53 protein-coding genes, 3 tRNA genes, 4 pseudogenes and 1 riboswitch are annotated in these 57,671 nt (G+C 35.9%); of the genes and pseudogenes, 41 read left to right on the top strand and 19 right to left on the bottom strand.

Translation table 11 applies throughout. The annotated features are described in order from the left end of the window. Nucleotides 1-363 precede the first annotated feature (363 nt). From ACQH2O_RS05055 to ACQH2O_RS05040, 4 genes are all read left to right on the top strand, one after another. Nucleotides 364-1,527: a multidrug effflux MFS transporter gene (locus ACQH2O_RS05055; protein ID WP_010082551.1), complete on the top strand. Its 1,164-nt coding sequence runs from the start codon at nucleotides 364-366 to the stop codon at nucleotides 1,525-1,527. Between the two features lie 133 nt (nucleotides 1,528-1,660). Then, on the top strand, nucleotides 1,661-1,825 hold the full coding sequence (locus tag ACQH2O_RS05050) for a hypothetical protein (protein WP_425385111.1): 165 nt from the start codon (nucleotides 1,661-1,663) through the stop codon (nucleotides 1,823-1,825). After that, a complete protein-coding gene (locus ACQH2O_RS05045; RefSeq protein ID WP_425385388.1) occupies nucleotides 1,795-2,856 on the top strand; it encodes an ankyrin repeat domain-containing protein in 1,062 nt (353 codons plus the stop codon). Before ACQH2O_RS05050 ends, ACQH2O_RS05045 begins: the two co-directional genes overlap by 31 nt. Further along, entirely contained in the window at nucleotides 2,844-4,028 is a 1,185-nt protein-coding gene (locus ACQH2O_RS05040) for an ankyrin repeat domain-containing protein (protein ID WP_425385387.1), read from the top strand. Before ACQH2O_RS05045 ends, ACQH2O_RS05040 begins: the two co-directional genes overlap by 13 nt. 249 nt (nucleotides 4,029-4,277) lie before the next feature. Here ACQH2O_RS05040 and tkt read toward each other — a convergent pair whose 3' ends face one another. Beyond that, a complete protein-coding gene (tkt, locus tag ACQH2O_RS05035; protein ID WP_425385110.1) occupies nucleotides 4,278-6,350 on the bottom strand; it encodes a transketolase in 2,073 nt (690 codons plus the stop codon). A gap of 113 nt (nucleotides 6,351-6,463) precedes the next feature. On the opposite strand from tkt, the gene rpsD reads away from it, so the two are divergent. From rpsD to ACQH2O_RS04995, 8 genes are all read left to right on the top strand, one after another. Beyond that, nucleotides 6,464-7,078 (top strand): 30S ribosomal protein S4, encoded by a 615-nt coding sequence (gene rpsD, locus ACQH2O_RS05030; protein WP_010962555.1) that lies wholly within the window; start codon nucleotides 6,464-6,466, stop codon nucleotides 7,076-7,078. 9 nt (nucleotides 7,079-7,087) lie between these two features. Next, a tRNA-Leu gene (locus tag ACQH2O_RS05025) sits at nucleotides 7,088-7,174 on the top strand. A 30-nt stretch (nucleotides 7,175-7,204) separates the two neighbouring features. After that, a complete protein-coding gene (gene iscX / locus ACQH2O_RS05020; RefSeq protein ID WP_010962556.1) occupies nucleotides 7,205-7,405 on the top strand; it encodes a Fe-S cluster assembly protein IscX in 201 nt (66 codons plus the stop codon). 446 nt (nucleotides 7,406-7,851) lie between these two features. Beyond that, nucleotides 7,852-8,193 carry a DciA family protein gene (locus ACQH2O_RS05015; protein WP_425385109.1) on the top strand — a complete coding sequence of 114 codons (342 nt, stop codon included), beginning with the start codon at nucleotides 7,852-7,854 and terminating at the stop codon, nucleotides 8,191-8,193. A 37-nt stretch (nucleotides 8,194-8,230) separates the two neighbouring features. Then, nucleotides 8,231-8,545, top strand: a complete 315-nt coding sequence (gene rpmB, locus ACQH2O_RS05010; RefSeq protein ID WP_006279619.1) for a 50S ribosomal protein L28 — start codon at nucleotides 8,231-8,233, stop codon at nucleotides 8,543-8,545. Further along, nucleotides 8,538-9,401, top strand: coding sequence for a lipoyl synthase (lipA, locus tag ACQH2O_RS05005; protein WP_010082514.1), 864 nt, complete (start codon nucleotides 8,538-8,540; stop codon nucleotides 9,399-9,401). The genes rpmB and lipA overlap by 8 nt, the downstream gene beginning before the upstream one ends. 53 nt (nucleotides 9,402-9,454) lie before the next feature. Further along, nucleotides 9,455-10,171, top strand: coding sequence for a bifunctional demethylmenaquinone methyltransferase/2-methoxy-6-polyprenyl-1,4-benzoquinol methylase UbiE (gene ubiE / locus ACQH2O_RS05000; protein ID WP_010962557.1), 717 nt, complete (start codon nucleotides 9,455-9,457; stop codon nucleotides 10,169-10,171). Beyond that, nucleotides 10,168-11,283, top strand: coding sequence for an FtsW/RodA/SpoVE family cell cycle protein (locus ACQH2O_RS04995; protein ID WP_010962558.1), 1,116 nt, complete (start codon nucleotides 10,168-10,170; stop codon nucleotides 11,281-11,283). The genes ubiE and ACQH2O_RS04995 overlap by 4 nt, the downstream gene beginning before the upstream one ends. Nucleotides 11,284-11,653: 370 nt before the next feature. Here the strand turns inward: ACQH2O_RS04995 and ACQH2O_RS04990 are convergent, their stop codons facing one another. From ACQH2O_RS04990 to ACQH2O_RS04960, 7 genes and pseudogenes are all read right to left on the bottom strand, one after another. Next, nucleotides 11,654-12,394 (bottom strand): Rpn family recombination-promoting nuclease/putative transposase, encoded by a 741-nt coding sequence (locus tag ACQH2O_RS04990; protein ID WP_010962559.1) that lies wholly within the window; start codon nucleotides 12,392-12,394, stop codon nucleotides 11,654-11,656. Continuing rightward, on the bottom strand, nucleotides 12,391-13,938 hold the full coding sequence (gene ltrA / locus ACQH2O_RS04985) for a group II intron reverse transcriptase/maturase (protein WP_425385108.1): 1,548 nt from the start codon (nucleotides 13,936-13,938) through the stop codon (nucleotides 12,391-12,393). Before ltrA ends, ACQH2O_RS04990 begins: the two co-directional genes overlap by 4 nt. A 37-nt stretch (nucleotides 13,939-13,975) precedes the next feature. After that, a complete protein-coding gene (locus ACQH2O_RS04980) occupies nucleotides 13,976-14,119 on the bottom strand; it encodes a hypothetical protein (RefSeq protein ID WP_173862902.1) in 144 nt (47 codons plus the stop codon). Nucleotides 14,120-14,572: 453 nt separating this feature from the next. Beyond that, nucleotides 14,573-14,818 (bottom strand): annotated as a pseudogene (locus tag ACQH2O_RS04975) (PD-(D/E)XK nuclease family transposase); the annotation flags it as partial. A gap of 307 nt (nucleotides 14,819-15,125) precedes the next feature. After that, on the bottom strand, nucleotides 15,126-16,946 hold the full coding sequence (gene glmS, locus ACQH2O_RS04970; protein ID WP_010962662.1) for a glutamine--fructose-6-phosphate transaminase (isomerizing): 1,821 nt from the start codon (nucleotides 16,944-16,946) through the stop codon (nucleotides 15,126-15,128). A gap of 80 nt (nucleotides 16,947-17,026) precedes the next feature. Continuing rightward, on the bottom strand, nucleotides 17,027-17,398 hold the full coding sequence (gene yajC / locus ACQH2O_RS04965) for a preprotein translocase subunit YajC (protein WP_010081840.1): 372 nt from the start codon (nucleotides 17,396-17,398) through the stop codon (nucleotides 17,027-17,029). 137 nt (nucleotides 17,399-17,535) lie between these two features. Next, nucleotides 17,536-17,612 (bottom strand) — tRNA-Asp (locus ACQH2O_RS04960). A gap of 191 nt (nucleotides 17,613-17,803) precedes the next feature. Here ACQH2O_RS04960 and rpsB point away from each other — a divergent pair. Genes rpsB through ACQH2O_RS04925 form a run of 7 tightly spaced genes read left to right on the top strand, consistent with a single transcriptional unit; the run spans nucleotide 17,804 to nucleotide 22,399 of the window. Next, a complete protein-coding gene (gene rpsB / locus ACQH2O_RS04955; RefSeq protein ID WP_010962661.1) occupies nucleotides 17,804-18,652 on the top strand; it encodes a 30S ribosomal protein S2 in 849 nt (282 codons plus the stop codon). Then, complete coding sequence (gene tsf, locus ACQH2O_RS04950) at nucleotides 18,633-19,493, top strand: translation elongation factor Ts (protein ID WP_070356839.1); 861 nt, start codon at nucleotides 18,633-18,635, stop codon at nucleotides 19,491-19,493. Before rpsB ends, tsf begins: the two co-directional genes overlap by 20 nt. Before the next feature lie 16 nt (nucleotides 19,494-19,509). Continuing rightward, on the top strand, nucleotides 19,510-20,247 hold the full coding sequence (pyrH, locus tag ACQH2O_RS04945) for a UMP kinase (protein ID WP_369800793.1): 738 nt from the start codon (nucleotides 19,510-19,512) through the stop codon (nucleotides 20,245-20,247). 7 nt (nucleotides 20,248-20,254) lie between these two features. Continuing rightward, the gene (frr, locus tag ACQH2O_RS04940; RefSeq protein ID WP_425385107.1) at nucleotides 20,255-20,812 is read left to right on the top strand and encodes a ribosome recycling factor; all 558 of its coding nucleotides are present in this window, start codon (nucleotides 20,255-20,257) and stop codon (nucleotides 20,810-20,812) included. A 5-nt stretch (nucleotides 20,813-20,817) separates the two neighbouring features. Further along, on the top strand, nucleotides 20,818-21,081 hold the full coding sequence (locus tag ACQH2O_RS04935; RefSeq protein ID WP_010962657.1) for a hypothetical protein: 264 nt from the start codon (nucleotides 20,818-20,820) through the stop codon (nucleotides 21,079-21,081). A gap of 6 nt (nucleotides 21,082-21,087) precedes the next feature. Next, on the top strand, nucleotides 21,088-21,783 hold the full coding sequence (gene uppS / locus ACQH2O_RS04930; RefSeq protein ID WP_006279327.1) for a polyprenyl diphosphate synthase: 696 nt from the start codon (nucleotides 21,088-21,090) through the stop codon (nucleotides 21,781-21,783). After that, nucleotides 21,773-22,399, top strand: a complete 627-nt coding sequence (locus ACQH2O_RS04925; RefSeq protein ID WP_010082212.1) for a phosphatidate cytidylyltransferase — start codon at nucleotides 21,773-21,775, stop codon at nucleotides 22,397-22,399. The genes uppS and ACQH2O_RS04925 overlap by 11 nt, the downstream gene beginning before the upstream one ends. A gap of 16 nt (nucleotides 22,400-22,415) precedes the next feature. Here the strand turns inward: ACQH2O_RS04925 and ACQH2O_RS04920 are convergent, their stop codons facing one another. Further along, the gene (locus ACQH2O_RS04920; RefSeq protein WP_006279326.1) at nucleotides 22,416-22,607 is read right to left on the bottom strand and encodes a zinc-finger domain-containing protein; all 192 of its coding nucleotides are present in this window, start codon (nucleotides 22,605-22,607) and stop codon (nucleotides 22,416-22,418) included. A 68-nt stretch (nucleotides 22,608-22,675) separates the two neighbouring features. After that, nucleotides 22,676-23,182: a pantetheine-phosphate adenylyltransferase gene (gene coaD, locus ACQH2O_RS04915; protein ID WP_425385106.1), complete on the bottom strand. Its 507-nt coding sequence runs from the start codon at nucleotides 23,180-23,182 to the stop codon at nucleotides 22,676-22,678. A 79-nt stretch (nucleotides 23,183-23,261) separates the two neighbouring features. On the opposite strand from coaD, the gene ACQH2O_RS04910 reads away from it, so the two are divergent. The 3 genes and pseudogenes from ACQH2O_RS04910 to ACQH2O_RS04900 all read left to right on the top strand — a co-directional run. Beyond that, nucleotides 23,262-23,334: transfer RNA gene (locus tag ACQH2O_RS04910), tRNA-Phe, on the top strand. A 218-nt stretch (nucleotides 23,335-23,552) separates the two neighbouring features. Next, a complete protein-coding gene (locus tag ACQH2O_RS04905; RefSeq protein WP_022626263.1) occupies nucleotides 23,553-24,416 on the top strand; it encodes a gamma-glutamyl-gamma-aminobutyrate hydrolase family protein in 864 nt (287 codons plus the stop codon). A 221-nt stretch (nucleotides 24,417-24,637) separates the two neighbouring features. Then, a pseudogene (locus ACQH2O_RS04900) lies at nucleotides 24,638-25,016 on the top strand (IS4-like element ISWosp8 family transposase); the annotation flags it as partial. Between the two features lie 46 nt (nucleotides 25,017-25,062). Here the strand turns inward: ACQH2O_RS04900 and ACQH2O_RS04895 are convergent. Beyond that, a pseudogene (locus ACQH2O_RS04895) lies at nucleotides 25,063-26,156 on the bottom strand (IS3 family transposase). Between the two features lie 85 nt (nucleotides 26,157-26,241). On the opposite strand from ACQH2O_RS04895, the gene ACQH2O_RS04890 reads away from it, so the two are divergent. Further along, a complete protein-coding gene (locus tag ACQH2O_RS04890; RefSeq protein ID WP_244226866.1) occupies nucleotides 26,242-26,835 on the top strand; it encodes a hypothetical protein in 594 nt (197 codons plus the stop codon). 180 nt (nucleotides 26,836-27,015) lie between these two features. On the opposite strand, the gene gatA is transcribed toward ACQH2O_RS04890, so the two are convergent. Next, nucleotides 27,016-28,485 carry an Asp-tRNA(Asn)/Glu-tRNA(Gln) amidotransferase subunit GatA gene (gatA, locus tag ACQH2O_RS04885; protein WP_010962643.1) on the bottom strand — a complete coding sequence of 490 codons (1,470 nt, stop codon included), beginning with the start codon at nucleotides 28,483-28,485 and terminating at the stop codon, nucleotides 27,016-27,018. Between the two features lie 389 nt (nucleotides 28,486-28,874). Between gatA and mtaB the strand changes: the two genes are divergently transcribed. Then, nucleotides 28,875-30,101 (top strand): tRNA (N(6)-L-threonylcarbamoyladenosine(37)-C(2))-methylthiotransferase MtaB, encoded by a 1,227-nt coding sequence (gene mtaB / locus ACQH2O_RS04880; protein WP_425385105.1) that lies wholly within the window; start codon nucleotides 28,875-28,877, stop codon nucleotides 30,099-30,101. A 66-nt stretch (nucleotides 30,102-30,167) separates the two neighbouring features. Next, a complete protein-coding gene (locus ACQH2O_RS04875) occupies nucleotides 30,168-31,079 on the top strand; it encodes an outer membrane protein (RefSeq protein ID WP_070357048.1) in 912 nt (303 codons plus the stop codon). A gap of 7 nt (nucleotides 31,080-31,086) precedes the next feature. Here ACQH2O_RS04875 and ACQH2O_RS04870 read toward each other — a convergent pair whose 3' ends face one another. The 3 genes from ACQH2O_RS04870 to ACQH2O_RS04860 all read right to left on the bottom strand — a co-directional run bounded on the left by ACQH2O_RS04870 (nucleotide 31,087) and on the right by ACQH2O_RS04860 (nucleotide 35,678). Beyond that, nucleotides 31,087-32,574 (bottom strand): type II secretion system protein GspD, encoded by a 1,488-nt coding sequence (locus ACQH2O_RS04870; protein WP_015588942.1) that lies wholly within the window; start codon nucleotides 32,572-32,574, stop codon nucleotides 31,087-31,089. A gap of 134 nt (nucleotides 32,575-32,708) precedes the next feature. After that, nucleotides 32,709-34,073 carry an ankyrin repeat domain-containing protein gene (locus ACQH2O_RS04865; RefSeq protein WP_012673105.1) on the bottom strand — a complete coding sequence of 455 codons (1,365 nt, stop codon included), beginning with the start codon at nucleotides 34,071-34,073 and terminating at the stop codon, nucleotides 32,709-32,711. 930 nt (nucleotides 34,074-35,003) lie between these two features. Further along, nucleotides 35,004-35,678, bottom strand: coding sequence for a septal ring lytic transglycosylase RlpA family protein (locus ACQH2O_RS04860; RefSeq protein ID WP_425385104.1), 675 nt, complete (start codon nucleotides 35,676-35,678; stop codon nucleotides 35,004-35,006). A gap of 26 nt (nucleotides 35,679-35,704) precedes the next feature. Here ACQH2O_RS04860 and murC point away from each other — a divergent pair, with 26 nt between their 5' ends. From murC to fumC, 4 genes are all read left to right on the top strand, one after another. After that, nucleotides 35,705-37,201: a UDP-N-acetylmuramate--L-alanine ligase gene (gene murC, locus ACQH2O_RS04855; protein ID WP_038250394.1), complete on the top strand. Its 1,497-nt coding sequence runs from the start codon at nucleotides 35,705-35,707 to the stop codon at nucleotides 37,199-37,201. Between the two features lie 4 nt (nucleotides 37,202-37,205). Beyond that, the gene (gene eno / locus ACQH2O_RS04850; RefSeq protein WP_010082238.1) at nucleotides 37,206-38,480 is read left to right on the top strand and encodes a phosphopyruvate hydratase; all 1,275 of its coding nucleotides are present in this window, start codon (nucleotides 37,206-37,208) and stop codon (nucleotides 38,478-38,480) included. Then, nucleotides 38,468-39,490 (top strand): Obg family GTPase CgtA, encoded by a 1,023-nt coding sequence (cgtA, locus tag ACQH2O_RS04845; protein ID WP_425385103.1) that lies wholly within the window; start codon nucleotides 38,468-38,470, stop codon nucleotides 39,488-39,490. Before eno ends, cgtA begins: the two co-directional genes overlap by 13 nt. A 383-nt stretch (nucleotides 39,491-39,873) precedes the next feature. Then, the gene (gene fumC / locus ACQH2O_RS04840) at nucleotides 39,874-41,268 is read left to right on the top strand and encodes a class II fumarate hydratase (RefSeq protein ID WP_425385102.1); all 1,395 of its coding nucleotides are present in this window, start codon (nucleotides 39,874-39,876) and stop codon (nucleotides 41,266-41,268) included. Nucleotides 41,269-41,462: 194 nt separating this feature from the next. Here the strand turns inward: fumC and grxD are convergent, their stop codons facing one another. Then, nucleotides 41,463-41,786: a Grx4 family monothiol glutaredoxin gene (gene grxD / locus ACQH2O_RS04835; protein WP_425385101.1), complete on the bottom strand. Its 324-nt coding sequence runs from the start codon at nucleotides 41,784-41,786 to the stop codon at nucleotides 41,463-41,465. A 15-nt stretch (nucleotides 41,787-41,801) separates the two neighbouring features. Continuing rightward, nucleotides 41,802-42,020 (bottom strand): BolA/IbaG family iron-sulfur metabolism protein, encoded by a 219-nt coding sequence (locus tag ACQH2O_RS04830; protein ID WP_006280012.1) that lies wholly within the window; start codon nucleotides 42,018-42,020, stop codon nucleotides 41,802-41,804. Between the two features lie 129 nt (nucleotides 42,021-42,149). Here ACQH2O_RS04830 and ACQH2O_RS04825 point away from each other — a divergent pair, with 129 nt between their 5' ends. Then, complete coding sequence (locus tag ACQH2O_RS04825) at nucleotides 42,150-43,058, top strand: P44/Msp2 family outer membrane protein (RefSeq protein WP_425385100.1); 909 nt, start codon at nucleotides 42,150-42,152, stop codon at nucleotides 43,056-43,058. 14 nt (nucleotides 43,059-43,072) lie between these two features. Here ACQH2O_RS04825 and ACQH2O_RS04820 read toward each other — a convergent pair whose 3' ends face one another. Next, nucleotides 43,073-44,395 (bottom strand): malic enzyme-like NAD(P)-binding protein, encoded by a 1,323-nt coding sequence (locus ACQH2O_RS04820; protein ID WP_077188090.1) that lies wholly within the window; start codon nucleotides 44,393-44,395, stop codon nucleotides 43,073-43,075. A 134-nt stretch (nucleotides 44,396-44,529) separates the two neighbouring features. Here ACQH2O_RS04820 and pgsA point away from each other — a divergent pair, with 134 nt between their 5' ends. The 11 genes and pseudogenes from pgsA (at nucleotide 44,530) to ACQH2O_RS04765 (ending at nucleotide 56,318) form a co-directional block, all read left to right on the top strand. Next, complete coding sequence (gene pgsA, locus ACQH2O_RS04815) at nucleotides 44,530-45,063, top strand: CDP-diacylglycerol--glycerol-3-phosphate 3-phosphatidyltransferase (RefSeq protein WP_010962629.1); 534 nt, start codon at nucleotides 44,530-44,532, stop codon at nucleotides 45,061-45,063. Between the two features lie 120 nt (nucleotides 45,064-45,183). Then, entirely contained in the window at nucleotides 45,184-46,125 is a 942-nt protein-coding gene (locus tag ACQH2O_RS04810) for a hypothetical protein (RefSeq protein WP_010962628.1), read from the top strand. A 60-nt stretch (nucleotides 46,126-46,185) separates the two neighbouring features. Continuing rightward, nucleotides 46,186-46,893, top strand: a complete 708-nt coding sequence (locus tag ACQH2O_RS04805) for an outer membrane protein assembly factor BamD (RefSeq protein WP_425385099.1) — start codon at nucleotides 46,186-46,188, stop codon at nucleotides 46,891-46,893. A 59-nt stretch (nucleotides 46,894-46,952) separates the two neighbouring features. Next, on the top strand, nucleotides 46,953-47,693 hold the full coding sequence (locus ACQH2O_RS04800) for a YebC/PmpR family DNA-binding transcriptional regulator (protein ID WP_010962626.1): 741 nt from the start codon (nucleotides 46,953-46,955) through the stop codon (nucleotides 47,691-47,693). Nucleotides 47,694-47,696: 3 nt separating this feature from the next. Further along, nucleotides 47,697-48,635: a M23 family metallopeptidase gene (locus tag ACQH2O_RS04795; protein ID WP_425385386.1), complete on the top strand. Its 939-nt coding sequence runs from the start codon at nucleotides 47,697-47,699 to the stop codon at nucleotides 48,633-48,635. A 7-nt stretch (nucleotides 48,636-48,642) separates the two neighbouring features. Then, nucleotides 48,643-49,487 (top strand): annotated as a pseudogene (locus ACQH2O_RS04790) (SPFH domain-containing protein). A 76-nt stretch (nucleotides 49,488-49,563) separates the two neighbouring features. Beyond that, nucleotides 49,564-49,666, top strand: a riboswitch (TPP riboswitch). After that, nucleotides 49,655-49,930 (top strand): SemiSWEET family sugar transporter, encoded by a 276-nt coding sequence (locus ACQH2O_RS04785; RefSeq protein WP_006280002.1) that lies wholly within the window; start codon nucleotides 49,655-49,657, stop codon nucleotides 49,928-49,930. (Overlaps the previous riboswitch by 12 nt.) Further along, nucleotides 49,911-50,603, top strand: a complete 693-nt coding sequence (locus ACQH2O_RS04780; RefSeq protein ID WP_425385098.1) for a thiamine diphosphokinase — start codon at nucleotides 49,911-49,913, stop codon at nucleotides 50,601-50,603. The genes ACQH2O_RS04785 and ACQH2O_RS04780 overlap by 20 nt, the downstream gene beginning before the upstream one ends. A 1,219-nt stretch (nucleotides 50,604-51,822) precedes the next feature. Next, on the top strand, nucleotides 51,823-53,217 hold the full coding sequence (locus ACQH2O_RS04775) for a malonyl-CoA decarboxylase (protein WP_038198837.1): 1,395 nt from the start codon (nucleotides 51,823-51,825) through the stop codon (nucleotides 53,215-53,217). A gap of 75 nt (nucleotides 53,218-53,292) precedes the next feature. Beyond that, the gene (lepA, locus tag ACQH2O_RS04770) at nucleotides 53,293-55,089 is read left to right on the top strand and encodes a translation elongation factor 4 (RefSeq protein ID WP_010082651.1); all 1,797 of its coding nucleotides are present in this window, start codon (nucleotides 53,293-53,295) and stop codon (nucleotides 55,087-55,089) included. 854 nt (nucleotides 55,090-55,943) lie between these two features. Further along, nucleotides 55,944-56,318: a TrbC/VirB2 family protein gene (locus ACQH2O_RS04765; RefSeq protein ID WP_006279664.1), complete on the top strand. Its 375-nt coding sequence runs from the start codon at nucleotides 55,944-55,946 to the stop codon at nucleotides 56,316-56,318. Here the strand turns inward: ACQH2O_RS04765 and ACQH2O_RS04760 are convergent. Next, nucleotides 56,294-57,292, bottom strand: coding sequence for a pyruvate dehydrogenase complex E1 component subunit beta (locus ACQH2O_RS04760; RefSeq protein WP_425385097.1), 999 nt, complete (start codon nucleotides 57,290-57,292; stop codon nucleotides 56,294-56,296). The two genes, ACQH2O_RS04765 and ACQH2O_RS04760, sit on opposite strands and share 25 nt — an antisense overlap. Between the last annotated feature and the right edge of the window lie 379 nt (nucleotides 57,293-57,671).

The following is a 57,671-nucleotide window of genomic DNA, read 5'->3' as shown; positions in this document are numbered from 1 at the left end:
GCTTAAGATTTCAGTGTCAAAGCACATAACTGTACGAACATTGTGATTTGAATCCACTAGGAGGGTGTCATCTAAGTAGCCTCCTTCTCCTGTCATCCCAGTGCCATGACTACTTGGATCCAGAAACTTAATTGCAAGTAAGTAAACTGCTTTGATGAAATTGTATAATGGAAACTAGATCCAAGTAGTCATGGCACTGCCCTACTGGATAGAGCCTTCACAGGCTTTTTCTTGAATAGCTACTCTTAATTTCAGTAGTTAATTTAATATACTAATGAAAAAAATACATTATAATTAAGTATATTTAATCCAGTAAATCATTAAGTGAAAACAGCTCTTTCGCAAAATATCATCTCTCTTATTATGATATTGTCTGTAGCAATTGTCGATATGGCAACTGACCTATACTCAGTTGCACTACCAAGCATTGCCAATTATTTTAAAGTAGAAGGCAGTGTAGTGCAGCTTACAATTAGCTTAAATCTAGTTGGATTTGCGGTATCTGGCTTAATTTATGGTCCATTATCGGACCATTATGGTAGGCGTCCAATGATGCTGATTGGTATGACAATTTTTACTTTGGCAAGTGTCATGTGTTATATAGCCGACAGTATTATGCTCTTGATACTAATTCGCTTCATACAAGGGGCAGGAGCTGGTGTTGCAGGTGTTGTTGGGTATGCAGCAATAAGGGATATGTACTCGGGTAGTGAATACTCGAGAGTAATTTCAAAATTAAATATGGTTGTGGCACTCTCACCTGGAATAGCTCCAGTGGTGGGCAGTTATATAATTTCACATGGGTATCATTGGAAATTTTTGTTTTTTATTATGTCACTCGCGGCAATTGCTATACTTATTTTTATCTACTTTAAGTTACAAGAAACACTCACTGTAAATAAAAATGAAACCAGTATAACTAACATAACTACTAATATCTTCAAGCAATATATATCAATATTTAGAAATTATCGTTTCCTTGGGTTTTCAGCCATTCATGGATTAACTTTCATGTGGCTTTGGGCATACATTGCTAACTACCCGTTCATATTTGAATCGATGGGCATTGAAGTACAGTATTTTGGCTACCTCATATCGATCATAGTCATATTCTACATAATTGGAACTTTAATTAATAGAAGGTATGTACCAAAAGTAGGGGTTAGCAAAATGCTAATAATAGGTTTGGTGTTACCGATAATATCCGATAGTTTATTGGTATATTTTTATTTCGCGGACAAGTTGAATATATTCATTCTTCAAACTGCTTGGATTCCAGCCAATATCGGACTTGCATTAATAATAAGCAATAACGTAACTTCTGCTTTAGAAACGATCAAAGGTATAGGGCTTGGTAGTGCAGTCCTCTCATTCTGCAATATGATGTTTGGGGCTATTGGAATATATATAGTAGGAAAATTTTTTCGCTATGGTATTTTACCAAATTTACTATTAACAATAGCATGCTCTACAATTGCGATTCTTATGTACAGCCAGCTCAAATGTACTGAAAAACACAGGGAATAACCATTATTTGCGTGATCCAGAGCTCATGGGTTATTAATGACTTTATCATGATAATATAATTTTACAGGGGGTGAGAGCTCATAGATTATTAACGACTTTATCATAACAATATAGTTTTACAAAGAGGTGTAGGATGAGTAGTTCACAAAGTAGAGATAATTTTTTTAAGGCTGTTGAAAGAGGTGATATTGATGCAGTAAACCGTCTAATAAGTGAAGGAGCAGATGTTAAGGTAGAAAATGATAAAGGAGAGAGACTCCTTTACATATTGCTGCTGTATGGGGCCATAAAGAGGTAGTAGAAGCTCTATTGGACAAAGGGGCAAATGTTAATGCAGAAGATGAAGAGGGAAACACTCCCTTAGTTTTAACTACTGACGAAGAAATAAAAACTCTATTACAAAGCACAGCTAAATTACTTGAGGTTGCTAAAAGCGGTAATATTCAGGAAGTAAACAGTCTAATAAGTGAAGGAGCAAAGGTTAATGTAAAAGATCAAGATAACAAGACTCCTCTACATTGGGCTGCTGAAAAGGGCCATAAAGAGGTAGTAGACGCCCTACTGAAAGTAAATGGAATCAATGTTAATGCAACAGATTGGTCGCAAAAGACTCCTTTACATTGGGCTGCTGTAGAGAGCCATAAAGAGGTAGTAGAAGCCCTACTGAAAGTAAATGGGATCAATGTTAATGCAACAGATTGGTTGCAAGAAACTCCTTTACATTTAGCTGCTGTAAAGAACCATAAAGAGGTAGTAGAAGCCCTATTGGGAAAAGATGGAATCAATGTTAATTTACCAAATAACAAGAAAGATACTCCTTTACATTCTGTTCTTAAAAAGGACAACATAGATATAAATGTATTGAACGCTCTACTGGGAGCAGAAGGAATCAACGTTAATGCACAAGATGAATATGGCGAAACTCCTTTACATTTGGTCCTTAAAAAGGGCAATATAGACATAAATGTATTGAACGCTCTACTGGGAGCAAAAGAAATCGATGTTAATGCACAAGATGGAGATAGGGCTCCTTTACATTTGGCTGCTGAAAAGGGCCATAAAGATGTAGTAGACGCCCTACTGCAAGTAAAAGGAATCGATGTTAATGCAACAAATCAGCAGAAAGAGACTCCTCTACATTGGGCTGCTGAAAAGGGCCATAAAGAGGTAGTAGAAGCTCTATTGGACAAAGGGGCAAATGTTGATGCAGAAGATGAAAATGGAGACACTCCTTTAGATTTAGCCACTACTCAAGACATACGAACTCTATTACAAAACACAGATGAATTACTTAAGGCTGCTGGAGAAGAGGTGATATCGATACAGTAAACGATCTAATAAATCAAGGAGCAAGTGTTAATGCAACAGATCAAGATGGAAAGACTCCTCTACATTGTGCTGCTAAAAATAGCCATGAAGAGGTAGTAGAAGCCCTATTGGGAAAAGATGGAATCGATGTTAATTTAGCAGATAAGAATAAAGATACTCCTTTACATTCTGTTCTTAAAAAGGGCAACATAGATATAAATGTATTGAACGCTCTACTTAGAAAAGAGGGAATTGATGTTAATTTAGCAGATAAGAATAAAGATACTCCTTTACATTCTGTTCTTAAAAAGGACAACATAGATATAAATGTATTGAACGCTCTACTGGGAGCAAAAGAAATCAATGTTAATGCACAAGATAAAGATGACAGGACTCCTTTGCATTTGGCTGCTAAAAAGGACAACATAGATATAAATGTATTGAACGCTCTACTGGGAGCAAAAGAAATCAATGTTAATGCACAAGATAAAGATGACAGGACTCCTTTGCATTTGGCTGCTAAAAAGGACAACATAGATATAAATGTATTGAACGCTCTACTGGGAGCAGAAGGAATCGATGTTAATATAAAAGATAAACTTGCAGAACAGACTCCTTTACATTGGGCCGTTGTAAAGGGCCATAAAGAGGCAGTAGAAGCCCTATTGGGAAAAGATGGAATCGATGTTAATATAGAAGATAAACATGGAAACACTCCTTTCAAATTAGCCACTGATGAAGGAATAAAAACTCTATTGCAACCCGCAGAAAAATCTGATGATGGTTCAGCGGGTGGATCATCGACAGATAGTGAAGGGGGTCAAGAGGAAGAAAAACGAGTAGGTGATGATACTGAACTACAATCAGATAATAGCAAAGAAGGGGAAAAAACCAGCACCACCAGTGCAGAACAAGGAACTGATGTACAAGACAACGATGTAGGTCCTGTTGCTTCCACAGAACCTGCACAAACAGAAGAACAGCCGAGCTCTTTTTTTGGTAGTTTGTTTAGTATACTTATGAAGCCTTTTTCATTAATTGCATCATTTTTTGGTGGTTTTTTTTCATGGTTGTTTGGGTCTGACGAAGAAAAGTCTGACACACAACCTTATGATGATTCTTCTTCACCTGGGGTCGATCAATCAGTTGAACAAAATAATGGTGATCATAATGACCAGAGCAATGTGATTTGATAGTGATCTTCTACCGGAAAAGGTGTCATCCCAGTGCTTGACACTGGGATCCAGGAAACTTAATTGCAAGTAATGCATTGGGTTTGGTGAGTATGGGTTTTGCGTTATAGAATGAAGCACTTTTGGTGAATTTGTAAAGAAAACTAGATGCCAGTGTCAAGTGCTGGAATGACATCATCTTGGATGGAAATAACGTCACGTACTGGGATGACAAAGAAGAGTGGGCTTTCATATGGTTATGCAAGAAGTCTACTGAATGTAAACCAGTTTCTCACACACACATTTTACCACATGATCTGCGCTGATATTAAAATGCTCATAGAGTGTTTTATAAGGTGCTGATTCTCCGAAGCTTTTCATGCCAATAAATATACCGTTTGAACCTATATATTTATGCCAACCCATTTCACTTCCGGCTTCAATTGCAACTTTAATGCTGTCATTATTTAATATTGCCGCTTTATATTCATCGCTTTGCTCGTCAAAAAGCCTCCAGCATGGCATAGAAACAATCCTTGTACCTATACCCTTTTCCTGCAATTTCCCCCTTGCTTCAACTGCAATTTCAACCTCGGACCCCGTAGCAAATATCGTCACTTTTAATTCTTTTGAACATTCACACAAAATATATGCACCAAACTTCGATAAATTAGCAGATTGATCGATATCAGAGTAGAACTTGCGCATGTAACTTACGTTTTGCCTTGAGAGCGCAAACAGTGCTGGAGATTCTTTCTTTTCGAGTGCAATGCTAACACACTCCAGAGTTTCAACTGCATCGGCTGGCCTAAAAACATATAGATTTGGTATAGCACGCAAAGAGGCTAAATGCTCTATTGGCTGATGAGTCGGGCCATCTTCTCCCACTCCAATTGAGTCGTGAGTCATGACATACATAACCTGCTGCTTCATCAGAGCTGAAAGACGTATAGCAGGACGACAATAGTCGGAAAATACCAAAAAAGTGCCGCCATAAGGAAGAATCGCGCCGTGAAGTGCCATACCATTCATACATGCTGCCATAGCGTGCTCTCTCACTCCATAGTGGACATAAGAGCCACTATAATTATTGCTATTTATTACCTGCATGTGCTCATATTTAGTGCAATTTGACCCGGTAAGATCAGCAGAACCGCCGATTAATTCCGGCATAGACTCAGTTAAAAGTTCCATTACTCTGCCGAAAGAAGATCGAGTAGCTTCGTTTGGCATTAGCTCACATATTTGTTTCTTCAGGTCAGCTAAAACACCAGCGATATTATCTGGTAGATGTTTATCTAACCGTCTTTGAAGTTCTGCATGATACCCTGTCATCCCAGCATTCTCTTCTGTCATCCCAGTACTCTCTCTTGTCATCCCAGTGCTTGACACTGGGATCCATTCTTTTTCTTCTTTCCTGGATTCCAGCGTCACGCGCTGGAATGACATCGTGTAGTTTTGTTTTGCTCTCTCAACAGTTTTCTTCCAGGCATTTTTCACATCTTCTGGTACATGGAATGGTTCATAATTCCAGTTTAATTTCTCTCTCATCTGTTTTATGTCTTCCTCCGAAAAAGCACCACTGTGAGCAGAGGATGTGCCAGCACGGCTTGAAAATTTTCCGATAATAGTTTTGCAGCAGATCATTGTAGGTTTATCAGACTTTTTTGCTTGCTCTATTGCAAGGGATATGGCATCAAAATCATGGCCATCAATTTTGTCAACATTCCATCCATACGCTAAGAAGCGTTTCTCTACATCGTCAGAACAGGAAAGGCAAGTAGCGCCATCTATAGAAATATCATTATCATCAAAAAGAGCTATAAGCTTATTCAATTTAAGATGCCCAGCAAGTGATGCTGCTTCATGGCTTATTCCTTCCATAAGACAGCCATCCCCTAGCATCACATAAGTGTAGTGATTGATTCTAAACTGCTTTTCAAGTATCGATTCAGCAAGTGCCATGCCAACAGCAGCGGCAAACCCCTGACCGAGCGGGCCTGTTGTTGCCTCTACCCCGGAAGTCAAGCCGAACTCTGGATGACCTGGGGTCTTGGATCCCATTTGTCTGAAGTTTTTTAGCTCATCTACGCTAATATAACCTGTCAAATATAATATTGAGTATAGTAACATTGACCCATGACCGTTTGATAAAACAACGCGATCTCTATTGAACCATTTAGAATCATCAGGATTATGATTCAGATATTTAGCAAACAAAACAGTTGCAACATCTGCCATGCCAAGTGGCATACCTGGGTGTCCAGAGTTTGCTTTTTGTACTGCATCAATTGATAAAAAACGGATGGCGTTTGCCATAGATTTTAAATGTGAATGATTCATGTGTTAATAGAAAAACTTAAAAATGAAGTATAAAAGATTATATCAGCAAAAACAAGTTGACACTGAGTGCTAAAATCCTTAATAATCTAAAGTTAAATCGTGAGAGTTTTTATATGACAACTGTTATCACTAGAAAGTATAGGATTAGCCGTAGACTTGGTGTAAATTTATGGGGTAGAGCTAAAGACCCAGTAAACAAAAGGAAATACCCTCCAGGTCAACATGGTATTCTTGGATTCAAGAAGTTATCCGACTTTGGTAAGCAGTTTGCTGCGCATAAGAAATTTAAGTTTTACTATGCGATTTCAAGTAAGCAGCTCAGACGTACATTTTTAGATGCTTATAACAGAAAGGGTTATACGGCTGATAATTTTATCGGTATCTTAGAATCGAGATTAAGTTCTGTTTTATACCACTCTGGTCTTGTTCCAACAATTTACTCAGCAAAGCAGCTCATATCTCACAAGCACGTTACAGTTAATGATAAGGTGGTTAACATATCGAGTTATCGAGTGAAGCCAGGTGATATAATAAAAATAAGAGAAAGGGCAGCAAAAATCCCTGTAGTAGTAGAGGCTGAACAAAAACAAGAGCGCAAGGCTCCGGATTATTTAGAAGCAGATAGTAAAGAGCATTCAGTGAAGTATTTGAGGTCACCTCAATATTCTGAGGTTCCTTATTCAGCAGACATGGAAGTCAATTTAGTAGTAGAGTTTTACTCTAGATAGATAAAAAAAGCCCGTGTGGCGGAATCGGTAGACGCAGCGGACTTAAAATCCGTGGGTTTTGCGACCTTGGGAGTTCAAGTCTCCCCATGGGCACCAATTTAACTTAGCAGATAAATACAAAAAAGTATGAAATGGCTTGATATAGAAGATATTGTAGAAGCTCTGGAAGAAAAATTTCCAGATGAGAATATAATTAGTATTAGATTCACTGAGCTTAAAAAAAAGGTATTGAGTTTAGAGGAATTTGATGATGATGAAAAACGCTGTAACGAAAAAATACTCGAAGCTATTCAAGCAGCTTGGATTGAGGAAAGATTAACTGCATAGCAATAAACCATACGCAAACGTGATTTCTATTGCAATTTGCATATTGATTATGCTATTTTTTGGATCTAGCCTGGCAAGTTAATAATAATTTAACCAATTACAATTAAAACAGCTATAAGGTTAATTATGAGGCAAAACAAAAATTTTTGAATGGAACGATCTTGACAAGTGCTACGTTGAGATAAGTTTTGCATAAAAATACTGCTTTTACGGTGTGAGGCCAGAGGGTAGAGCCTTTGTAAAGCAGTTAGAAGGTTGTCATCTAAGTAGCGTGACCAGAGCTAGATTCCGCGAACACGCCGCGGAATGACGACTATGCAATATGCGTTGCGGAGTGACGATTATGGTCATACCGTCACGGTATCTCACAAACATGTAGCAGTAATGACAAAATCTCAAATTATATGTATACTTTTATATTATCTACTTACTAAAAAAACAGAAAAATGCTCAAACGTAGCGGTCCAAAAAAATTAAAGTCTATAATTGAAAACTATGCATTAAAATGCATGAAAAATAAGATTAGTAAAAATGAAATACGTCTTATTTTAAACTGGCGAAATATAATAGGGAAAGAAATAGCAGAGTGTACAAAACCGAAAAAGATCTCATATGCACAGAATATAAATTCGGGTGTGTTGCATCTGGTAGTAACAAATGGCAGCAAAGCATTGGAAATTCAGCATATGATTTCTCTTATAATAGAAAAAATTACGATATTTTTTGGTTATAAAGCAGTATATGGTATAAAAATTAAGCAAGAGAGTATTGACTATTTGACTATATAAGGTAATCTAAGTACATAGAATAATTTGGTATATTGAAGTGAGTAGAGTTTGTGAATTAACAAATAGAAAAAAATCTTTTGGTAATAAGGTATCACATTCGAATCGTAAAACAAAGCGTACCTTTCTTTTAAATTTACATAAGGTTACGTTGACAAGTGATATATTGAATAAAAAGTTTAGATTTCGTGTGGCAACAAGAACTTTGAGAACTATAGATTACAAAGGTGATTTAGATGCTTTTTTGCTCAACACAAGAACGATTAAACTAAGTGAGAAAGCGCAGAAGATAAAAAGAAGGTTGAAAAAAGTTTTAGTAAAGCAAGAGGTAGAGTTAGCAGTTTCAGATGCATAGCAAACCTCAATGGCTCAGAGCAAAAGCTCCGACCGGTGAAGTATTCAATGAGACCTTAAACATCGTTAAACTGCATAACTTGCATACAGTGTGCGAAGAGGCTGCATGTCCAAACATTGGTGAATGTTGGAATAAACGTCATGCTACTGTGATGATTCTCGGTTCTGTTTGCACTCGTGCTTGTGCATTTTGCAACGTTGCAACTGGCATTCCTGATAAACTAGATCCTCATGAACCAGAAAATTTAGCAAAAGCAATAAAAAAGTTAAACTTAAAACATGTTGTCATTACTTCCGTTGATCGTGATGATTTGCCAGATGGTGGCGCAAATCAGTTTATACAGTGCATAGAAGAAATTAGAAAGATAACTTCAGAAACAACAATAGAGATTTTAACTCCTGATTTTTTAAATAAGAAAGGAGCATTTGAAGCAATCGCTGTTGCATCACCTGATGTCTATAACCACAATATTGAAACAGTGCCGAGATTGTATGCAAAAATAAGACCACGAGCTCGCTATTTTCATTCACTATATTTGTTGAAGATGGTAAAGCAGATTAATCCTAAAGTTTTCACAAAGTCAGGGCTTATGGTTGGTCTTGGAGAAACAAAAGAGGAAATACTTCAGGTTATGGACGATTTGCGCAGTGCTGAGGTTGATTTTATTACAATTGGTCAATATCTACAACCAACTCCAAAACATGCAAAACTTGATAGGTATGTTACCCCAGAAGAGTTTGAGCATTATAAATACATTGCTTACTCCAAAGGTTTCTTAGTGGTTGCATCAAGCCCACTAACTCGTTCATCATACCACGCTGAAGAAGATTTTAACAGGCTCAAGGCCTGTCGTTGACATTTGTGTTAATTCAAATTAATTTTTACTAATTATAAAGGAGTTTTTACGTAATGTCTACTATAAAAATCGAGAAGAAATCACAATTAGTTAAAGAGGTATTCGATTCCGTGGCAAGTCGCTACGACACCATGAATGATATAATGAGCCTCGGAATGCACAGATTATGGAAAGATAAGATGGTAAATAGTGTGCATTTTACAAAAAACTCTAAGGTTTTAGATGTTGCTGGAGGAACTGGAGATATAGCAATAAGAGTAGTAAGAAAAGAGCCAAGTGCTAAGGTTACAGTATGCGATATAAATCAAAACATGCTAAACAGAGGACGTGATAAAGCTATAAATTCAAACCAAATTAATTTTGATTGGGTATGTGCAAGTGCAGAAAGTTTACCATTTGAAGACTCCGAATTTGATTATTGCACAATAGCTTTTGGCATTCGAAATGTTTCTGACCGCAAGAAGGCTTTAAATGAGGCGCACAGGGTATTAAAACCACATGGGAAATTTATCTGCTTAGAATTTGCCCCTATGCACTATCAAAATGAGATATTTACCAAACTTTATGACTTATATTCATTTAAAGTAATTCCTAAAATTGGCAGCATAGTTGCTAAAGACAAGAGTTCTTATGAATATTTAGTGAGGAGCATTAGAGAGTTTCCAACTCAGGCTGATTTTAAAATGGAAATTGAAGAGGTAGGCTTTAAGAATGTTGAGTTTCATAATATGAGCTATGGAATAGTGGCATTACACATTGGAACAAAATGAATATTAAACTCTGGTATAGAACGCTGGATTATTATCTCATCCTTCCAGTGTTTTTTTTGCTCACTATAAGCTTCATTCTTGTTTATTCAGCAAGCCCTGTAATTGCGCAGCGTCTTTCTCTACCACAGGATTATTTTATACGGCGCCATACAATTTATATAGTCCTGTCACTAATTACCTTGGTGACATTTTCTTTTCTCAACACAAGAACTATACTTAACCTCTCATTCGCAGGTTTCGCTTTATTTACTATTCTAGTAGCAACTGCGATAATACTTGGTATAGAGGTAAAAGGTGCGAAACGATGGTTACATATTGTCAAAATTTCTGTTCAACCATCTGAGTTCGTAAGGCCATTTTTTTCTGTTGTTATAGCTAGTATCTTGGCCAGCGAAATGAAGTTTAAAATACACATATCAATCATAATATTTCTGTTAGTTTTTGTGTTGTTACTTTTGCAACCTGATTTCAGTATGTCTATGCTTTTAACATATTCTTTTATCGGTCAAATGTTTATTGCATGTATACCATTTTTATACTTTCTATGCATAATAGGAATGGCCACAACTGGAACTACAATAGCTTACTTATGCCTCCCACATATAAAGCAAAGGATTTACAATTTTGTCTTTTTTACGCAGCGCGATAACTTTCAAGTCACAAAATCATTAGAAGCATTCAAAAGAGGTCAATTAACTGGAGTTGGACCTGGTGAAGGTAGCGTAAAAGCCTCTCTTCCTGATTGTCATACAGATTTTGTGTTTTCTGTTTTAGCAGAAGAATTTGGTTTGATTACGTGCTTAGCCACATTGATGTTATTTGGCATCATTTCCGCCCGCTTGCTTTACATTGCATATAGGGAAAATGAATTATTTAATCTGTTGGTGATTCTCGGTATCTCAATGCAATTCATCACACAATTCATAATAAACATAGGGGTAACATTGAGTGTTTTTCCTACCACCGGCATAACCCTGCCGTTACTTAGCTATGGTGGTTCTTCTCTTTTATCTTCGAGCATCGCACTTGGCATAATGCTGTCTTTCAGTAGAAACCAAGCTATCGCATTAAAGTTTCGTGAGCGTGTTATGCTTGGAAGGTATATGGACTAAACTTGTACCGCTCACAACTATTATTGGTATCCCTCCAAAATGGGTATCTGTTCAGATGAGTGGCAAAATAAGGTAGACGAGAAAAGCAACTATAGGAACAAATGGGTGTCATGCAAGTAGCTGACACTGGTATCCAGTCCTTTTGCACAGTTCCATCAAAAACGTTGTAAAGCGCTTTCGTGTTTACCAACTTAGTGCCCAATCTGGATCCCAGACTGGGATGACAAAAAAAGGAGCACTGGAATTTTTGTTTCAGCATTAGCCATGCATCTGAACAGATAACAGAAAATATTCCACTGACATGCTGAACAACAAATACATCACTATGTCGTTTATCGCAAAAACTTATATTTTTCGTAACCATTCACACTTAATTCTGCAATTCTTTGATCTCACTCATAGAAAGACCAGTAGTTTGAGCTATAATATTAAAAGAAACACCTGCTTTAAGTAGATTCTTTGCGACTTCAATTTCCCTCTCTTTTCTACCTTCCTCTTTAGCAAGATCAAGTCTGTATTCAAGAATGGCTTCTTCTTTGCGCAGATCCATTATTCTTTCTTCATAAGTTATTAGATCTTTTTCATTCCAGTGAAACTTATCTAATTCATCATATGCTAGCTTTATTATTGGTGATTTTTCCGCAATTTTTCTGAGATCTTCGTCCGTTGTTTCATCTGCATATTTGAAAAAAAATAGCCAACGGTCTACTACACTTTCTAGTTGTTCTTCTCTACTCTTAGGAAATTTTGGCAGCTCTATGAAGATAAATTGAAAATCTTTTAAGTCATGCTCATTGGTTTTTTCATCTCTTATGGTATGGCTAGATATATAGTCAAGCTTATCAGGGAATAAGGTACAATTTGAAATCGCGATAAAGAAAATCTTCTTTAAATCAACGTATTTACCAGATTTATCAGCTTGTCTTGAGTAAGCCTTAGCAGCATAAAGTTGTGCGCGTTTTTCAAAGCCTTTAGTTTTAGCGACCTGGTTAGGTAAGGAAGTAGTATTGCTACTACTCCCTCCCTTAGAAACGCAGCATGCAGGTTTCCCCACACTACGCTTGAGCCCCTTATCTAAGTCCTTCTTTTCTCGAACCGGCTTGTCCTTCATGATTCCTCAGAAAACATCATTCTTAATGGTGACACCAACAGTAGAGAACCTTCTCTTGAGAAAGAGCTTGCTAAAATTTTTGTTTGTTTCACTCTTTCATCAAAATACTTTTTCCATTTTAAGTCAAGTGGATTTGCATCCGCCCTGATTTTAACATGTCGTCTGATAGGTATATCAATCAACCTAAGCAGTCTTAAATACCTTATCTCTTTCGGTTTGTTCTTGCATATGGGTGCAGCAAAGACCCATTGGCGTTGTTTCATTACCTTGAAGTAACGATTCTTTATCCAACGTAATCCTTTACGAGGATGTCTTTTCTTTGCCCATTTCCATAGAGCACACATAATTTCATGGTCTATTTTGTTAAAAGCTCTTTTCGCACACACATGGCTGTAGTAATTTCCCCATCCCCTTAATAGGGAATTGAGCAACTTGATTAGTACGGCCTGAGTGTTCGCTATGTTTGCCTTTATCAATGTACGTGCTTTATTAAGAAGTTTCTTAATACTTTCTTTTGAAGGTTTTATAATTAACTTCTTATTATACCTGCGTACATTACAACCAAGAAAGTCAAACCCTGTTGTAATAGATGTAATTTTTGTTTTCTCTTCGGAAAGGATAAGACCTCTCTCCTGAAGAAAGGACGATACTAGAGGTTTTACTTCATTTTCCAGTACTTCGCGTGTGATTCCTGAAATGATAAAGTCATCTGCGTACCTGATTACATTTACTCCACTTCTGATTTTGCTTCTTCTTTTACTGCCAAGTTTACCAAATTGACTTTCCAATGATTTTTCAAGTCCATTTAGGGCTAGATTTGCTAGTATTGGAAAGATGATACTACCTTGTGGGGTACCTGCAGTTGTGGAATACAGAGTTTTTGATTCTAGGAAGCCAGCTTTTAACCAGCTATGAAGAATTTTCTTCTCCATAGGAATATGCTTCATGAGCCATTCATGGTTAATGTTATCAAAACACCCTTTAATATCACCTTCGAGTATCCATTGTAGTTGGTTACGGCTTGCCAGTAACAAGTGACAAGCCACAGTAGCGTCTGCGCAGGATCTTTTTGGTCTAAAACCATAAGAGTGACGATCACTGATCGTTTCAGCTATCGGTTCCAAAGCAAACAAGTATAATGCTTGCATGGCTCTATCTTTTATCGTAGGGATTCCAAGAGGTCTTCTTTTGCCATTAGACTTACTGATGTATATCCGTTTTAGCGGAGAAGGTTTGTATCCTCTTTGTTTTAATAGCTTTATTCCTTGAAATTTTGTGTTGCAAGTTGACCATATTTGACGATCTACACCTGCTGTGTTTTTTCCTTGGTTTTCAGTTACTCTCTTAACCGCCAAAGCTTTGCCGCTAAAAGAGCGTGTGAGAAGGTGTTGTAAAGTTTTCACCTTACCCCATCTGCCTTGTTGGACAGCCTTAACAATACGCCTCTGTAGCCTCATAACAACTTTTTGGCATTTCTTCCAGGGTAACTGGTTCCATGCTTCGGAGTTATTGGTAGGTGCACTTACAGTTGTACTTGTAATCATCTGCTTTCCTACCTTAAGTGGTTAACAAAGTTTCTTGTCATGAGGGACCAAATGGAAGTCTGCTCGTTTTCACGCGAATTAATGTTACAAATTCTATCCATTTCGTTACAAAATGGCATTCGCTTTCTCCATTATCCTTTACCTGCACATCCATCAGCATTCCTTGCGGGTTGCCTGCCATATAGGCGAAAATACAGGCTTATCCTGTTCCTTTTGTCATACAATAGTGGGTTAGGTGGCTTCTCTATACCGGGGAATTATTATTTGCGTACATCCAGAAATGAAAAATGTAACTCATCCACATTACCTTTTGGTCGGAGCTTATCAGCATCTTTAGCTCTTTAATCGTTACGATACTTATGAAGCTTCACTTACGTTCACCATACCACTAAGCCTAGCCCTCCAACCACATGATGCTTGTAGTTTATGCTTTCTCTCACGATTGAGCATCTTCTTTATCAAGAGGAGGTTCATTGTCCGCGTCGCTCGGCACCAACTGGTTACCCAATTCGCACTGATGCGTAGACTCAGATGGCAAAACATCTGGTTCAATAAGCTTTAGAATCCTTTCAGTTTCTTTCTGAATGAATTCCTCTCCTTTTAAACAATATGACCGAAGGCTTTCAGGTCGCACCATTTCAATCACATACCTAGCCCCACTAGAGTCCCTGCAAAGAACATCAACTATACTTTGCTTATCAGAGGCAATTTCAGGATCCATTATAGTACTGAGGAATTCCACTTCTTGTATAGTATTTATCTCGGTAAACCCTAAAATATCATTCAAAAAATGTATGAGAATATTCTTGTTTTTTTCAGTGCCAAATATTTTTTTGAAGGTTAAATCCAGCTTAGGGTCGAGAAACTTAGATAAAGCCATAGCCAAAGTGCTTAAAAATATTAATAATTATACACTATTATTAACAATTATTCAACCATATTTTTGAAGATAGCTATGCCGCCGCGAACCGTCATACCGCCGCGGTATCTCTAGATCCCGCTAACAAGCAGCGGGATGACGAATTACTTAACCGTCATACCACCGCGAACCGTCATACCGCCGCGGTATCTCGGCATAGATTCCGCTAACAAGTAGCGGAATGACGATTGTGTATCGTGTTTTGCTAAAAATCACAGAATGCAGTCTGGTCACCTTAATTAGAAGTTTAGCTTTAACTTTAAATGGACTACTCAACCGTGACAGACTTAGCTAAATTTCTTGGACAATCTGCATCTAACCCTTTTTTTGCTGCAGTAAAGTAAGCAAGGAATTGCATAGCAACACTGTAGATGATTGGAGAGATAAAATTATCAGTGTCTGGAAGTTGCACCACATCTGCGCAAACTCCCCTTAGGAATGGCGCTCCTTGTTTATCACTGAAGGCAATTACTTTGCCTTTTCTTGCAATAATCTCTTGTATATTAGATAGCGTTTTAAAGAATAAATCATCATAAGGGATAATTGCTATAACAAGCACAGTAGAGTCTATTAAAGCAATAGAACCATGCTTCATTTCTCCCGCTGCAATACCAGTTGTATTGATATATGAAAGCTCTTTTATTTTCAATGCGCCTTCCATTGCAACTCCGTATGAACTTCCTCTGCCGATTAAAATAACGTTATTGTGTTCTAATATACTGTCCGATATATGTTGTATTTTCATCACATTCAAAACGTGCTCAACATACTCGGGAATAGAGTTAATAGCGTTGCTTAGCTGTTTTATTCTCTCTCCACCCAGTACACCTTTTATTTTTCCAAGCTCCACGGCAAAGCATGCTAAAGTTGCAAGTTGCGCAGAAAAGGTTTTTGTTGAAGCAACACCAATTTCTGGCCCAGCAAGAGTATGTAACACAATATCTGAGATCTTTTCAATGCTGCTGCTAAATGTATTAGTTATACTAATGATTGTTTGCTTCTGTGATTTTGCATAACGCAGCGCTTCTATGGTATCTGCAGTTTCACCAGATTGAGAGATAAATAACCCAATGCTGCCTTCTTCCAGCTTGACGTTGCTATACCTAAATTCTGATGAGATTTCTAGATATACTCGAACTTGAGCGACATTTTCCAGCCAATACTTTGCTATTAGCCCAGCAAAATAAGATGACCCGCATCCAACTATAGTAATGTAACTCAGCTCAGAAAACAATTTTTTGTTAGCAAATATTACCTCTTTATATTGCTTGTAAAATTGATTTATTGTTTTGTTTAATGCACGCGGTTGCTCAAAAATCTCTTTTAACATGAAGCTAGGGTAACCATTTTTGCTAATTAGAAAATCACTTGGACTACTATTTTCTATACTGCGTTTAACTTGTGTACCATTGTTGTATATACTAACTCCACTAGATTTTATCACTGCAATGTCATCATCTTCCAAATGCGATATTCTTTCCACAAATGCACTTAAAGCATTAGAGTCAGATGCAGCAAACACTGTGTTACAGTTATAGCCTATTGCTAAAGGCAAATTTCTCTTCGCAACAAATAAGGCGTCTGGATATTCTGCAAATAATAAGACCAAGGCAAATGAGCCATGTAAGTTGTTTAAACACTTAAATAGAGAATCAATTGGCGACAATCCTTCATCAAGATATAAGGTTAGCATGTTTGGTATGATCTCTGTGTCAGTGTCAGTATGGAATGACATGCCCCTTTCTTCTAGACCCTTTTTTAGCAGATTGTAATTCTCAATTATGCCGTTATGAGCAACAACAACATTATTTGTACGAATGGGGTGAGCATTTTTAAGGCCTGGGACTCCATGTGTAGCCCAGCGAGTATGTGCTATACCAACTGTACTGTGAGACATCTTGCTGTCATCAACAACTTCACATAACCTTTCGACTTTACCTTCTGATTTTTTGACTTCTATCTTACCTTCGTTATTTATGATTGCTATACCTGAGGAATCATATCCCCTATATTCCAATTTTTGTAACCCAGTTAGTAAGGTTGGTATTACTGAATCACCGCTACTTACTACACCAAATATTCCGCACACAAATGGATCACCAAACAAACTTTTTTCTAAACATGTTAAGCATTTTTGCCTTTATTACTGGTTGATTTATATTCTTTTTATCATTCTTTCGATTTTACCTTTTTAATTGGTTTAGCTGCTACTTTTTGAGTTTCTTTGCTTAAAACCTCAGATATAGCGGACTTTAGAACTTTTATCTCAACTTTTGGTGCTATTTCTATTATAAATTGTGCATTTGCCTCATCAACTTTATTAACTTCACCTATTATTCCACCAGAAGTAATGACTGTATCACCACGTTTTATTTGATCTATCATCTTTCTATGTTCTTTTAGTTTTTTTTGTTGCGGGCGAATAATGAGAAAATAAAATACCACAAATATTAAAATCAGTGGAATAAAACTAGCAAAAGATGCGCCGATACTTGATGTATTGCTAGTTGCATCTGCTGCAAAAACTTCAGAAATGAGCATATTTAATCCTAATTGTTAATGATAAAAACAAACCTATTTAAGTATTAATTACAATACCATGCCATGTCAAGTTTGGTGAAGGCGTTTCTCAATACCGGCAATAATACTGCGAATTCTAAGTTATGCTAAAACTAATATGGCGGGAGTGATGAGACTTGAACTCACGACCTCATGCGTGACAGGCATGCGCTCTAACCAACTGAGCTACACCCCCCTAATTTCTTTTTAGCATTTTCGGGCTTCAACTTTAAAGCTAATAAACATGTTGCCCTTTGTCAATATTTTTTGTTTGCGCTTTGCTGTCTTTTCTATTACTATGTAAATAATTTAATTTCACACATGGCTTGTACAAGTAGTCCCATTAGGGTTATGCCATGGAAGATAAACTATTTGGAGGAATGATATATGACAAATTTGCCTAAAGTCACTGTGCGTGATTTAGCTGAATCTGGTGTACATTTTGGTCACAAAATTAGTCGCTGGAACGCAAAAATGGCTCCATACATATATGGAGTGCATCAAGAAAATCGTATACATATAATTGATTTGCGAAAAACACTACCATTGCTACAGGTGGCCATGAAGGCTTTATATGACGTTGCATTTCAAGGTGGTCGCATTCTATTTGTTGGTACAAAGTTTCAAGCTTTTGATATTATTGCAAGTGAAGCGATTCGTTGTGGTCAATATTATGTGAATCATCGTTGGCTTGGTGGTATGCTTACTAATTGGGGCACTGTTTCTTCTTCGATAAAAACCTTGATGCAATATGAGAAAATATTAAATGACGAGGATAGCATTTTAACAAAGAAAGAATTGGGAAACATTGAAAAGAAAAAGCAAAAGCTTGATAAGGCGCTTGGCGGTATTAGAGAAATGGGAGCAATTCCTGATATCTTATTCATCATTGATACTAATAAAGAGCATATAGCGGTTAAGGAGGCTAAGAAGTTAGGAATTCCAATAGTTGCAATACTTGATACTAATTCTGATCCAGATGGTATTACTTATCTAATACCTGGAAATGATGACTCAAGAAAATCAATAGAGCTCTATTGTAAATTAGCTACCGACTCTATATTAGCTGGAATAGAGTCTAGTCTAGCAAAATCTGGAGTTAAGATTGATGATATAAGGGGTGATGAGTTTATTCAAGAAAAAGAAGATGGTATTGTGCAAACTAAAAGGAGACGTAGTAAAGTTTACAAAGAAGAAGAAAGGGAGGTAGTAACAAATGAAGATGAATCCAGATGATATAAGAGAATTACGTGATAGAACAGGGCTTGGCTTAAGTGACTGTAAAAAAGCATTAGAAGAATGTGATGGTGACATTAAGAAAGCCGTTGATAAGTTACGTACAATAGGTCTTGCTAAAGCTGACAAAAAATCTGATAGAGTAGCTTCAGATGGGCTCGTTGCTATGTGTTTGACTGAAAATTGTGGTGTATTGATTGAACTCAATTGCGAAACCGATTTTGTCGCAAGGAATGAGAAATTTATAGAGTTAGTTTTAAATTTAGCATCAATTGCTCATCAAGAACGCTGTACTAGCGTTGATGAGTTAAAAAATGCCAAGTATGAAAGCATTGGCACAGTGCAGGAAGCTATTATGAATGGTACGTCAGTTCTTGGTGAGAAGCTAGAGTTAAGCAAGCTTTGTTACTTAGAAGCTAAGGATGGAGTTATTGCTGGCTACGTACATGGTGATGTGTGTGGCTTAGGTAAGATTGGTGCTTTAATTGCATTGCAATCATCTGGTGATAAGGCGAAGCTACAAGAGATTGGGAAACAAATAGCTATGCATGTAGTTGCTATGAAGCCTGAAGCTTTGTCTATAGATGATTTAGATCAAATGAAGTTGAACAACGAACGTTCTATAATTGAAGAGCAAGTGAGGAGCTTAAATAAACCTGAAGAAGTAGCAAAAAAAATAGTAGATGGACGAATGGCTAAGTACTATGAAGAAGTTGTTTTACTGGAGCAAAAATTTATAAAGGATGATAAGATGAAGATTTCTGATTTTATAAAATCAAGCGAGTTGAGTGCTGTTAAACTCTCTAATTACAAGTTACTTGTTTTGGGTGATGCAGATTAAATAGCAAAAAATGTTTATTTCAACAAATGAAAAAAGCGAAATAAAATATTCCAGGGTGTTATTTAAAATCTCTGGTGAGGCTTTGATGGGATCAAAGCAATTTGGTCACGATATGGAGACTATAGGTGAGTTATCTAAAGGCATAGTTGAAGTTTGTAATCTTGGAGTTCAGGTATGTATTGTTGTTGGTGGTGGTAATATCTTTCGTGGCACATCTGCGTCTTTAAGTGGTTGTGAAAGAGCAAGCAGTGATTATATTGGAATGCTTGCAACTATAATCAATGCTTTAATTTTACAAAACTTTTTAGAAAAAAATTTAGTAGCTTCTAGGGTATTATCTGCAATACCCATGGCCACTGTATGCGAACCTTACATCAGAAGGAAAGCTATTCGTCATTTAGAAAAAGGTAGAGTGGTAATTTTTGCAGCAGGCACAGGCAACCCATTTTTTACTACAGATACAGCTGCAGCCTTACGTGCTGTTGAAATGAATTGTGATGTTATTCTAAAGGGTACGCAAGTAAATGGTGTATACTCCGCTGATCCGAAAAAAAATGAGGATGCTGTAATGTATGATAGGCTTTCTTACACGGATTTATTGACTCGTGATTTAAAAGTTATGGATGCATCAGCAATTTCACTTGCTCGTGAGAATTCTATTCCAATTATAGTTTTTTCTTTGAAGGGAGAAAAAATAGTCAATATTATTAAGGGTCAAGGTACTTATACTATAGTTTCAGATTGTAAACAGTAGGTAATTTATGTTAAATGAAATAAAAGCTAAAACAAAAGAAAGAATGCTAAAAACTATTCAGTCCTTTCATGATGATATTAAAGGCGTACGCACTGGTAGAGCTAGTGCATCTTTGCTTGATGGTATAGTTGTAAACATCTATGGTGGGCATCAAAAGTTAAATCAAGTTGCAGGCATTTCGGTTATAGATAACAAAACCCTATCAATTAAAGTTTGGGACATTAGTGTTGTAGGTGAAGTGAAAAACGCTATATTAAATGCTAACCTGAATTTAAATCCTGTTGTCGAGGGTAGCACCATACGTATAGCTCTTCCGGACTTGACACAAGAAACCCGTGAAAAATTAGTGAAATTATTGCATCAGTTTGCTGAAAATGCACGGATTGCCATTAGAAATATACGTAGAGATATTATGGAAGAAACAGAAAAAATGAAGGAAAATAAAGAAATCTCAGAAGATGATTTTCATGGTGCTAAGAAGGAAATACAAAATATTACTGATGATAATATAAAAAAGATTGATGGTGAATTGTCCATCAAAGAAAAGGATATACTGAATCACTAAATGATATGGAGAAAGCTTACATAGCAAATGATGTCATTCCAGTGTTTGACACTGGAATCCAGTCTTTACTATACAACTATCTGATGCACTTGTTTGAAATCAAATTTCCTGGATCCCAGTGTCGGAGCACTGGGATGACACCAATTTTGCATTCAAGTATCAACTATTGGTGTCACTACAGTAACTCTCTTCCTGTCATGCAAGTAGCTGACACCTTCCAGGTGTCCATTGAAATCCAAAAAATTTCACTCAAGTCAAAATTAGGTTAAATTTAAATGTTGAATCAAGAATCTTTACCGAAACATTTAGCAATTATTATGGATGGTAATGGTAGATGGGCGAACAATCAAGGAAGGGTAAAAATTGATGGTTATAAAAAGGGCAGTGAAGTTGCATACGATATTGCCAAGTATTGTACGGACTTAACTATACCCTACTTAACTTTGTATGCATTCTCTATGGAGAATTGGCTTAGACCTAAAAACGAAACTGACTGTCTATTTGATTTATTTTACTCCGTTTTAACTAATGAAGATAAAGTCAATTTCATTTACAATTGTAACATTAAGTTGAATTTTATTGGCAATTTAAGTCTGTTACCCAGTAAAATATTGGATCAAATTAAAAAAGCAGAAGAAATGACACATAAGAACGATGGTTTATTACTCACTGTGGCAGTCAGTTACGGAGCAAAGCAAGAAATTACACAAGCTATAAGCAATATTATAAAAGAAAATATTGCTTATGTATCAGAAGAGGAATTTGAAAAATTTCTGTATACTAAAGATTTGCCAAAATTGGATTTATTAATTCGCACTGGCGGCGAAAAAAGGTTAAGCAACTTTTTATTATGGCAAGCAGCTTATGCTGAATTGTATTTTTGTGATACTTTATGGCCTGATTTTTCTTGTCAAGATTTGAGTAAAGCATTAGAAGATTATACAAAAAGAGAGAAAAAATATGGTAGATAATAATTTTATAATTAGAATGTTGTCCTCAATAGTAATATTATTCATATTTTCCTTTGCTACATATTTCAGTGATTTATCGTTTTACCTATTGATTTTTTCGATAGCAGTTTTATCTTCTTTTGAATGGTATAATCTAACCCAGGGAAACAAAATTTTATACGTTTTTGCATTATTATTGATTGCACTACCAAGCGCCTCATTAATATATTTATATAATCTACCACAGGGAAAATACGCATTAGTATGGTTCGTCTTAACCATTTGGGGAATTGACGTTACTGCCTACCTGTTTGGCAAGAATTTTGGTGGAGCTAAAATTTGCCCAATTATTAGCCCTGGAAAAACTTGGGCAGGACTTCTTGGTGCGATTTTAGCTGGAGTAGTGTGCACAATTTTTGGATCAATATTTTTTGGTCTATTTTCAATTTTTTATTCTCCAATCATTGGCCTTGCAATTGCTATTCTAGCGCAACTTGGCGATTTCACTGAGTCGCTTGTTAAAAGAGCTTACGGTGTTAAAGATAGTGGAAATATGATACCTGGCCATGGGGGAGTGCTCGACCGTATGGACAGTTTCATTTTTACTGCCCCTCTTATTGCTATTTACATAAGCTAAGTCTGCAGAAGTGCCATTAGAGCTCATCCCTAGTCAGCTCCCCAACCGCTTCTACAGTGCAGTCATGGACAAACGTCTTTTCACAATAAGGGCAGGCTATTTCCTCTTCTTCTCCCATATCTAAATATATTAATGGATGGCCGGAACCCTCATCATTCTCATCACCATGACAACAAACTTTTCTATTATTAACCCTCACTTTTGACATGCTGCTCCTTTAGCTTATAACATTTTATATATTGAATATACCCATTCAGAAATAAAAAACAACAAGCACTATTCTCCATTTTTTATCCTATTCAGGTTAATCAATTCGTTTTGAACACCTTTTGATACAAATTTGCTAACATCTTCTCCTAATCTTGCTATTTCCTTTACAAAGCTTGATGAGATAAATTGAGTATCTTCAGAAGCAGGAAGAAATATGGTTTCGATTTCAGGAAGAAGTTTATAATTTACCCAGCTCATTTGAAACTCGTAATCAAAATCCGATACTGCTCTTAATCCCCTAATAATAACAGAAGCATTCTGCTCTTTGGCAAACTTCACTAGCAACCCATTAAAAGATATAACATCTGCATCAATTCCTAGCCCTTTGATTTCATTTGCAGCCATGCTTGTGCGTAGCTTTGTGTCAAAGGCAGTATGCTTATTAACGTTTTCTGCAACTCCTATTATTAATTTATCGACTAGTTTACACGCTCTTTTGATTATGTCAAGATGCCCAAAAGTTATAGGGTCAAATGTGCCAGGGTAGATTCCTATTTTGTCATTAATGTTCATCCTTTATTTTTATAAACTACTTTAAAAACTTTTGATAGACATAATAACATTTTTTATCTAAAAATAAAAGTATACAGTTGGCCTGATAGCTCAGTTGGTAGAGCAAAGGACTGAAAATCCTTGTGTCGCTGGTTCGATTCCTGCTCAGGCCACCTTCTCTTTCTTGGCAAACTTGCCTTTTTGTTATAAAATACTCTATATCGTAATATAAATATTAGGGAGGCAAGTCATAGTATATAAATATTATAATAAACTATTTAATATCTTATTAATTATAGTTCTATTATTAAGCAATATTACTTATGCTGGCGTTAGTGAAAAACCGGCATCTCAACATGTAACCAGAAAAGAAGAACCAGCGTCAACTGTCTTGACGGCAGAAAATACAGTAAATAATGACATAGTTGTTGGTTTGTTGAAAACGGAAGAAGCACATGAGCTTGGGCTATCTCAAAATATCTACGAGATGTTTAATAACTTTGGAGTTAAAACCGTACTCATTGACTACAATAAAATAATTAACTTAAAAGAAATCCAAGAAAAGTCGCTTATCTTTGCAAAACAAGATGAAACATTGGCAAAGAAGCTAACATTAGACCGAATAAAAGTTGAAGTTGCAAAGTTTGTTAAAGAGCACAAAATAAATAGAATATTTATTCCGGATAATTTACACTCAGCACCCACTCCTTGTCGCCAGCTTGTTACTGAAGCAATTGTAAAAATAGTGGATGATAACCCTGCAATTCATTTACTTGGCATATGTGAAGGCATAATGAATGCAAAGGGAATTGAAGTAGTGAGTGTTGTGAGTGATGAAGAGAAACGAAGATCTCATTTAAAATCAGCACCTAATCCACAGAAAGAGGATCTACCTCTCCAGCAGATAAAGATCGTTCCAAATAGTCGTTTAGCAGAAGTAGTAGCCAAATTCCTAATACCTAATGAAAATGGCTGGTTTTCAACATATTTTCCAGATGCTCATTCAGGAGCAGTAAGTAATACACCAGAAAATAGAAGAAAATTGGAGTCACTTGGATATAAAGTTGCAGCATTTTCCAGTGAGGGGGTAATAGAGGCTATTGAAGATAAGCATGGTAATGTTCACTTTCAAAGTCATCCAGAAGCCCTTGTTGTGAAGTCAGATAAAAACCTCTATTTATCAAATCACAAGGAACGTCAAGTGTCTACACTAGTTGCTATAGCGATTATGAATGATTTTCTTTATCGTGCTTAATGGCTATAGCTTTAGGCTTACCGACGATTTGATAAACGATAGATTTGTCATGTATCCGTTCAGGCAATGGCGTCAACTTAAGGAAAAATATCAGCGATAGTGTATAAAATTTCTCTCCAAATTTTTTATCATTAAATTATCCAAAGAGTGCAAGGGACAGCACTTTTGTTTCTATTTTATTGCAACAAAAAAGTTTAAAATGTGTCTTTTTTAGGTGAGGCATGCAAAAAGGAAAAGATCTTATCTTACAAATTAAAAATGCAATATACTCGAAAACTTTTCAGAAAATCCATTGTGTTGAGTTTTACACGAACAAGAAAACTTCCTTTTTCGACAGTATTTTCTATGATTTTAAAGTTAGTTAAAAAAAGTTTGGGAATAGAATGTGAACTTATGGAGCCATTGACATGTACCCTCAAAGCAAGCTTTTTCTAAAGCAAGGTATAAGATTTGCCATACAGGCTTTCAAGAATTTAAGCATCCAAACAGCCTATCAGGATGAACCTGAGTTGGAGAGGCTATAGACTTATTGCAGCAGATGGTTCTGGTATGAGATTACCCAGCTCTGGGGAAATTGTATCCGAGTTTGAACCAAATGGAAACTGACCTTACCCAGAAAAAGTGGAGAGAAAGTTTGGAATGTTTTTCACAAAGAGAATGATGAATCAAAATGCTCAGGAATGCAATAGTTAATAGTGACGTTGTTTGTTATAAAAAATTTCTATGTATTCAAATATTGCAGTTCTAGTTTGTTGAGCAGAGTGTTGTGAAGTATCAATAAGTATTTCTCTTTTCAATGAGCTAAAGAAGCTTTCCACAACAGAATTGTCGTAACAACAACCTTTATAACTCATCTATGTTTTTTATGGATAAGAGATATTGATAACCTTGCGAAGTATATTGTGAACCTTGATCACTATGTAATAGTAGATTTTTGGCAGGTTTACGCTTGTTAACGTCCATTAATAAAGAGTCCATAACCAATTGTTTATTTATTGAACTGCTCATTAACTACCATGCGTGAATATAGATCGATTATTGTTGCCAAATATAGCCATCCTTCTTTGGTTTTTATATAAGTAATCCCATACTTTATTTGGTTGATCGACAATAAAGTTTTGGTCTAATATATTGGGAGCTACTGTCCGTTTGTTGTTTCTTAATTTTAAATTTTCTTCTCAATATAGCCTGAATACCATTTTTCTGCATAATACTTTGCACTGTTTTTAAGTTGCAACTTTTACCCAAAGCCTTTAATTCAGCATGAATTTTAGGAGCTCCATATCTACATTTAGAAGCTTGATATATTTTTTGAATATCTGCTAATAACTCTTTATTTGCTGATTCTCTACTGCTTATTTTCCTTGTAGTCCACTTATAGTAGCCACTAGCAGAAAACCCTACATAATTCCTGCACTTTATAGTGTTTACTATGCTCTTTTATGAAAAAATATTTTACTCTTTTTGACTGGCCAGGGCTTTTTTTAAAATGTCTCTTTCTCTTGTTACTTTTGCTAACTCTTTCTGTAAATCAAATCTCTCTTTGTCATAAGGTGCTACATCTGGAAATGCATTTGCCGCTGACTTTTTTTCGTTATATTTCTTCATCCATTTTCCTAATACACTATCCCTTATTCCTAGATCTCTTGCTACTTTTGCAACTGGTTGACCTACCTTTCTTTGTTCATTTGCCAGCTTAACAGCTTCCAATTTGAATTCTGCCGTGTATTCTCTTGCCATTTCTAATCCTCCAAAATTTTATTTTACCCGAAAAAACTCCTTTCTTTCTCTCCACTTTTTCTGGGTAAGGTCAGTATGGGAAAAGGTGAAAGATGTACTAAAAAACCCAGAGATGATAAAAAAGGAATACCAACGTAGAGTATTAGAAAATAAAAATGATGAATCATCAGAGAAAAAGTTTGCAAGAAGAGAAAATCAAATAAAAGAAGGTATCGAAAAATTAATGGAAGATTATTATAGTCAAGAAAATGCAGGAGAGAAAGGATATATAAGCGAGGAAGAATTTAAACAGACAATGAGAAAAATGAAAGAACGCTTACAAGGGATAGAAGAAGAGAAAAAAAAGGTAGTTGATCAGAAGGCAGTAGAAAAAGGAATAAGTCTTATTATAAATAGCATAAAGAATTTTTATTCTAGTGTAAAATCGAACCTGGAACAGCTAGATTGGCAAACTAAGCGCGGCATTATTAAAGCATTAATAGGACAAATTAACATTGGTTGTGATCAGGTAGAAGTAGGATTTCAGATCGAAGAACCAGCACAGGATGGGGGAATTCTTAATTTGTATCATTGTACTACACATCATAATAAGGGGGTTGGCAAAATGTGTCAAGCAAGTTTTTTCGTTTCTATAAATCTGGATTTCAGCGTTATGCGCTGGAATGACAACGTGAGGTAAATTTTTCAACATCCCAAAATTACAGAATTCAGTCTGTTTAATTAAGTGTGAACTGTTACACGAAAATTTTGTAAACAGATTAATATACCCTGTTTTTGCTATTCATCTAAAAATGGAACCATAGAGTACGTTGAGGAGCGTAAGCAAATTTTAATGCAAAAATTACTATCAAAAAATAGATTATGCAAGAGGTCTAATTATTCTGCCGCAATTTTGCTCTATCACACTTGCCACATTTAATATTCCAGCTTCATCATAATAATTTCCAATCACTTGCAAGGCAAGTGGTAAACCCTCATTGGAGAGCCCAACAGGAACAGAAATAGCAGGCAATCCTGCCAGACTTGCCGGCACAGTAAACACATCATTGATGCACATAATTAGCGGATCTGGCTTTTCATTTAAGCCAAAAGCTTCTGTTGGAGCAGATGGCACAAGTATGTAATCTATTTTTTCAAACGCTTTTATAAAATCATTTCTGATTAATGCCCTGATACACTGTGCTTTTTCGTAATATTCATTGTAATGACCTGAGGAAAGCGCATAAGCGCCAATTAAAATTCTTCTTTTCACCTCTTTACCGAAACCTTCTGCTCTTGTTAGTGAATACATTTCTTCAAGGGTATCAGCATCAACCCTGAACCCATAACGCACACCGTCATAACGAGCAAGATTGGATGAAGTTTCAGCAGAACAAATTAAATAATAGACTGGTATTGCATATTTAGTATGTGGCAGAGTAACGTCAACAACTTCAGCGCCATTTTCTTTTAAATAGGAAGCAACTTTCTCCCAATTATGGACTATTTCCTCTGAAATTCCATCCATCCTATATTCTTTTGGTATACCAATACGCTTACCCTTGACATCACCATTTATAAAGCTAGAAAATTTAGGCACTGGCTTTTCGCTTGATATTGAATCTTTTGTATCATAGCCACAGATTGCTTCCAGCATTAATGCTGAATCAGAGACAGAACGAGTAATGACTCCTGCTTGATCTAGAGAACTCGCAAATGCAATCATACCAAAACGCGAGCATCTTCCATAAGTTGGCTTTATTCCAACCACTCCACAATAAGCTGCTGGTTGGCGCACAGATCCACCGGTGTCACTCCCTAGTGCTCCAGCGCATAAAAATCCAGCCACCGATGCTGCAGATCCACCAGATGATCCACCAGGAACAACTTTTTCCCCATCGCTTTTTCTAATCCACACATTTTCAACAGGGCCAAAATAGCTATTTGTGTTCGCAGAACCCATAGCAAATTCATCCATATTAAGCTTACCGAGCATGGCTGCTCCACTTTTTAAAAGCAAGTCAGACACCGTAGATTCGTAAGTCGGAACGAAATTTTCCAGCATTTTTGAGCATGCTGTTGTTTTTATTCCTTTTGTACAGAATAGATCTTTGATGCCAACTGGTACACCCATGAGCGGCGAGATTAAATCATCCTTTTGCCTAGAGAAATGTTCATCTGCAGCTTTAGCAGCTTTCATTGCTATCTCTGGGGTTTTTGTTATAAATGCATTTAATTTCTCATTTTCAACCGCACTGATGTGCGCCTCTACGAGTTCAACGGCAGAAAAACTCTTTTTTTTGAGCCCGTCATGCATTTGTGTAATACTTAACTTTCTTAGTTCATTCATCAATATTTAATTTTTAGCAAGACGTTAATTATAACATGGCACGATAAAAAATCCATACATTTATAGTTACAGCTAGAAATGTAGCTAAGGTAACTTAGATTCACCGACAATCGTCATCCCGCTACTTGTTAGCGGCTAAGAGATACCGCAGCGGTATGACGTAGAAGCTATACTTTTATACTCACCAACTCAGTATCCAATCCGGATTGTATCTTAAAAAGGTCAAAAGACTATAATAAGCAAAGGAGTGATACTGTGTCTGAGTGAAAATCGTTGAGATCCCAGTGTCTGCTGCTTGCATAGCATTTATTTACAAAAAAATAGTCATGCAAGAGACTTTGCTTGGATATTTGATATAATTTAGGTCTATTAAAGCAAAAAATACTAACATGAATGAAGTGATAACATTTGGTTGTCGTCTAAATTTTTACGAGAGCGAGTTAATCAAAGAAGCATTAAAAAAAGCAAAGAGAGAAAATGTTGTTGTGGTGCATAGCTGTGCAGTGACAAACGAAGCAGAACGTCAGGTAAAGCAAAAGATACGTAAGATTTACAAAAATGATCCAAATAAAGAAATTATCGTAGTTGGTTGTGCTGTTCAGTTGGATCCAGAAGTTTACAGTAGCATTCCTGGTGTAAGTAAAGTGCTCGGTAATCAAGATAAGCTAAAAGCTGAAAATTACTTACTAAATGACGATAAAATCTTGGTCAGTGATAACCAAGTAGAACCTGTTCTAATTAATGGATTTGAAGATAAGTCAAGGGCATTTATTGAAATTCAAAATGGTTGTAATCATAGCTGCACATTTTGTTCAATTACTGAGGCAAGAGGGAATAATCGATCTGTGCCAATAAACAGTATTATAGAGCAAATCAGGATCTTTGTAGAAAATGGATATCAAGAAGTAGTGTTTACAGGGGTTGATATTACTGACTTTGGTACAGATTTGTTGGGTAAGCCATCACTTGGTTCAATGATTAGGAGAGTTTTAAAGGATATACCAGAGTTGAAGAGGCTAAGACTTTCCTCTATCGATGTTGCTGAAGTTGACGACGAATTAATGGATTTAATAGCTAATGAGTCAAGACTTATGCCTCATTTACATTTGAGTCTACAATCTGGTAATAATTTAATACTAAAGAGAATGAAGCGTCGTCACAACAGAGAACAAGTGATAGAATTTTGTCATAAAATGAAGAGCTTGAGGCCTAATATAGCATTTGGCGCTGATATTATTGCTGGATTTCCAACAGAAACTGATGAAATGTTTCAGGATACAGTTGATTTACTGAAAAAAACAAATATAGTTTACCTACATGCTTTTCCATATTCAGAGCGGAAAAATACACCTGCTGCACGAATGCCACAAGTACCAGAGAATGTGCGTAAAGAACGAGTAAAAAATTTAAGAGAAGTAAATAAAGAAATTATGAGCAGTTTTTCTCAATCCTTGATCAACACTAAGCAAAGTGTTCTGGTTGAGCAAAATAATGTCGGTAGAGCAGAAAATTTTGCATTAATAAAGCTTGAATCAAAAGCTCAAGCCAAGAGTATTGTGAAAGTTAATGTTAAAGGAGTGGAAAATAATTATCTAATTGGAAATATTTTTTCTTAATTTTTGTACATTGAAGAAATATACGATATAGTAATTATACTGTAAATGATAATTGTGAATTCATTTATGATAACTAGAATATCTATTACTTTATTTTTGATTTTCATTTCATGTGTCTATTTTTTTATTACTTATATTAGTAATGATACACACATTGAGCAAGTACAACCCTTAAAATTAGAAACAGACAATAATAAAAGTGTGATACGTTCTGAGGAGGTTACTGCAAAAGAAATACCAATAAAATATCAAGAACTTGAAAGTAGTCCACCTTCTGTTTTCCAAGTAGCTGATCAGAAAAATATGTGGTCACGTATTGCAGATCAAGCTGAGCCTACAAAAGAAAAATCAAAAAAACTTGATTTTTATGTTAGCGCTAACGGTGGTAAGGTATACCATGATAATTCAGAAATATTTGTAAAGGGTATACAAGAAATAGGAAAAAGAGTCCTAACTTTAGTTGAAAGTCATTATGGTTTTATAATAAAAAATATAGTGGCAGATGAAATTAAAAGTATACAGCAATTTGATGGTAAAATTGATTTCCAGTGGTTTAGCAGCATGTCTTTAGGTTACTATGCTGGAGAAAATGGTAAAATTGATTTTGAAGCCGCGTATTCTATAGCCAATATTGAAGATAGTAATTCTCCTCCGGTATTTGATAAATCAGCAAGTATATTTGCGTTTTTGTTAAACTTCTATTATAATCCCAGCGTTCAGGATACACAATTTGCTCCGTACATCGGTCTTGGTATAGGACCAACAGTTTTTAGATTAAAAAGGATTAATGGGTCACCCCAAAATTCAATGCCACTGAATGTTCCTTGGTTTGCTTATCAAATAAAACTTGGTGTTGATTATTCAATAATCCCAGAAATCAAAACCTTTCTCGGCTATCGTTACTTTAGCGTTCCGATACCTGTTGCAGATGACATATCTACTCACAATATTGAAGTTGGTTTGATATTTAATTTTTAGTGATAATTTAATATATATATAAATTCTTATCTTTTCTATCTAACAAACCAAATGTTGGTACGATTGTTGCTTTTAAAAAAATGACAGTTTCTACTGTTCTAATATTATTCGCTAGCCTTTTTGATTTCTGATGCAATAAGCTTTGCTTATCTTCTCTATGTTCTATAAGCCCGCCGATTACCATAATTTCACCGCTCTTAATTTTTAACATAGAGTTCATTTCTCTGATTTCAACAATTGGAATGTCGCTATTTAATTTCATTTTACTCTGCTGTGCGACGTACTCTATATCTGGATCTTTAGTGTAGCCGTTAATTCTTGATAAAGTTGGATGTATATCCATGAATATTTCACTAGTATCAATGTTAATGCTTGGGTGGATTATTAGCACAACACCTATTGGGACGCTATTCATCTTGGTAATTAAGGTCTGATTAGAGTTTCTAGTATCTTTTTGTATATCGGAGGTAAAATAAATATGGTTTTTAGTAAATGAAATCATCGCTTGCTGATTATTTATAGCATGTACTCTGGGGCTTGAAATTACAGTTGAAGTGCCAAATTTGTCTAAATTTTTTACTAAATCTCCTAGATCATTTGCACCAAAGTTCATTGCTAGGTTAATAATGGAGTTATCTTGATTTATTATAGACTTAGTTCCATCTTGTAAGTCATTTAAGTTCATACCAGAAAGGTATTTGTCATCTAGCACAACTTCAACTATTTTTGCCTCTATCATTACTTGAGAAGACGCTAACTTCTTAACCTTATTAATATATTCTTCAACAGCTTTGTGGATATCTTTTCTAGCATTCAAAATAATAACACCAGCTTCTCTGTTGGATGAAAGGAATTCGCCATCATCCACCCCGTTAACATCCATTATTGCATTCAAGCCTTTTTCTAATGAATTCCATAAGTCACTACTGTATTGAGACTTCATAACATTGTTATAGTCCCTATCAACGTTACTTCCATCACTGTTAGTAATATTGTTATTAATGACGAAACTGCTTTGAGCAGAATGTTGAATATTGATGAAGTCTACGTAATAATTTTGTGCGTATGGCAAGTCCTGCTCAATTCTAATTACACCATTACTTGTTGAGTAACGCAGTTTGGCGCTATTTGCTATACTCTGAATTACTTCGTTTATATCCTTATCTTTTAGCTTTAAAATAATATTACCTGATATTTTTGGGTCCATATCCAAGTTAACGTCAGAAAGTTTTCCTATCTCAATCAGCAAATCCTTTACTGATACTTCTTCACTAACATTAATAGAAATAAGCTGATTACTGATTGTGAGATCGGGAAACTCTATTGGTAAAGGCATAATTTCTGGTATTGCCGGTTCATTAATCTCCAAAGAGGTGTTATATTGTTGCAACGGATAATCGTGCTTATAATTGTCTATGTTAATAGGATATTGCTTGGTAGGTAGATGTGTGCAAGAAATAATGAAGAGGAGTATTAAGCATTTAAAAATAGCCATTAGAACAGCATACAAAATCTATACTAATAGATTTCTATAAAAATATTAAAAATGTATTTAATCTCATTTTCATCGAGCAGATAATTGTCGTGTATTAGCTTTGGCTATGTATTTTTTGTATACTCTTCTTGTACTTAAATGTAGACCAGCATAGCCCTAATTTTTTTATATATTGTACTTCTTTCTCTGTATTTAATAATAGGCTTGAAAATAAATGGTAAGCCTATAATTGTTAAGCTTAGAGCTAGGGTTGAAAGTATACAACAGGCTTTGTGTTTACTATGTAGCTCTTTCAGATAAAGCATCAAAAATCTACAAAATTTTTTGTAATTTTCTTCGATGTTTTTTTTGCTATGAGCCTTGCTAATGAACATATCTATTGCGGTATGACCGTTATTGCACTTAATGTTAAGGTCTGCACCTTTTTCTGTTAACAACTGAGCTATATCAAAATAATCCTTTTGAACAGCAAGATGTAGAGGTGCAAAACCTTGTTGCTCACAAATGTTCATATTGGCTCTAACTTCCAATAACATTTTCACAATTTGTGTATGGCCTTTTTTAACTGCGAGTAGCAAGGGAGTTCTGTTACATTTAGTAACAGCATTAACGTTTACCTTAAGCTTCAATAAGAGCTTAACTGTTTTAGTGTTACCATTATGGCTAGCTTTATGCAGCCTAGCGTTACCATTAAAATCTTGATCGTTTGCTTCTATTCCCTTTGAAACAAGAAATGTTACCATTTTTCTATTATTATGCTCAATAGCGCAATCTAACGCATCAAAACCATGGTTGTTTTTTGTGCAAAAAAACTCTTTAAGTTTAATTTTATCGTTACTTGCTTGCTGTTTTTTTGCAATAAGTTTTACTATTTGCATTTTGTTGTTATACGCTGCTAGGAAAAGCGTAGTGTTATTTTCTGCATCTTTGGCTTCTATATTTGCACCTTTCTTTATCAGATATTCTATAATTTCTGCTCTGCTGTCATAATGTGCGGTGCATTGATAAATGGTTAAAAACAAAGGAGTACGAAAATTGTTATCTTCACATTCGAGATTTGCTCCGCTATCAATTAAAATTTGGACGCTTTTTTTAGAACCGTATAGTGAAGCTATATGAAGAGGAGTATAGCCCTCTTTGGCATCTTTTTCATTAATTTTTGCGCCTTTTGTTATCAAAAAATCTATTAATTCCGTGTCATCTTGTAGTGCAGCAAGGTGCAGTGGAGTGAATCCATTTTTATCCTTGGAATTAATTGTCAGTTGGTTAACAAAAAGTTTAGCAACTTTCTTGTGTCCATGCATAATGGCGTAATGCAGAGGGTTTCTATTTTCGTTGTCTACGACATTGAAATCAGCTTCGTGCTCTAGTAATGACTTTACTCCAACTAAATCGCCTTCTTTTGTGAACTTATGCAAGAGAGTGATTCCACTTGCATCTTTTGAGTTAATATCAAATCCATTTTCTACTAATTGGTTTATATCTTCCTCACGTGCCATATCACTTAAATCTCTAATTAAACTCTTTTCGCGTTAATAATACTCCTACTTGATTAAGTTTAAATGAATCTGTGAGAAATGGCTAGTGCATTCTTGCATAACAAACTTTTGGCAGCGCATTGGATGAAACGAAAAACTTACTTGACAAACTCCGCCAGCCCTCTTATCATGAAACTGAAGCTATTTATTTATCTTCGCAATCTCTGCAGTGGATTAATGACAAAAAACTTAATGTATTTGGCGTAAATCATGCTTAATTTTTTGCACTATGTGCACCTCATGTCTTTATAAAACTTTTAGGTTTCTACCTATAAAAGCCGAAACGCGCTTATAAAGTGTTTAAGACAGTAAAAGACGTCAAATAGACAAGGGAGAATTTGAATACTAGCTACCCTAGGGTTTCTTTGCCTTTTTTTTTATTTGGTAAATTTCTTAACATTTATAGCTAAACGACAACTGTCATTCCTGTAAAGGTCAAGTATCCCGCTACTTGTTAGCGGGATCTAGAGATACCGTGACGGTATGACGTAGGATTGCTGTCATTCTGCTACTTGTTAGCGGCTGAGATACCGCGAATGAATCGCGGTATGACGGTTCGCGGTGGCATGACGATAAGCTCGTCATCCCGCTACTTGTTAGCGGCTGAGATACCGCGAATGAATCGCGGTATGACGGTTAGCGGCGGCATGACGTAGGATTGCTGTCATTTCGCTACTTGTTAGCGGCTGAGATACCGCGAATAAATCGCGGTATGACGGTTAGCGGTGGCGTGACGATAAGCTCGTCATTCCGCTACGTGTTAGCGGCTAAGAGATATCGCGGTGGTATAGCTATAAATTGTTGATATCTTTTTTATATCACATTTTTAACTTACAATAGTTAGCCAGCGTTCCTTACATTAACCAAATCTTTCAAATTCTGCACTCACCACTACCTATAACTCACTTTCACGCAATATTGATCGTTCTTAAAAAGCAATCTAACATTTTTTATTCCTTGATTGCGAAGCTTTGATGCAGCTGATTTAGCAGCCTGAGCACTTTTAAAAAATGCAACATATCCCTTACTTTCTGCACTGTCTTGTTTCGGATGACGTTTCTGCATTTCTTTTTCATATTGCTTTCTGTAATGAGGAGTATTTTGTATCAATTGTTCTGACATCTTTCTTAGGTATTGAACTTTTACTTTTGCAAGCCCAGATTTATGAAATCCTAAGACTTGAGCTGCTTTTTCTGATAAGTCTATTATTCTGCCTTCAATAAAAGGCCCTCTATCGTTAACCCTTGTAACAAGCTTTCTTCCGTTTTCTAAATTAGTGACAAGAACAAAGCAGGGTAAGGGCAAAGTCTTATGCGCTGCAGAGATCAAGTGACGGTTAAACGCTTCACCATTTGCTGTAAGTGTGCCATGATCTTCTATTCCATACCACGATGCTATCCCTATCTCTTCATAGTGTTTACAGTTTTTTGGATAATAAGTTATATCATTTATTGTGTAGCTGCTGCCAATTTTATAATGACCTGCAGTGCAGTTAAACCTGTTGCTAAAACTGCAGCTACTTATCAAAACAAATATTAGACATAGAAAGGTTAGGTTTTTTATCATTGTATTCGGTAAGAGGGTTCGATACTATGAGGATTTTAAATTATACTATAATAAATTTAGTAATGAGTAAACATCTACTGCTAAATATTAACAAAACTCAAAAAGGAATAATACATATTATTGGTATAGGTGGAATCGGAATGAGTGCCATTGCTGAAATTCTTCACAATTCCAATTGCAAAGTTCAAGGCAGTGATGCACAATCAAACGACAATATAAATAAGTTACAAAAGCTAGGTATAGAGGTTTTTATTGGTCACAATGCTAATAATATAAGCCAAGCTCAAATAGTTGTACATTCTTCTGCAATAGAATCTGATAATGTGGAGTTAATTGCGGCAAAAAATAACAATAAAACCGTTTTGCATAGATCAGACATACTTGCTGAAATTATGAAAGGTAAATATGTGATAGCGGTTTCAGGTTCAAGCGGAAAGACAACAACAACCGCTATGATTGCTTCCATTTTTGATCATTCTGGCATTGATGCGACTGTAACTGTAGGAGGGATATTAAATTCCTATAAGAGCAACTTCAAACTTGGAGGGAGTGACACTTTTCTGATCGAGGCTGATGAGTCTGATGGAACTATGCTAAAAATCCCTGCAAAGATTGCTGTCATAACAAGTATCAACAATGACCACATAGATTATTACGGCACATTTGATAATATCAAAAATGCATTTTCCCAATTCGTGAATAATGCAGGTTCTGCAGTTTTACCTGATTCTGTAGACATCGATTATGATGCGGGTAATTCTATAACGTTTGGGTTTGAGAATGGTAGCATAAGAGCCAGCAACATTAAACAGCATGCTAACAGCATAGAATTTGATGTGTTGAACAACTGGATTCCAGCATTACGTGCTGGAATGACAAAAGGAAAGTGTACAGAGATGTCATCCCAGTGCGTGACACTGGGATCCAGCCCTTTAAAAAACATAGTACTATCAAATGCAATTGGAATTCACAAAGTAAGCAACGCCCTAGCTGCAATATCAGTTGCGATAAAGCTCGGAATTAGCGATGCAGATATTAAAAAAGGCCTTTTGGAATTTCAAGGAGTAGCAAGAAGATTCTCTTTGATTGCCGATATTAAAGGTGTTAAGTTAATTGAGGATTATGCCCATCATCCAAATGAAATATATGCAACTTTAACGGCTGCACGTTCGATTACTAAAGGAAAAGTAATAGGAATTATCGAACCACTTCGTTTTGCCCGCATTCGTAATTTTTTTGATGAATTCATACGCATTTTCATGATGTTTGATTATGTCATCCTCACTCCTGTTCATCCCCCAGAAGACAAGCCTATTCCTGGTTGTGGGATTGATGATATACAAAAAGCTTTAATCAGTAATGGATTTAATAACACAAAAATTATGAATGATGCTTTGCTCATTTCACATTTTATTAGTGATTCGACAAGTCCAAGTGATATAGTATTATTTATTGGTGCTGGTAGTAATATAGCTAAATTGGCAAAGGAAACTGCAGCACTTATTGCGGAAGTTAAGGTTTAATGTAATGAATAAGATAATCAATAACGTATTTGCAAGAGAAATTTTAGATAGCAGGGGTTACCCCACTATTGAGGTAGAAATTGAGCTCTGTGATGGTGCAATAGGCAGGGCATCTGTACCTTCTGGAGCTTCAACCGGTAAATTAGAAGCCTTGGAACTCAGGGACCAAGATGAGAAAAGGTATTGTGGTAAGGGAGTGCTGAAAGCTGTTCAAGCTGTAAATGGGATAATAGCAGATGAAATCATTGGAATGAATGCAGCGGACCAAAATGCAATTGATAAAGCATTAATTGAACTGGATGGAACAAAAAACAAATCAAAACTTGGAGCAAATGCAACTTTGGGTGTGTCTCTTGCAGTTGCAAAAGCAGCAGCAAACAGTTTCAAAATGCCGCTATATAGATATTTGGGAGGAAAGCAGACGAGTGTTATGCCGGTTCCACTCATTAACATAATTAATGGTGGAGTACATGCAGACAATAAGCTCGATTTCCAAGAATTCATGATTCTTCCGGTCGGTGCTGAGACTTTCAGCGAAGCGATTAGAATATCTGCGGAGGTATTCCACAACTTACGTAGCATTCTTAAGAAAAAAGGTTATAGCACAAATGTAGGGGATGAAGGTGGTTTTGCACCAAATATTGAAAGTACTGAAGAAGCACTTGATTTGATCATATACGCTATAGAATCAGCAGGTTATTCAGCGCAAAGTGATTTTGCACTAGGCCTTGATGTTGCTTCATCTACTTTTTATGAAGATGGAATTTACAAATTTGAACACAGAGATCTTACTTCAGAAGAGTTGACTGAATATTATTGTAATCTTGTGGAAAGATATCCAATAATTTCTATAGAAGATGCAATGAGTGAAGACGACTATGAAGGTTGGAAATTACTTACTGCAAAATTGGGGAGTAAAATTCAATTGGTTGGGGATGATTTGTTTGTTACAAATTGTGAACTGATATGCAAAGGAATAGAGGAAAAAATGGCAAATGCTGTACTGATCAAGCCAAATCAAATAGGGACGTTAACAGAAACTTTTGCTGCTATTGAAATGGCAAAATCAAATGGCTATAAAGCTGTTGTTTCTCATCGCTCAGGTGAAACAGAAGACACAACAATATCTCATATAGCAGTTGCGTCAAATTGCGGGCAAATAAAAACCGGGTCGCTATCGCGTTCTGATAGACTCGCGAAGTATAACGAGCTAATCAGAATAGAAAGCGCATTAGGAAAGGATGCTAAATATTATCGTGGGTTAGCATGGGTTTTATAGACGAAGTAAAATTGTGTTTAAAAGCTGGTGACGGTGGTGATGGCTGTGCAAGTTTTCGTCGAGAAAAGTTCGTTGAATTTGGTGGTCCAAATGGTGGTAATGGAGGAAAGGGTGGAAACATAGTTTTCATCAGCGACGCTAATCTCAACACTTTGCTTCATTTTCGTTATAGAAGACACATTAAAGCAGATAGTGGAAAAAATGGTGCAGGCAGGGATAGATCTGGCACAGCAGGGAAAGACGTTATACTTAAAGTTCCAGTCGGTGCACAAATAATTGATGAAGAAAGTGAAGAGATAATAGTAGACCTTGACAAGCCTTGTATGGAATTTCAAGTAGCACAGGGTGGAAAAGGTGGACTTGGAAATACTAATTTTAAATCTTCTACTAATAAGGCACCAAGACATTTTACTTACGGTCAGCCTGGCGAAGAAAAACATGTATTATTAAAACTAAAAGTTTTATCAGATGTTGGAATTATTGGCATGCCAAATGCAGGTAAATCAAAATTTTTGACTCGCTGCTCAAATTCCGATACAAAAGTAGGCGATTATCCATTTACCACCGTAAGACCTCATTTAGGCATGGTAAAAGTGGATGATAGCGAAGTTGTAATAGCAGATATTCCTGGAATAATTACTGATGCTCACCTTGGAGTTGGGCTCGGGCATAAATTTTTAAAGCACATAGAAAGGTGTCAAATTTTACTTCATTTAATCGATGTAACTCACGATGACGTTGTTTCGGCTTATAGTTGTATCCATAATGAATTGGAACTTTACAATAGTGATCTTGTTGAAAAAGAAGAGATTGTAGTATTAAACAAATGCGACTTATTGAGGGAAGCAGAAATTCTGGAAAAGAAGAATCACCTAGCTAATTATCTCAATAAAGAAGTGCTGTGCTTATCAATTAATGGTGATTTACAGCCTATTTTAAGATTATTAAGTGAAAAATTGAAAAAGAGTAATTCTAAGGAAATCGATGTATATGATCCTTTTAAAGCGTAAATTTTCTATTTATGGATGTACAAGAATGGTAGCGTGCAACCAGAACTAAGCGTACAGCTGTGCAAACATCGTGATTTGAGTCCACCAGAAGGGTGTCATCCCAGTCTGGGATCCAGGAATTTTATTAAGTTGGTAAGCATAAAAGTAGCCGTTTTATGTTAAAATACAACGTTTTGATGATTATGAAAAGGCTGGATTCCAGACTGGAATGACACCATCATAAAGTGAATCAGTGTCAGCTACTTGCATCTACCATGCAAGTTAACTGAAAATTGCAATGTTCGTACACTTGACTACTTGGATCTAGTATGATTTAATTAACAAAGAAGTAGGCATGAAAAAATTATGTAGTGAACCAGTTTGCATAACACCAGGAGGAAAATATGGATAGAAAGACGAGAATAGAATCAGACAGCTTAGGGGAAGTAAAAGTACCAAGTGAACATTACTGGGGAGCACAGACTCAGCGTTCTTTAGAAAATTTTAAGATTGGCACAGAAAAAATGCCAGAGCCTCTGATTAAAGCATTAGCAATAGTAAAACTTGCAGCAGCGCGTGTTAATATGAAACATGGTGTTATAGATGATAGGGTAGGGGACGCAATTTGCACAGCCGCGAGGGAAGTAATAGATGGCAAATTTAATAATGAATTTCCGCTTGTTGTTTGGCAAACCGGATCCGGAACGCAGACTAATATGAATATGAATGAAGTGATCAGCAATCGTGCAATAGAGATTTTAGGTGGTAATTTGGGTAGTAAATCTCCAATACATCCAAATGATCATGTGAATTATGGTCAGTCGTCAAATGACACCTTTCCAACAGCAATGCATATAGCAGCAGCAGAGCAAATAAACTGCTTGCTTATTCCAAATCTTGAAAAATTGCATAAGGTGCTGGATAATAAGGTTCAGGAATTTAAAGATATAATAAAAGTAGGACGTACTCATCTGCAAGATGCAACGCCCCTAACACTAGGACAGGAGTTTTCTGGCTATGCAGCCCAGATTAAAAAGGGGATAGAGAGAGTAAAATCAACTTTAAGTGGTATATACGAGCTTGCACAAGGTGGCACTGCGGTTGGCACGGGACTCAATACTAAAAAGGGTTTTGCTGAAGATTTTGCAAAGCAAGTTGCAGGAATTACTAACCTTCGATTTACTTCAGCAGGCAATAAATTTGAAGCGCTAGCAGCAAATGATGCTTTAGTTGAGCTCAGTGGAACACTCAATACAGTAGCAGTCAGTTTAATGAAAATTGCAAATGATATAAGGTTGCTTGGTTCTGGTCCAAGATGCGGAATTGGGGAAATAATGTTACCGGAAAATGAGCCTGGTTCTTCAATTATGCCAGGTAAAGTGAATCCAACTCAGTGTGAAGCGGTGACTATGGTATGCACTCAAGTTATGGGAAATCATGTTGCTGTAACCATTAGTGGTTCAAACGGTCATTTTGAATTGAATGTGTTTAAGCCAGTGATAATTTACAATGTTTTGCAGTCTATAAGACTTTTAGCTGACGCAAGTTTAAATTTTACAGAAAAATGTGTAGTTGGTATTAAAGCAAATGAAGAGAGGATAAAAGATTTACTGAATCAGTCGTTGATGTTGGTCACTATATTAAATACGCATATAGGGTACGACAATGCAGCAAAAATAGCGAAGCTTGCTTATAAAGAAAATATCACTCTAAAAGAAGCAGCAGCAAAACTTCAACTGCTCACTGAGGAAGAGTTTGAAAGGATAGTGAAACCAGAAGAAATGGTAAATTATTTGTAACCGCTCACACTTAATTCTTCAATCTCACTAATAGAAAGGCCAGTAAACTTGACAATAGTGTTAACATCAACATTATTATCTTGCTTTGTCTACCTTATTTTGCCGCTCCCCTGAACGGATACGGTTTAAGACATAAGATCCTTTTTCATAGCTATACTACGTTATCCAGCGTCTGGGCACTGGTTTCTTGGTACTTATTCCGCAATAACTTTTTTTTCCTTCAATAAACTTTGCAGTTCGCCTTTTTCGTACATCTCGCGAGTGATGTCGCAACCACCAATAAACTCTTCCTTTATATATAATTGTGGAATTGTTGGCCAATCAGAAAACTTTTTTATAGATTCACGTATTTCATCATTCTCCAACACGTTAATATACTTAAACTTCACGTTCAATTTTTTTAGGATTGACACGACGAGTCCAGAGAATCCGCATTGAGGAAAATCAGAAGTGCCTTTCATATACAATACCACATCATTTTCTGTTATATCTTTTTTTATTTGTTCAAAATTGCTCATAAATTCACCTTATTTTTAAGTATTAGTTTCCAGTTGCAAGGCGTGTATAGACTGACCTTCCAGAGCTTTATATACCATTTTATGCTGTTCTATTTTTGTCTTTCCAAGAAAACACTTGGAGTTTATTTTTAAATGATAATGGTCATCATCTCCAGCAAGATCATGAATCTTTATATCAGCGTCGGGGAACGATTGTTTGATGATCCTCTCTAATTCGTGAATTGCAATAGTCATTGATTTGCTTTAAATTACAATACTTTCATTATAAATCTAAAACGATTGAGCGCAATAAAAAGTTGCTATCATAAAAAATAGAAGCATACTATAATAATGGAATGACAAATTATGCAGGGAGGCTTTGTGGTGGGCGAAAGATTTAAATTCACATATCTATTGGTTTTGCTAACTTTTTCATTTAGGTGCTTATCTTACGATGATAAAATAAATAACTTAGAGAATGTTTACATCAAAGCTAACTATTTTGGAGCATTCTTCAATGCAATAGGTTCTCTAGAAGGAAAAGAAGATGCAGGTGACAATATAACAGAGGGGGTTTTTAGTTTTAATAAGAAGGAGCGAATTGAAGCTGGATACAGTCCTAAATATGTTCCAGGGTTTGCCGGTAGTGCTGCAATAGGGTATTTATTCAAAAATATGAGAGTTGAGTTTGAAGGCTTATATTCTCAGACTAACTTATATGATGAAGATTATTCAGATAAGAAAAAAGCAAGATATATTGAACTTCGTTGTCACAATGATGCGTCTACTGGAGCGGAATGCAATTCACCTTGGAGAAGTGGAAAGGTTGATATTCACATTCAAGAAAATTGTAGTGTTGAAGCAGAGTTCAGAGCTGCATTTAAGATGAAAAATGAAGGTTTTAATAACTTAGCTGGAATGGTCAATGTATATCGTGATTTTAATATAGCAAAAATGCCATTCACCCCATATGTTGGTATTGGTGCAGGTGTAACTAGGGTTAAATTTCTAGGAAAAACCAGATATGCCTTGGCTTACCAAGCAAAACTTGGTATCAATCACCAACTTACAGCACAAACTCAAGCATTTGCTGGTTTACGCTATTTTGGTATCCTTGATAACCAATTTAAAGATATTGTACCAGGAATAAAGATACTAGCTGGTGAAGGATATATTCCTGCCGGTGGAGGAAGTAAAGTTGATGAAACTGCACGTGTTGAATCAACAACTGCAACCATTACCAATAGGTTTGGCATATATGGCTTAGAGTTTGGGTTGGTTTACCACTTTTAACTTTATCCAATAAATTACATATGTGAAGATAGTAAATTCAGCGTGCTGAGAACATTAGAAAGACGAGATTTTAATTGATTTTCATATTTACTCCAATCTTGTATTGCCTTTCTTGCAACACCTGAATCAACTGCGGCTTTTGCAACAGCAGGAGCTACTATAGAAATTAATCTTGGGTCAAATGGAGTAGGTATTATATATTCACGTCCATAGCCCATTTTACGACCGCCATAGACTGCAGATATCTCACCTGGTACTGGCTCACGGGCAAGCTTTGCTATTGCATCTGCAGCTGCAATTTTCATTTCATCATTTATTGTTGTTGCATGTACATCAAGTGCCCCTCTAAATATATAAGGAAAACCCATTACGTTGTTGACTTGGTTGTTGTAATCTGACCTACCAGTTGCAATTATTGCATCTGGCCTCACAGATTTTGCAAACTCAGGCCTTACTTCTGGATCGGGATTGGCAAGAGCAAAAATAATCGGGTCTTTGCCCATACTCTTTAACATCTCTTCATTTAACACATCTTTTGCAGATAGTCCGATGAATACATCAGCGCCTTTTATTGTATCAAGTAGAGAACGTTCGGAAGTATCAATTGCATACTTTTCCTTCCACTCATTCATATCCTCGTTTCTACCTTTGTATATTACTCCTTGCTTATCACACAGCACTATATTTTTAGCGCCCATGGACTTTAGTATTTCTAAACATGCAATACCGGCTGCTCCAGCACCATTCATAATGATCTTAACGTCCTCTAATTTCTTTTCAACAATATCAAGAGCATTTTCTATGCCAGCTGCAACAACCACCGCAGTTCCATGCTGGTCATCATGGAACACTGGAATATCCATCAGTTCATTCAGGCGTTTCTCTATTATAAAACAATCGGGAGATCTTATATCTTCTAAATTTATCCCCCCCCAACTTGGCCCAAGATACCTTACTGCATTGATGAAATCTTCTATATTTTCTGTACCAACTTCTATATCAACTGCATCAATATCAGCAAAACGCTTAAATAAAACAGCTTTGCCTTCCATGACAGGTTTTGCAGCAAGAGGACCGATATTACCAAGTCCAAGCACTGCAGTGCCATTTGAAATGACAGCAACACAGTTGCTTTTTGCTGTATAATCATAAACAACCTCAGGATTTTTAGCTATTTCAAGGCACGGAGCTGCAACACCAGGGGAATAAGCAAGTGACAAATCATACTGGGTAGATAAAGGTTTTGTTGGCATGATTGAAATTTTACCAGGGTTACCACCTCTGCTGTGATACTTAAGCGCTTCTTGTTTTGTGGTACTATCTAAATCATCGTTCATCATTACATCCTTATATTTTAAGCTTGTATTTTTTAAGTATATGGAGTTTTTATAAATGTTCAATTGTAAACTATTAACTTGTGAACTCTGTTGTACTTCTGTATAAGTTTACCTATTACGTAAGATGATATTACATGCTTAAAAAAAACGTGCCTAATTTGCTTACAATTTCTCGTGCACTTGCAATACCAGCAATAATATTAAGTTTTTATATAGAAAATAAATATGCAGGCCTGATAACAATATCAATCTTTGTGTTTGCGTGCATTACGGATTTTTTTGATGGTTACCTGGCGCGTGCGTGGAAAGTCCAATCAAAGTTTGGCAAGCTATTTGATCCAATTGCTGACAAATTAATAGTGGTTTCAACGATAATTATGCTAGTTTATAAGCATAAGATAAATGATTTTACAATAGTACCATCGATTATCATCATCTGTCGGGAGATATTAGTCTCGGGTTTACGGGAGTTTCTGATAGCTACAAATGTTAGTCTACCTGTAAGCAAAGCTGGAAAAATTAAAACATTTTTGCAGATGGTTGCTGTAGTAGCGCTAATAATGAACGATTATTATATGATTCAATATACAGGTGCGATTTGTTTATGGGTTGCAGCTATTATAACTATGTGGTCAGGCTATAATTATATCCTAGCCGGCATCAAATAGATTGATTAAATCTCCTAGGAAATAGTTAATAGACAAGAGTAGTTAATATCTTAGTGATATTGACTCAGAAAGCAAAAAGGTGTATAATTGTATTAACTTACTACTAATTAGGTTAATATTATGAAAATACCTAGTGGCAAATTTTCTTCTACTAAAAAGGTTCCAGGAAAGAATAAGAAAAAAAGAGATTTTGAACCATTAGAAGAGTTTTTTTGGGATTTTTGGCCAACAGTTGATAAAGAAGTCAAAAGAGAAAGGCTAGAACAAGAACTATTAGCACTAAAAAAAAGAGAGCTATATAGAAAATGTGCATCATTGGCAACAATGGTCCCATTTACATTGCTGATGGCGATTGAACTGGAAAAAACATATAGCGATCAGGTATTACTTGGCGTGATAAGTGGCGCGCTAAGCCACACTATATTACCTTTTACAGTCTTATCTCTTATTTGTACGCTATATTTAATTTACAATAATAGGAAGATAGCACAAAAAGAACGAGAGTTGGAGATTATTGAAAATGGAGAGGAAGTAAAGGAAAAAGAGCACAATATTTCTGATATAGGTCAGTGTTTGATCTATATTGAGGCTATAACAACTGCACTGGTTATTGTAGGTATGATAATGGGTGAAACATCTTCACTTGAAGCAGCAGAGGATGCAATTTTATTTCTTGCCAATGCAATTGCTTTTCTTGCAACTCTTGTTTCTTATATTGATAAGCATGAAAAAAATAAGAAAAAGGAAACAGAAAAGTCTGATCTTGATGAGAAATCTAGCAAGAAAACTAGCAATATATCTGTAGCCGGATTGGCGCTTGCTGGTTCTTCTGTATTTTTAATAAGAAGGATAATGTTAATAGCATTAGCATCGTCCTTAAATCCTGCTGTTGGACCTACTTTAGGCTTGGTAGGTATTGCAATTTTTATGGCTGTACAGGTCTTAACTATACATTCCTACAGTAAGACGCTGAAAGATCCAAAAGTGGAAGGACGAGGTGAATCAAGAAATGCAGGTAGTTCTGACCGTAGTTATAAAGAAGAAGGACCGGCTATTGCCTAAGAAATTTATTTATTTAAGTAATATTTAGGTCTATACTTTATTTTGATCGAAAAAAATCTTATGTATAAGACTTTAATCACGTGCTTTATTTTCCTAATTTGCTCCTTTACACAATCGTATGCGGATGATCTTGAAAAAACTGAAACTGAACTATATGAAGAAGCAGTTGAACTTTTTGACCAGAAAAAATATAAACAAGCTATTAGGGCATTTCATAAGATAGAGGATTTGTATCCTTTTTCTTATTGGGCAATGAAAGCAAAATTATTATCTGGGGTCTCTCACTATAATATGGGTAACTATAGCAGTGCTGCAAGTGATATGGCTGATTATATATATGTTTATTCAAATGGTGAAGATTTACCATATGTATACTACTTAAGAGTATTATCTTATTACATGCAAATTAATAAAGTGCAACTTGGACAGCAAACTGCATATAAAACTTTAGAGCTAGCCACTGAGTACATTAATCTCTTTCTAGGCAGCGAATATGTAGACGAGATAAAGGAAAGAGCAAAATTAATCACAGAACATATATCAACAAAAGAGTATTCTATCGGTAAATTTTACCTGAGGCGTGGTGAATATTTAGCAGCAATTAAGCGTTTCCAGAATATGGCAAGCTATAAGGATTCTAAATATTTTTCTAAGTCTATTAACCATTTAATAGCAGCCCATTCAGCTCTTGGCCTTGACTTAGAAGCTGAGCAGTATGAAAGTATGTTATTAGCAGAAAACCTGCAAGATGCCAAGCCAGAGGCTTGAAAATTTGCTTTAGCTTTTTCTATGCTTTGATATATAATTAGGTTTTTAACTATTTGAATATGGCTGGTCATTCACAATTTTCAAATATAAAACATCGGAAAGGCGCTCAGGATGCAAAGCGCTCTCAAAAATTTACGAAGCTGATCAGAGAAATAACAGTTGCTGCAAAGCAAGGGCTGCCCGATCCCGAACTCAACCCGCGCCTTCGCTCTGCTATATTTGCTGCACGCAAGGAAAATCTACCAAAAGATAAAATAGAAACAGCAATAAAAAATGCAACTGGTAACGTTGCTGGAGAAAATTACGAGGAAATCCAATATGAAGGTCATGGGCCTTCTGGCACTGCACTCATTGTCCATGTTTTGACTAATAATCGCAACCGAACTGCTTCTGAGGTACGTTATATATTTTCTCGCAAGGGTGGAAACTTGGGAGAAACAGGAAGTGTTAGTTACCTTTTCGATCATGTAGGCTTAATCGTCTATAAAGCAGAGGGTGTGAATTTTGATGATTTATTCAGTCATGGAATCGAATTAGAAGTATTGAATGTTGAGGAAAATGACAAAGAAGGATTACACGTTATAACTTGTGAAATAAAAGATTTTGGTAAAGTACGCGATGCCTTTTATGCAAAATTCGGAGAACCAGAACTTGCTCGTCTTTCATGGCAGCCAAAAGATCTGATTGAAATTAGCGATAAAGAGTTGATTGATAAATTATCTGCATTGGTTGAAGAATTAGAAGATAATGATGATGTACAGTATGTGGAAGGTAATTTTACTTTTGTTGATGCTGTTTAAATGATGAAGCTGATTGTATTTATGCTGCTCTTTATCTTACCGTTATATACCGCTGAAACATCAACAGATCTTGCACAGCCATTCCAGCATGGAATCAGAAAAAAAAAAGCTACTTTGACGACAGAAAGTGATAGAAAGTTGTTATTCATATCCAGTACCATAAAATCTTCCTTTTTTGCCACGGAAGGGTTGGCGCCAAATACAGTGGTGAAATTGATCAACATATATAAAGATTTCGGTGTTGATTTTAAAAAAGACATTGTGCCGAAGAGTAAATTGGAGGTTCTTTTTGAGAGATTGCCTAATAATCAGAAGACTGAAGAAAAAATTTTATATGCTTCACTGATAATAAACAAGAAAGCTATTAGTTTATATCATTATAAATCGCAAGACGGCAAAGAAAGGTATTTTAATAAAGAAGGAATAAGCTTAAAAAATGGCGAAATTTTTGCAAATCCTTTAAATGGAGATTATCGCATATCCTCAAAATTTGGCAATAGAAAGCATCCTGTTCGCGGTAAAATTGCTTTTCACAAAGGAGTGGATTATGCAGCTAAACTTGGCACTCCCATATACTCTGCTGCAGAGGGTGTGATAGAATATATAGGAAAGAATGGTGGCTATGGAAATTACATCAAAATAAAACACAAAAATGAATATTCAACCTGTTACGCGCATATAAGTAGATTTAGTGGCGATATAAAGTTAGGCTCTAAAGTAAAGCAGGGGCAGGTCATCGCCTATGTTGGTAGCACTGGTGTTGCAACAGGCCCTCATTTACATTACGAAGTTATATATAACGGCAAACACATCGATCCGCTTACGATAGCACATAAAACTGAAGTAAAATTGCCTGATCATGAATTAAGAGAGTTTAAACTATTTGTAAATAAGATAAATAAAACGATCAACAGAGAGAGTTCAAGTGAAAAAGAAGTTTAAAGACAATATGGATAAGAATACGATAAACGATAGAATTTGAGTCAAATTCGGGCTTTTCCTGTACTAATAGCGCTAGGATTAATTTTATCGCTGCTTTTTTTGGCATATGACAGCACAATTGCACTTGGAGTTGCTGCCGTTTCAATTTTGACTTTTCTTCAAGGATTTTTTATTAATGACCCTAATGAAGCAAGAGTGATAGAATTTTTTGGTCATTATATTGGAACTTATTTTAAGTCTGGAATATGTGTAACGCTTCCCTTTTCAAGCAAATATATAGTTTCCCTAAAATTTCAGAATATTAACACAGAAAAAATAAAAGTTAATGATGCAAATGGAAGTCCAATAGAGATTTCTGCAGTAATTGTTTGGAGAGTGAGCAGTCCTGCAAAGGCGTATTATAATGTTAACAACTATCACGAATTTGTTTTTGTACAAAGTGACTCGGTAATTAGAGAATTGGCGAGCAATTATCCGTATGACAGCGAGAGCAATGAGGAATCTTTACGTAAAAATTCTGATAAAATTTCAGATGAATTGCGGTCAATGTTACAACAAAGATTAGATATTGCAGGAATTGAGATTACAGAAGCAAGAATATCGCATTTGGCGTATTCGTCCGAGATTGCACAAGCAATGTTAAGGCGTCAACAAGCACATGCTATCACTTCGGCAAGAAGGCATATAGTGCAAAATGCAATAGGAATTGTCGAGGAAGTAATAGCTCATTTTGAAAAAAACAAAAGCTTACAATTAGATGGCAAGCAAAAGGTTCAATTGATAAATAATTTGTTGGTTGCCCTAATCTCTGAGCAAGATGCACAACCGACGATTAGTTTAGATAATAATTAGCATAGAAGCCGATTGGGTTTCATAAATGCAAGTCACTATTAATTTCTTGATTAATAGACTAAATGATGTTATAAATTACACGCATTAGGGGTGCTCTAGAAAAGCTGAGAGTACATAAAGTACAACCCTTTGAACCTGATATTGTTAAAGCAAGCGTAGGAAAATGTATGTATATAAATATTGAAGAATGCTTCGGCTTCATTGCGTTAATTGCATCTCTAATTGGATTATCACCTCAAGTATATAAAGCATATATCACTAAAGTTACTCGTGATGTATCGATGTTAATGTTAGTAAACTATCTTATTTGTTCATTGTCTTGGATTGGCTATGGTCTTTACCAGAGCTCAATTTTTGTGGTGCTTAGCAATATTGCTGGATTAGTGATTAGCATAATATCAATTATTCAAAAATGTTACTACGATGCAAAACCTGCACCATGATCATGTGCTGCACTGCAGTACACAACAACAATATCGTTCTATTGTAGTGCTAAATGGAAAAATACCGAGCTCATCGTTTTTTAAACTAGATATACCTATTATTGCTGTAGATGGAGGAGCAAACAAGCTTCTATCAATTGGCGTAAAACCTGATCTTGTAGTAGGAGATTTGGATAGCGTAAATCTGGATTTACGTGCTAATTTGAATACGATATATCTACCTGATCAAGATTATTGCGACTTTTCTAAAGCAATGGCTCACTTAAAAACAGTAAAGTTATTGCCATCAATAGTAACGGGTATTACTGGAGGAGCAATTGATCACATACTACAGAATATTAACATTTTTCTAAGTACGGGCAGTATCTTTTACACACCTTCACCTCCCATGGTAGGTTACACTTTACAAAAAGGTATTACCCATTTTTTTTCTTTGCCAAAAAATACTAAAATATCTTTACTTGGTATACCGAGAGCTCAAATATCAACTAAAGGATTAAAATGGGAACTGCACCTTAGTAATCTTGCTTTTCCGGGAAAAAATTCTTGCTTTAATCGAAGTTTAGGCAATAAGGTATCCGTAGAAGTACACAGTGGTATATGTCTAGCAATGATTTATTTAGAGACAGTAGATGATGCTGCAAGACATCATGTGCGTCAAGTTAAGAAGTAAATAGACTTCTTGCATAACCCAAACTAAGTAGAAAAAAGGTATCATCCAAGTAGCTGACACTGGTTCCTTTATGACGTGTCATTCCAGTTTCAGCTACTTGAATGACAGCAGTCCTACGTCATACCGCCGCGGTATCTCTTAGCCGCTAACAAGCAGCGGGATGACGAATTGCTTAACCATCATCTACACCGTCATACCGCGATTCATTCGCGGTATCTCTAGATCCCGCTAACAAGCAGCGGGATGACGAATTACTTAACCATCATTACACCGTCATACCGCGATTCATTCGCGGTATCTCTTAACATAGATCCCCTACTATACCTTAACATAGATCCCGCTAACAAGCAGCGGGATGACGAGCTTATCGTCACGCCGCCGCAAACCGTCATACCGCGATTCATTCGCGGTATCTCTTAACATAGATCCCCTACTATACCTTAACATAGATCCCGCTAACACGTAGCGGGATGACGATTGTCGTTTAGCTATAAACATTAAGAAATTTACCAAACGAAAAAAAAGGCAAAAGAAGCCCTGAGGTTATTATCCGCTTTAAAATATTGGCGTTTTTTATGTTTTAAACGCTTGACAAGCGAGATTCAGCCGCTTTTAATTGCAACTAACTTACGCTGCAAATGTTTAAGAAATTTACTAAGCAGAAAAAAAGACAAAGAATCCCCGAGTTAGCTAGTCTTTTACTATCTCTGTCGAGTATTGGCATTTTTTGATGTCTTGTAACGCTTTATAAGCGCGTTCAGCTTATTTAGATAAAAATCTAGATGTAGATGAAGTTTTGTAAAGACATACAGTATCTATATACTGCAAAAAATTGAACATAAGACACCAATACATTAAGTAATCCTTACCTTTTAATCTGCAGATTGGCGAAAGCAAATACAATAGCTTCAGTTTCATGATAGGGGAGCTGGCGGAGTTTGTCAAGCAAGTTTTTTCGTTTCTACTGAATGACAGTTGTGGCTTGGGAGGTAGTGCAAGAAGTCTATTGTATTACTGAATTATTAATAATCTAGTAATAGTGCCTGCTATGTAGCTAAAATTTTCCTTTAACTTAAGCTATATGTAGCTAAAATAACTTGGGTTTACCGACGATTTGACAAACGACAAATTCGTCATCCCGCTACTTGTTAGCGGGATCTAGAGATATCGCAGCGGTATGACCCTGACTTGCATTAGCTATGTATAATAAAGGGAATCTATGACAAAAGAATCATTGGTAAAAACTGATATAGTGAAAGTTGAAGACAAAAAGGCGGTAAGAAGCTTTTTTAAAATACTAGGTGGAGTGGCAGATGCTGTAAGATCGTGGATTGGTAACATCAGTCCTGATTTAAGCAACAGTCGCGATATCGATAGTTTAGTCTTGAAGATGAACGAGTGCTTAAATCCAAAGGGAGGGGAGGTTTCAGCACGTAAAAACGCTGTATCTCTTGGTAACTTGTACTTAAGCTTATCAGAGAAAGGTAAAATAAAATTTCTACAAACCCTGGCAGAAAAATTTAATCCGAATAAAGCGGAAATAGATGAGAAAATTAGAGAGTATAAGAAAAACCAAGATCCCGAGTTAAACTATAAATTTGAACAGGATTTAATAAAAATTCTTGAATCACCGCGTTCTAAAATATTGAAGCAATTTATTTCTTTACCAGAAGGCCTTAAGTTTATTGTTGATATGCGTTCTGACGTGCTTAAGCTAAAGAACCAATATAGAAGCTTGAATCCACTAGAAAGCGAATTAAAAAATATACTCTATACTTGGGTTGATGTTGATCTACTTGATCTTCGTCAAATCACCTGGGATTCACCTGCATCATTGCTAGAAAAACTTATAAAATATGAAGCTGTGCATAAAATTTCCTCTTGGGATGACTTAAAAAACAGGCTGGGTCTCTGTTTTGCTTTTTTTCATTACAAGATACCAAACGAACCTCTAATTTTTGTAGAGGTTGCATTGGTGGATAAGATTGCAGATAGTATTCAACACCTTTTAGATGAGTCAGTACCTTCAAATGATCCGAGTAATGCAAGCACTGCTATATTCTATTCAATATCAAACACTCAAGCAGGGTTATCTGGAATCAGCCTTGGTAATTTTTTGATCAAAAGGGTTGTAGAAAAGCTATCACAGGAGTTTAAAAGTATAAAAACATATGCAACTCTTTCTCCAATACCTGGCTTTACGAAATGGCTAAAAAACAATCTAAACCAAGATGTCACTTTATTGGGCAAACTAAATATAAAACAATCTAGTGCAGAAATTTTAGAAAGTGCAGAGCAATTAAAAATTAACGTTGAATGTATAAATGAAACTAAACAATGCATGCTTAAACTATGTGCATATTATTTACTAAAAGTGAATAATAGTAATGGGAATGCTTATGATCCGGTGGCGCATTTTCATTTAAGCAATGGTGCATCGATAAAACAATTAAACTGGATGGCGGATACTTCTGAAAAAGGTATTAGTCAGTCGGCTGGAATGATGGTAAATTATCTGTATGAGTTGCCTAAAATAGATAATAATCATGAAAACTATATGGTTAATAAAGTGATTTCCTGCTCGAAAAAAGTGTCGTCTATGTTGAAGGAGTAAATAGTCTCTTAATAAAGGATTGCCCTCACAACACTTAAAATGTAAAATGGTTCTACTTAAGTAAAATAGCCATAAATGAACAACATAAGAAATTTTGCAATAATAGCGCATATAGACCACGGTAAGTCAACGCTTGCTGACCGTTTAATAGAGGAATGTAACGGCCTTGAAGCAAGAGAAATGATCAATCAAATACTCGATTCAATGGATATAGAACGCGAACGTGGGATTACAATTAAGGCACAGACGGTAAAACTCAATTATACGGCAAACGACGGTAATCAATATTGCCTAAATCTCATGGACACCCCAGGTCACGTTGACTTTTCTTACGAGGTAAGCCGAAGCTTAGCCGCATGTGAAGGTTCACTTTTAGTGGTAGATAGTAGCCAGGGCGTTGAAGCACAAACCCTTGCAAATGTATATAAAGCTATTGACAACAACCATGAAATAATAGTTGTGCTCAATAAAGTTGATCTTCCTGCTGCAGATCCAGAAAAGGTAAAACTCCAGGTTGAGGAAGTAATTGGCATTGACGCAAGTGAGTCAGTTTTAATATCAGCAAAAACTGGACTTGGAATAAAAGATGTACTGGAAGCAATAGTAGCAAAACTTCCAGCTCCTCAAGGTGATGTAAATGCTCCACTGCAAGCAATTTTGGTTGATAGTTGGTATGACACTTACTTAGGAGTAGTAATTTTAGTGCGAGTTAAAAATGGAGTGCTAAAAAAAGGCATGAGAATTGTTATGATGTCTAATAATGCTACATATCAGATAGATAATATCGGTATTTTCACCCCTAAAAAAGTGATGACGGGTGAACTTTCAGCGGGTGAAGTTGGTTTTATAACTGCTTCAATGAAGGAAGTAGCAGACTGCAAGGTAGGAGACACTATCACTGAGGAAAAGAGACCTTGTAGTGAAGCACTTCCTGGATTTAAAGAAGTGCATCCTGTGGTATTTTGTAGCATTTTCCCTCACAAAACGGATGATTTTAAATATCTAAGGGAAGCTCTAGAGAAGTTACATTTAAATGATGCAAGTTTTACCTTCGAAGCTGAAACTTCAAATGCACTAGGCTATGGATTTCGTTGTGGTTTTTTGGGAATGTTGCATCTTGAAGTTATTCAAGAAAGACTCGAGAGAGAGTTTGATTTAGATCTAACAGCAACTGCACCGAGTGTTATATATAGGGTTACAACACGAAGTGGTGAAGTTTTGAATATTCATAACCCAAGTGATATGCCAGATCCAACGAAAATTGAAATTGTGGAAGAACCGTGGATTACCGCAACCATAATGGTTCCTGATCAATACTTAGGTGATATTCTATCTCTATGTGAAGAAAGGAGGGGAGAACAGGAGGATTTATCTTACATTGGTAACACAACAACAGCATTGTTAAGATATAAATTACCACTGTCTGAAGTTGTTTTTGACTTTTATGATCGATTAAAATCAATTTCCAAAGGATATGCAAGTTTGGATTGGGAAATTTCCAGCTATCTGGTAAGCCAAATAGATAAATTAAGCTTTTTAATTAATGGAGAGCCCGTAGATGCACTGGCTTGTATCGTTCACAAAAGTAGGGCAGAAAAAAGGGGGCGTGAAATATGTGCACGCTTGAAGGATTTAATACCACGTCAGCAATATAAAATCGCGATTCAAGCGGCAGTGGGCGGAAAAATTATTGCCAGAGAAACGATTAACCCATACAGAAAAGATGTAACAGCTAAACTCTATGGTGGAGATGTAACGCGAAGAATGAAACTACTTGAAAAGCAAAAGAAGGGTAAAAAAAGGTTACATTCTATAGGGAACGTAAATATTCCACAGAATGCTTTTATTCAAGCCTTGAAGATAAGTGATTGATCTTAAAAGACTTCTTGTATAGTTTTTGGCAACAACCGTTAGAAACGAAAAAACTTACTTGACAAACTCCGCCAGCCCCCTTATCATGAAACTGAAGCTATTTATTTATCTTCTCTGTACAGATTAAATGACAAAAAAACTCACGTATCTGGCGTCTCATGTTTAATTTTTTGCACTATGTGCACCTTATGTCTTTATCAAACTTCTACCTACATAAGCTGAAACGCGCTTATAAAGCGTTTAAAACATAAAAAAACGCCAACTTAAAAAATGGATAGTGAATAACTAGCTACCCTAGGGTTTCTTTTGCCTTTTTTTCTGTTTAGTAAATTTCTTAATGTTTCTAATTTAGATTAGTTGCGGTTTAAAAGCAACTGAATCGCGGTTATTAAGCATTTAGAATAAAAAAACGCCATACTTGAAAGTATAATGTAAGTAATTAGCCAACCACGGGGCTTCTTTTGCCTTTTTTTTCATTTGGTAAATTTCTTAATGTTTATGGCTAAACGACAACCGTCATCCCGCTACTTGTTAGCGGCTGAGATAACGCGGCGGTATGACGTAGGACTGCTGTCATCCCAGTGCTTGACACTGGGATCCAGTTGAGCTATTTCAACAAAAATACTGCATTTGAGATGAACGTTCCAGACTTATTTATAAATATAACAATTAAAGTCTGGATTCCAGCGTCAAGCACTGGAATAATATCGTTTACTATGTCTATATTACAATATTTGTGCAGTTGTGTGTCAACTACTTTTGTGGCACCGTTTGTTATTCAATCTTTATGCTAGTTTTACTAAAAATTATAGTATTTTAGGTATAATTGCAATATCTAAATTTAAGGTATAGAGATGAACCCTAGGAAAGTTTTTAATATTCTTTTTATAGTATTATTTATTTCTTTTTCTCATGTTGGGAGTGCTGCCGCTGACACTAATACTGATACAACTGCTCAAGTAATATGTAACATTATTGGCTACGTTTGGGGAATAGGCGGACCGCTTATGACCGTAGTGATAATAGGTGCAGCTTTGCTTGCGATATTTGGTAGAATGCCATGGCCAGCTCTTTTTGCACTCGGTATATTTTGTGCTGTATTTTTCGGTGCTAAAACTATCGTCATAAAAGTAATGGGTGGTATAGGCGGCACTGGAAATACTTCTTTGATGGACCAATGCGGAACAGGAGACACAAAAAAGAACTATTTTTTTCTAAAACAGACCTGATGCACGGATTCAACTATATCTTCCACTTGCGGTAATGCTTTTTTTTCTAGATTTGCAGCGTAAGGTAAGGGGATGTCCTTGCCAGTTACACGTACAACTGGAGCATCAAGGTAGTCAAATCCTTGTTCCATAACAACGGCTGACAGCTCTGCTCCTATTCCTGCAAATGGCCATCCTTCTTCTACACTAACTAACCTATTAGTCTTCTGAATAGAGTTAATAACAGTTTGAGTGTCAAGTGGTCTTAAGGTTCTGAGGTCAATAACTTCAGCTTCTATACCTTTACTCGAAAGTAAATCTGCTGCATTTAAGGCATCCATTAATTTTAATGAAAAAGCAGTGATAGTTACATCCTTTCCTTCCCGTATAACAGCAGCTTTGCCTATCTCAAGTAGATAATCTTTGTTTGATAGCTCAGAGTCAGAAACTTCATGCTCATGTCCATAAGCTATTTCGTTTTCTAGAAATATTACCGGATTAGGGTCACGAATTGCAGCTTTAAGCAGACCTCTGCAATCTGAGGCAAAATAGGGTGCTATTACTTTTAACCCCGGTATATGCGAATACCAAGCTGCAAAGCATTGAGAATGTTGTGCAGCAACTCTTGCTGCAGCGCCATTTGGTCCACGAAATACTATAGGGCATCCAAGTTGTCCGCCTGACATATAATTTGTTTTTGCTGCGGAATTCACAATTTGGTCAATAGCTTGCATAGAAAAATTAAAAGTCATAAACTCGACTATTGGCTTTAATCCAGCAAATGCCGCTCCAACAGCAAGGCCAGCAAATCCATGTTCGGTAATAGGCGTATCAACTACTCTGTTTTCTCCAAACTCTTTCAGTAATCCTTTCGTTACTTTATAAGCACCATCATACTCTGCAACTTCTTCACCCATGATAAGCACATCAGAGTCGTTTTGCATTTCTTCTCTAATTGCTGTGCATAAAGCTTCTCTTACACTTAAGGTTGCCATTTATAAACTTTTATAGACTTTAACTAAAGTAACTATATCAGAATTACTGGGGGTAAGTAAAGTGTACAAATTAAGTTTTACAAACATCATGACCAACTCATTCCAAAAAAAAATCTTCTCACGCTTGCTGGTTTTGGTTGCTAAAAATGATTGTATTGCTTGTGTTTTTAATAATATATACTGCTAAGTTAATAATAATTCACTTGGGAATAACAGAAAAATACATGATAATTTTATATTTCAAATAGAATAAAATCCTTTTTATTGATACTGTCTTTTTTTGTAAAAAACATTCCTAACTTTTCCACCACTTTTTCTGGCTAAGGTCAGTATAACTTTTGCTTGAAATAACTGTTTATATGGTGCAATTTACAGCTTT

This window comes from Wolbachia endosymbiont (group B) of Schoenobius gigantella (assembly GCF_964031005.1).
Taxonomy (GTDB): Bacteria; Pseudomonadota; Alphaproteobacteria; order Rickettsiales; family Anaplasmataceae; genus Wolbachia; species Wolbachia pipientis.
This window is presented reverse-complemented; position numbering and strand designations above follow the sequence as displayed.

Excerpts from the sequence above, each read along its gene's own strand:
- ACQH2O_RS05055 (WP_010082551.1), top strand. The coding sequence starts at position 364 with ATGATATTGTCTGTAGCAATTGTCGATATGGCAACTGACCTATACTCA.
- ACQH2O_RS05050 (WP_425385111.1), top strand. The coding sequence starts at position 1,661 with ATGAGTAGTTCACAAAGTAGAGATAATTTTTTTAAGGCTGTTGAAAGA.
- tkt (WP_425385110.1), bottom strand. The coding sequence starts at position 6,350 with ATGAATCATTCACATTTAAAATCTATGGCAAACGCCATCCGTTTTTTA.
- rpsD (WP_010962555.1), top strand. The coding sequence starts at position 6,464 with ATGACAACTGTTATCACTAGAAAGTATAGGATTAGCCGTAGACTTGGT.
- iscX (WP_010962556.1), top strand. The coding sequence starts at position 7,205 with ATGAAATGGCTTGATATAGAAGATATTGTAGAAGCTCTGGAAGAAAAA.
- ACQH2O_RS05015 (WP_425385109.1), top strand. The coding sequence starts at position 7,852 with ATGCTCAAACGTAGCGGTCCAAAAAAATTAAAGTCTATAATTGAAAAC.
- lipA (WP_010082514.1), top strand. The coding sequence starts at position 8,538 with ATGCATAGCAAACCTCAATGGCTCAGAGCAAAAGCTCCGACCGGTGAA.
- ubiE (WP_010962557.1), top strand. The coding sequence starts at position 9,455 with ATGTCTACTATAAAAATCGAGAAGAAATCACAATTAGTTAAAGAGGTA.
- ACQH2O_RS04995 (WP_010962558.1), top strand. The coding sequence starts at position 10,168 with ATGAATATTAAACTCTGGTATAGAACGCTGGATTATTATCTCATCCTT.
- ACQH2O_RS04990 (WP_010962559.1), bottom strand. The coding sequence starts at position 12,394 with ATGAAGGACAAGCCGGTTCGAGAAAAGAAGGACTTAGATAAGGGGCTC.
- ltrA (WP_425385108.1), bottom strand. The coding sequence starts at position 13,938 with ATGATTACAAGTACAACTGTAAGTGCACCTACCAATAACTCCGAAGCA.
- ACQH2O_RS04980 (WP_173862902.1), bottom strand. The coding sequence starts at position 14,119 with ATGGCAGGCAACCCGCAAGGAATGCTGATGGATGTGCAGGTAAAGGAT.
- yajC (WP_010081840.1), bottom strand. The coding sequence starts at position 17,398 with ATGCTCATTTCTGAAGTTTTTGCAGCAGATGCAACTAGCAATACATCA.
- rpsB (WP_010962661.1), top strand. The coding sequence starts at position 17,804 with ATGACAAATTTGCCTAAAGTCACTGTGCGTGATTTAGCTGAATCTGGT.
- tsf (WP_070356839.1), top strand. The coding sequence starts at position 18,633 with ATGAAGATGAATCCAGATGATATAAGAGAATTACGTGATAGAACAGGG.
- frr (WP_425385107.1), top strand. The coding sequence starts at position 20,255 with ATGTTAAATGAAATAAAAGCTAAAACAAAAGAAAGAATGCTAAAAACT.
- ACQH2O_RS04935 (WP_010962657.1), top strand. The coding sequence starts at position 20,818 with ATGGAGAAAGCTTACATAGCAAATGATGTCATTCCAGTGTTTGACACT.
- uppS (WP_006279327.1), top strand. The coding sequence starts at position 21,088 with ATGTTGAATCAAGAATCTTTACCGAAACATTTAGCAATTATTATGGAT.
- ACQH2O_RS04925 (WP_010082212.1), top strand. The coding sequence starts at position 21,773 with ATGGTAGATAATAATTTTATAATTAGAATGTTGTCCTCAATAGTAATA.
- ACQH2O_RS04920 (WP_006279326.1), bottom strand. The coding sequence starts at position 22,607 with ATGTCAAAAGTGAGGGTTAATAATAGAAAAGTTTGTTGTCATGGTGAT.
- coaD (WP_425385106.1), bottom strand. The coding sequence starts at position 23,182 with ATGAACATTAATGACAAAATAGGAATCTACCCTGGCACATTTGACCCT.
- gatA (WP_010962643.1), bottom strand. The coding sequence starts at position 28,485 with ATGAATGAACTAAGAAAGTTAAGTATTACACAAATGCATGACGGGCTC.
- mtaB (WP_425385105.1), top strand. The coding sequence starts at position 28,875 with ATGAATGAAGTGATAACATTTGGTTGTCGTCTAAATTTTTACGAGAGC.
- ACQH2O_RS04875 (WP_070357048.1), top strand. The coding sequence starts at position 30,168 with ATGATAACTAGAATATCTATTACTTTATTTTTGATTTTCATTTCATGT.
- ACQH2O_RS04870 (WP_015588942.1), bottom strand. The coding sequence starts at position 32,574 with ATGGCTATTTTTAAATGCTTAATACTCCTCTTCATTATTTCTTGCACA.
- ACQH2O_RS04865 (WP_012673105.1), bottom strand. The coding sequence starts at position 34,073 with ATGGCACGTGAGGAAGATATAAACCAATTAGTAGAAAATGGATTTGAT.
- ACQH2O_RS04860 (WP_425385104.1), bottom strand. The coding sequence starts at position 35,678 with ATGATAAAAAACCTAACCTTTCTATGTCTAATATTTGTTTTGATAAGT.
- murC (WP_038250394.1), top strand. The coding sequence starts at position 35,705 with ATGAGGATTTTAAATTATACTATAATAAATTTAGTAATGAGTAAACAT.
- eno (WP_010082238.1), top strand. The coding sequence starts at position 37,206 with ATGAATAAGATAATCAATAACGTATTTGCAAGAGAAATTTTAGATAGC.
- cgtA (WP_425385103.1), top strand. The coding sequence starts at position 38,468 with ATGGGTTTTATAGACGAAGTAAAATTGTGTTTAAAAGCTGGTGACGGT.
- fumC (WP_425385102.1), top strand. The coding sequence starts at position 39,874 with ATGGATAGAAAGACGAGAATAGAATCAGACAGCTTAGGGGAAGTAAAA.
- grxD (WP_425385101.1), bottom strand. The coding sequence starts at position 41,786 with ATGAGCAATTTTGAACAAATAAAAAAAGATATAACAGAAAATGATGTG.
- ACQH2O_RS04830 (WP_006280012.1), bottom strand. The coding sequence starts at position 42,020 with ATGACTATTGCAATTCACGAATTAGAGAGGATCATCAAACAATCGTTC.
- ACQH2O_RS04820 (WP_077188090.1), bottom strand. The coding sequence starts at position 44,395 with ATGAACGATGATTTAGATAGTACCACAAAACAAGAAGCGCTTAAGTAT.
- pgsA (WP_010962629.1), top strand. The coding sequence starts at position 44,530 with ATGCTTAAAAAAAACGTGCCTAATTTGCTTACAATTTCTCGTGCACTT.
- ACQH2O_RS04810 (WP_010962628.1), top strand. The coding sequence starts at position 45,184 with ATGAAAATACCTAGTGGCAAATTTTCTTCTACTAAAAAGGTTCCAGGA.
- ACQH2O_RS04805 (WP_425385099.1), top strand. The coding sequence starts at position 46,186 with ATGTATAAGACTTTAATCACGTGCTTTATTTTCCTAATTTGCTCCTTT.
- ACQH2O_RS04800 (WP_010962626.1), top strand. The coding sequence starts at position 46,953 with ATGGCTGGTCATTCACAATTTTCAAATATAAAACATCGGAAAGGCGCT.
- ACQH2O_RS04795 (WP_425385386.1), top strand. The coding sequence starts at position 47,697 with ATGAAGCTGATTGTATTTATGCTGCTCTTTATCTTACCGTTATATACC.
- ACQH2O_RS04785 (WP_006280002.1), top strand. The coding sequence starts at position 49,655 with ATGTATATAAATATTGAAGAATGCTTCGGCTTCATTGCGTTAATTGCA.
- ACQH2O_RS04780 (WP_425385098.1), top strand. The coding sequence starts at position 49,911 with ATGCAAAACCTGCACCATGATCATGTGCTGCACTGCAGTACACAACAA.
- ACQH2O_RS04775 (WP_038198837.1), top strand. The coding sequence starts at position 51,823 with ATGACAAAAGAATCATTGGTAAAAACTGATATAGTGAAAGTTGAAGAC.
- lepA (WP_010082651.1), top strand. The coding sequence starts at position 53,293 with ATGAACAACATAAGAAATTTTGCAATAATAGCGCATATAGACCACGGT.
- ACQH2O_RS04765 (WP_006279664.1), top strand. The coding sequence starts at position 55,944 with ATGAACCCTAGGAAAGTTTTTAATATTCTTTTTATAGTATTATTTATT.
- ACQH2O_RS04760 (WP_425385097.1), bottom strand. The coding sequence starts at position 57,292 with ATGGCAACCTTAAGTGTAAGAGAAGCTTTATGCACAGCAATTAGAGAA.